This window comes from Candidatus Hydrogenedentota bacterium, from assembly GCA_012730045.1.
Classification (GTDB): Bacteria; Hydrogenedentota; Hydrogenedentia; order Hydrogenedentales; family CAITNO01; genus JAAYBR01.
This window is the reverse complement of record JAAYBR010000042.1, coordinates 1-55,177: the sequence shown is the minus strand read 5'-3', so window position 1 is coordinate 55,177 and position 55,177 is coordinate 1. Positions and strand designations below refer to the sequence as shown.

The 55,177-nt window shown below is 68.1% G+C and carries 38 protein-coding genes and 1 tRNA gene; 28 read left to right on the top strand and 11 right to left on the bottom strand.

Features of this window, described 5'->3' with window-relative positions; genetic code table 11:
- Nucleotides 1-2,239 (bottom strand): hypothetical protein (locus GXY15_04275; protein ID NLV40429.1); only part of this gene is annotated, 2,239 nt, incomplete at its 3' end.
- Nucleotides 2,240-2,332: 93 nt separating this feature from the next.
- Here GXY15_04275 and GXY15_04270 point away from each other — a divergent pair.
- From GXY15_04270 to GXY15_04220, 11 genes are all read left to right on the top strand, one after another.
- Nucleotides 2,333-5,437, top strand: a complete 3,105-nt coding sequence (locus tag GXY15_04270) for an N-6 DNA methylase (protein NLV40428.1) — start codon at nt 2,333-2,335, stop codon at nt 5,435-5,437.
- A 604-nt stretch (nt 5,438-6,041) separates the two neighbouring features.
- On the top strand, nt 6,042-6,818 hold the full coding sequence (locus tag GXY15_04265) for a hypothetical protein (GenBank protein ID NLV40427.1): 777 nt from the start codon (nt 6,042-6,044) through the stop codon (nt 6,816-6,818).
- A gap of 742 nt (nt 6,819-7,560) precedes the next feature.
- Nucleotides 7,561-8,400, top strand: a complete 840-nt coding sequence (locus GXY15_04260) for a DUF108 domain-containing protein (protein NLV40426.1) — start codon at nt 7,561-7,563, stop codon at nt 8,398-8,400.
- Nucleotides 8,401-8,461: 61 nt separating this feature from the next.
- Nucleotides 8,462-8,773, top strand: coding sequence for a 50S ribosomal protein L21 (gene rplU, locus GXY15_04255; GenBank protein NLV40425.1), 312 nt, complete (start codon nt 8,462-8,464; stop codon nt 8,771-8,773).
- A gap of 12 nt (nt 8,774-8,785) precedes the next feature.
- Nucleotides 8,786-9,049: a 50S ribosomal protein L27 gene (rpmA, locus tag GXY15_04250; GenBank protein ID NLV40424.1), complete on the top strand. Its 264-nt coding sequence runs from the start codon at nt 8,786-8,788 to the stop codon at nt 9,047-9,049.
- A gap of 140 nt (nt 9,050-9,189) precedes the next feature.
- Nucleotides 9,190-10,449 carry a GTPase ObgE gene (obgE, locus tag GXY15_04245; GenBank protein NLV40423.1) on the top strand — a complete coding sequence of 420 codons (1,260 nt, stop codon included), beginning with the start codon at nt 9,190-9,192 and terminating at the stop codon, nt 10,447-10,449.
- A gap of 30 nt (nt 10,450-10,479) precedes the next feature.
- Nucleotides 10,480-11,607 (top strand): glutamate 5-kinase, encoded by a 1,128-nt coding sequence (proB, locus tag GXY15_04240; protein NLV40422.1) that lies wholly within the window; start codon nt 10,480-10,482, stop codon nt 11,605-11,607.
- A 24-nt stretch (nt 11,608-11,631) separates the two neighbouring features.
- Nucleotides 11,632-12,885, top strand: coding sequence for a glutamate-5-semialdehyde dehydrogenase (locus GXY15_04235; GenBank protein ID NLV40421.1), 1,254 nt, complete (start codon nt 11,632-11,634; stop codon nt 12,883-12,885).
- Between the two features lie 10 nt (nt 12,886-12,895).
- The gene (nadD, locus tag GXY15_04230) at nt 12,896-13,480 is read left to right on the top strand and encodes a nicotinate (nicotinamide) nucleotide adenylyltransferase (GenBank protein ID NLV40420.1); all 585 of its coding nucleotides are present in this window, start codon (nt 12,896-12,898) and stop codon (nt 13,478-13,480) included.
- Entirely contained in the window at nt 13,461-14,045 is a 585-nt protein-coding gene (locus GXY15_04225) for an HD domain-containing protein (protein ID NLV40419.1), read from the top strand. The genes nadD and GXY15_04225 overlap by 20 nt, the downstream gene beginning before the upstream one ends.
- Nucleotides 14,042-14,833: a class I SAM-dependent methyltransferase gene (locus tag GXY15_04220; protein ID NLV40418.1), complete on the top strand. Its 792-nt coding sequence runs from the start codon at nt 14,042-14,044 to the stop codon at nt 14,831-14,833. Before GXY15_04225 ends, GXY15_04220 begins: the two co-directional genes overlap by 4 nt.
- On the opposite strand, the gene GXY15_04215 is transcribed toward GXY15_04220, so the two are convergent.
- Nucleotides 14,825-16,051, bottom strand: a complete 1,227-nt coding sequence (locus tag GXY15_04215) for a phosphatase PAP2 family protein (GenBank protein NLV40417.1) — start codon at nt 16,049-16,051, stop codon at nt 14,825-14,827. The two genes, GXY15_04220 and GXY15_04215, sit on opposite strands and share 9 nt — an antisense overlap.
- Before the next feature lie 204 nt (nt 16,052-16,255).
- On the opposite strand from GXY15_04215, the gene GXY15_04210 reads away from it, so the two are divergent.
- The 5 genes from GXY15_04210 (at nt 16,256) to GXY15_04190 (ending at nt 24,975) form a co-directional block, all read left to right on the top strand.
- Nucleotides 16,256-18,238 (top strand): alpha-galactosidase, encoded by a 1,983-nt coding sequence (locus tag GXY15_04210; GenBank protein ID NLV40416.1) that lies wholly within the window; start codon nt 16,256-16,258, stop codon nt 18,236-18,238.
- A 337-nt stretch (nt 18,239-18,575) separates the two neighbouring features.
- A complete protein-coding gene (locus tag GXY15_04205) occupies nt 18,576-19,679 on the top strand; it encodes a linear amide C-N hydrolase (GenBank protein ID NLV40415.1) in 1,104 nt (367 codons plus the stop codon).
- A gap of 4 nt (nt 19,680-19,683) precedes the next feature.
- The gene (locus tag GXY15_04200; GenBank protein ID NLV40414.1) at nt 19,684-21,021 is read left to right on the top strand and encodes a hypothetical protein; all 1,338 of its coding nucleotides are present in this window, start codon (nt 19,684-19,686) and stop codon (nt 21,019-21,021) included.
- 658 nt (nt 21,022-21,679) lie between these two features.
- A complete protein-coding gene (locus GXY15_04195; GenBank protein ID NLV40413.1) occupies nt 21,680-23,881 on the top strand; it encodes a hypothetical protein in 2,202 nt (733 codons plus the stop codon).
- On the top strand, nt 23,878-24,975 hold the full coding sequence (locus GXY15_04190; protein ID NLV40412.1) for an NTP transferase domain-containing protein: 1,098 nt from the start codon (nt 23,878-23,880) through the stop codon (nt 24,973-24,975). The genes GXY15_04195 and GXY15_04190 overlap by 4 nt, the downstream gene beginning before the upstream one ends.
- 402 nt (nt 24,976-25,377) lie before the next feature.
- Here the strand turns inward: GXY15_04190 and GXY15_04185 are convergent, their stop codons facing one another.
- From GXY15_04185 to hemL, 3 genes are all read right to left on the bottom strand, one after another.
- Nucleotides 25,378-26,286: a diguanylate cyclase gene (locus GXY15_04185; protein NLV40411.1), complete on the bottom strand. Its 909-nt coding sequence runs from the start codon at nt 26,284-26,286 to the stop codon at nt 25,378-25,380.
- Nucleotides 26,283-32,732, bottom strand: a complete 6,450-nt coding sequence (locus GXY15_04180; GenBank protein ID NLV40410.1) for a PAS domain S-box protein — start codon at nt 32,730-32,732, stop codon at nt 26,283-26,285. The genes GXY15_04185 and GXY15_04180 overlap by 4 nt, the downstream gene beginning before the upstream one ends.
- Nucleotides 32,733-33,136: 404 nt before the next feature.
- A complete protein-coding gene (hemL, locus tag GXY15_04175; GenBank protein ID NLV40409.1) occupies nt 33,137-34,414 on the bottom strand; it encodes a glutamate-1-semialdehyde 2,1-aminomutase in 1,278 nt (425 codons plus the stop codon).
- Between the two features lie 311 nt (nt 34,415-34,725).
- Here hemL and GXY15_04170 point away from each other — a divergent pair, with 311 nt between their 5' ends.
- From GXY15_04170 to GXY15_04145, 6 genes are all read left to right on the top strand, one after another.
- On the top strand, nt 34,726-36,078 hold the full coding sequence (locus GXY15_04170) for a glycosyltransferase family 2 protein (GenBank protein NLV40408.1): 1,353 nt from the start codon (nt 34,726-34,728) through the stop codon (nt 36,076-36,078).
- A 3-nt stretch (nt 36,079-36,081) separates the two neighbouring features.
- Nucleotides 36,082-36,942 (top strand): polyprenyl synthetase family protein, encoded by an 861-nt coding sequence (locus GXY15_04165; protein ID NLV40407.1) that lies wholly within the window; start codon nt 36,082-36,084, stop codon nt 36,940-36,942.
- Complete coding sequence (locus GXY15_04160) at nt 36,920-39,175, top strand: hypothetical protein (protein ID NLV40406.1); 2,256 nt, start codon at nt 36,920-36,922, stop codon at nt 39,173-39,175. The genes GXY15_04165 and GXY15_04160 overlap by 23 nt, the downstream gene beginning before the upstream one ends.
- Before the next feature lie 140 nt (nt 39,176-39,315).
- Entirely contained in the window at nt 39,316-40,410 is a 1,095-nt protein-coding gene (locus tag GXY15_04155) for a hypothetical protein (GenBank protein ID NLV40405.1), read from the top strand.
- 144 nt (nt 40,411-40,554) lie between these two features.
- Entirely contained in the window at nt 40,555-41,172 is a 618-nt protein-coding gene (locus tag GXY15_04150; protein NLV40404.1) for a hypothetical protein, read from the top strand.
- A gap of 4 nt (nt 41,173-41,176) precedes the next feature.
- Nucleotides 41,177-42,484, top strand: a complete 1,308-nt coding sequence (locus GXY15_04145) for a hypothetical protein (protein NLV40403.1) — start codon at nt 41,177-41,179, stop codon at nt 42,482-42,484.
- A 4-nt stretch (nt 42,485-42,488) separates the two neighbouring features.
- Here GXY15_04145 and lptD read toward each other — a convergent pair whose 3' ends face one another.
- The 5 genes from lptD to GXY15_04120 all read right to left on the bottom strand — a co-directional run bounded on the left by lptD (nt 42,489) and on the right by GXY15_04120 (nt 51,069).
- Nucleotides 42,489-46,151: an LPS assembly protein LptD gene (gene lptD, locus GXY15_04140; protein ID NLV40402.1), complete on the bottom strand. Its 3,663-nt coding sequence runs from the start codon at nt 46,149-46,151 to the stop codon at nt 42,489-42,491.
- A gap of 48 nt (nt 46,152-46,199) precedes the next feature.
- Nucleotides 46,200-46,646, bottom strand: a complete 447-nt coding sequence (locus GXY15_04135; GenBank protein NLV40401.1) for a hypothetical protein — start codon at nt 46,644-46,646, stop codon at nt 46,200-46,202.
- Nucleotides 46,639-47,580, bottom strand: a complete 942-nt coding sequence (locus tag GXY15_04130; GenBank protein NLV40400.1) for a carbohydrate kinase family protein — start codon at nt 47,578-47,580, stop codon at nt 46,639-46,641. Before GXY15_04130 ends, GXY15_04135 begins: the two co-directional genes overlap by 8 nt.
- A gap of 249 nt (nt 47,581-47,829) precedes the next feature.
- Entirely contained in the window at nt 47,830-49,503 is a 1,674-nt protein-coding gene (locus GXY15_04125; protein NLV40399.1) for a PKD domain-containing protein, read from the bottom strand.
- Nucleotides 49,504-49,746: 243 nt separating this feature from the next.
- Nucleotides 49,747-51,069, bottom strand: coding sequence for a hypothetical protein (locus GXY15_04120; protein NLV40398.1), 1,323 nt, complete (start codon nt 51,067-51,069; stop codon nt 49,747-49,749).
- A gap of 432 nt (nt 51,070-51,501) precedes the next feature.
- Here GXY15_04120 and GXY15_04115 point away from each other — a divergent pair.
- The 6 genes from GXY15_04115 to GXY15_04090 all read left to right on the top strand — a co-directional run bounded on the left by GXY15_04115 (nt 51,502) and on the right by GXY15_04090 (nt 54,732).
- Nucleotides 51,502-51,579, top strand: a tRNA-Pro gene (locus tag GXY15_04115).
- A 115-nt stretch (nt 51,580-51,694) separates the two neighbouring features.
- Nucleotides 51,695-52,096 carry an Rrf2 family transcriptional regulator gene (locus GXY15_04110; protein NLV40397.1) on the top strand — a complete coding sequence of 134 codons (402 nt, stop codon included), beginning with the start codon at nt 51,695-51,697 and terminating at the stop codon, nt 52,094-52,096.
- A 70-nt stretch (nt 52,097-52,166) separates the two neighbouring features.
- Complete coding sequence (locus GXY15_04105) at nt 52,167-52,985, top strand: ATP-binding cassette domain-containing protein (GenBank protein ID NLV40396.1); 819 nt, start codon at nt 52,167-52,169, stop codon at nt 52,983-52,985.
- A complete protein-coding gene (locus tag GXY15_04100) occupies nt 52,982-53,683 on the top strand; it encodes a cobalamin biosynthesis protein (protein NLV40395.1) in 702 nt (233 codons plus the stop codon). Before GXY15_04105 ends, GXY15_04100 begins: the two co-directional genes overlap by 4 nt.
- A 4-nt stretch (nt 53,684-53,687) precedes the next feature.
- Nucleotides 53,688-54,422 (top strand): Fe-S cluster protein, encoded by a 735-nt coding sequence (locus GXY15_04095; protein ID NLV40394.1) that lies wholly within the window; start codon nt 53,688-53,690, stop codon nt 54,420-54,422.
- 151 nt (nt 54,423-54,573) lie between these two features.
- Nucleotides 54,574-54,732, top strand: coding sequence for a hypothetical protein (locus GXY15_04090; GenBank protein ID NLV40393.1), 159 nt, complete (start codon nt 54,574-54,576; stop codon nt 54,730-54,732).
- 50 nt (nt 54,733-54,782) lie between these two features.
- On the opposite strand, the gene GXY15_04085 is transcribed toward GXY15_04090, so the two are convergent.
- The coding region (locus GXY15_04085; GenBank protein ID NLV40392.1) for a saccharopine dehydrogenase at nt 54,783-55,177 on the bottom strand (395 nt) is incomplete at its 5' end.

The following is a 55,177-nucleotide window of genomic DNA, read 5'->3' as shown; positions in this document are numbered from 1 at the left end:
GGTTGTTGGCGGTGTAGGTGTAGGGGTTGCCGAGGTTGGCGGGGTCCTGGGCGGGGTCGGGGGTGAGGAAGCGGCCCGTGGCGGGGTCGTAGAGGCGCTGGCGGTAGTCGTAGAGGCCCAGCGCGGGGAGCCAGGTGCGGCCCGTGTAGAGCGTGGTGTTGCCCACGGCGCTGCCCCCGGCCAGCGCGGTGCCCGCACCGTCGTAGAACGACGGGGTCCCGAAGGCGTCGTAGCCGTAGCGCTCGACAATGGCCCCCGACGCGTTGAGCAGGGCCACGGTCGAGTGCTGCTGGTCGGCCAGCGGGTAGAGGAAGCCCTCGTTCGCATCGGCGAAATCGCCGTCGCGGTTCAGGTCGCGCCGGACCGCGACGGTCTCGTCCACATAGCCCGGCCCCGGCACGTACTCCGCGACCACCCGGTTGTTCTCGCGCGCGTCCAGCTCCGCCACCAGCCGCCACCCGTCCCACACATACAAGGTCTGCGAGGTGACGGTGTTGGTGCTGTCGTAGACCGTCTCGGCCACCTTGCGCCCGTAGGCGTCGCAGGCCCAGTCCACGAAGGTCGCAGTCAGGTCCGGGCCCGCCGCGTACTCCACCAACTGGAAGTCGTAGTCCGCCAGTTCGCCGACGGTGAAGCCGACGGCGTCGCCCTCTATGTTGGGCAAGTCGCCCACCGGCACGGACTGCATCAGCGCGGACAAGGGCTCGCCCGGCGTCTCGCTCGCGCGCTCGACGGAGAGCATGGCACCTTCCGGGCCGCCCGCCACGATGCGCAGTTGCACGGTGTACCAGACGTCCGCCTCCGTCGTGACGGCGGCGCTGTCCAATTCGTGGAGGTCAACACCGTCGAAGAAGACGACGCTCAGGCGGTCCGGCTCGATGCGCAAGGCGGCGTAGGGATAGGGCGCGCCGCCGCTGGTGTCCACTGCCAACAGCGCCTGCGCGTAGTACTTCGCCGGGTAGTCGCTGGAACTGAACTGCCCCGGCGTGCCGTTGCCGTCCGGGTTCGCAGGCGCGTGCGCCGAGCGGTAGCGGAAGGTGAAGCCGTTGTCCGGGTAGGGGATCGGCGTGTAGAGGATGGCCCCGATGGCCGAGGTTGTCTCTTCGAGATAGTCGCCCTCCGGCCCGCCCGTGCTGACCGACCAGGCACCGTTGATCTGGGTCCAGTCGCCGATGTCGAGCGGGGCGAAGCCCGTGCCGCCCGCCAGCGTCACCTCACGGTAGTGGGCGAGGCGGTCGTTCACGTCGTAGTGGTATTCCTTGACCGTGTCCGCGTCCACGGCGACCCTCACCAACGCCCCCTGCGCGTCGTGGTACTGCGGCAGGCTGGCCACGCTCGTGTAGCGGTGCATGGCCTCATCGCTGCCCGTGAAGGAATAGCCGCCGCCGCTACGGTTGCCCGCGCCGTCCAGCGTCCAGCCCGCGCCGATGCTGGCGGGCGCCAAACGATTCAGGCCGTCATAGGTCAGGGTCGCCGAGGCCGTGGGGGGCGTCCAGCCGGTGATCTGCCAGCCGGTCAAGTTGTCCGCCTTGTCCCAGGTGTAGGTTCGCGCGTCCACCGTCGCACTGGCGGCGTCCGCATGGGAAATGGCGGCGGGCCGGTCGCCCGTCGCCTCGTACCCGATGACCGTTTCGCCCACGGCCGCAGCGCCGTTTGTCAGCGTCCGCAGGACGGGGCGCGGCCCGAGATAGCCGTAGGCGGCGAGGGCGGTGGTGTGTCTGGATATCCCCGTGACCAGGCCGTCGTCGTTGCGAACGCAAGACAGCGTGTTGTTGCTTCCGGGGGGGTCCAGCTTGGCGAGCCGGCCCCGGGAGTCATAGGTGCGGCGCAGCCGCGTGGCGGACGCGCCGCCCGCCTGGACCGACTCCTCCACCGGATTGCCGAGGGTGTCATAGGTCCGCGTGACGGTGCTGTCGTCGTCTCGCGCCTCCACCAGCCGCCCCAGGGCGTCATAGCGGAACGACGCCGTGCCGGGATACGCCCGCCCCGAAAGCTGGGTGACCGTCCGCGCCGTGGGGCGGCCCATGCCGTCATACGCCGTGGCGGTGGCCATGCCGCCGGGGGCGCGGTGGGCCGTCACATTGCCCACCGCGTCATAGGCGAAGGTCTCCTCCTGTCCGTCCGCAAAGGCGACCCGGACCAGGCGGTCAAACCGGTCATACGCCCTGCCCGTCACATTCCCGTTGGGGTCCGTCACCGAGACCAGGCGGCCGTTGGCGTCGTGGGCATAGGCAACCACGGCGGCGGGGAAAAGTTTCCCCCGCCGCGCGGGGGCCGTTATAATCGCCCCACGTCAATCACGGGGACCCCGAACGGACAAGGGAGGCGCCGCATGGGAAAGACTTTTGAACAGGGCCGCGACGAGGCCGCGAAGATTTGCCAGTTCTTCGCCCAGCACCGCGACACCTACCGCGGGCCGGGCACCAAGGAGGCCCACGTCCGTCAGGCCCTCATTGACCCCCTCTTCGAGGCCCTCGGCTGGGACCTGCGCAACACCGCCCTCGTCGCCCCGCAGTACCGCGAGGTCGTCACGGAGGACAGCCTCGACGTCGAGGGCCAGCAGCGCGCCCCCGACTACGCCTTCCGCGTCGGCACCACGCCCAAGTTCTACGTCGAGGCCAAGAAATGCGGCGTCAACCTCGCCGCCGACCCCGCCCCCGCCTTCCAGCTCCGCCGCTACGGGTGGAGCGGCAAGGTCCCCGTCTCCATCCTCACGGACTTCGAGGAGTTCGCCGTCTACGACTGCACCACCCGGCCCCGCCCCGGCGACAAAGCCTCCGCCGCGCGCACCCTCTACCTCACCTGCGACCAGTACCCCGACCGCTGGCGCGAGCTGTGGGACATCTTCTCCCGCGACGCCGTCTGGTCCGGCGCCTTCGACCAGTACACCGCCTCCAAGCGCAAGCGCGGCACCTCCGAGGTGGACACCGAGTTCCTCCGCGAGATCGAGGGATGGCGCGAAAGCCTCGCCCGCAACCTCGCCCTGCGCAACCCCGCCCTCTCCTCCGACGACCTCAACGCCGCCGTCCAGCGCACCATTGACCGCGTCATCTTCCTGCGCATGGCCGAAGACCGCGGCCTCGAGCCCTACGAGCGGCTCCTGAACCTCTCCAAGAAGCCCGACATCTACCACCACTTCATTCACTCCCTCTGCCTCGAGGCCGACGACAAGTACAACTCCGGCATCTTCCACTTCACCGCCGAGAAAGAGACCCCCGAGCCCCCCGACAGGATCACCCCCGGACTCGTCCTCGACGACAAGGTCTTCAAGCCCATCCTCCAGAGCCTCTACTTCGCCCACGGCTCCCCCTACCACTTCGGCATCCTCCCCGTCGAGATTCTCGGCACGGTCTACGAGCGCTTCCTCGGCAAGGTCATCCGCCTCACCGCCGGACACCAGGCCAAGGTCGAGGAGAAGCCCGAAGTCCGCAAGGCCGGCGGCGTCTACTACACCCCCGCCTACATCGTGGACTACATCGTCCGCAACACCGTCGGCGTCCGCATCGCCGGAAAGAGCCCCGCCCAGCTCGCCGGGGGAAAAGGGAAAGCCCCCCTCCGCGTCCTCGACATGGCCTGCGGCAGCGGCTCCTTCCTCCTCGGCGCCTACCAGTGCCTCCTCGACCACTGCCTCCGCTGGTATCAGGAAAACAGCCCCGGGAAACACCCCAGGGCCGTCCACCAAGACCCCCGCACCGGCGCGTGGCGCCTCACCATCGGCGAGAAGAAACGCATCCTCACCACCCACCTCTTCGGTGTGGACATTGACCTCCAGGCCGTCGAAGTCTCCAAGCTCTCCCTCCTCCTCAAGGCCCTCGAAGGCGAAGACAACAGCTCCCTCTCCAGCCAGGGCATGCTCGTCCACGAGCGCGTCCTGCCCAACCTCGCCGCCAACATCCAGTGCGGCAACTCCCTCATCGGCCCCGACTACTTCACCGCCGACCTCCTCCCCGAACCCGGGGAGATGCGCCGCGTCAACCCCTTCGACTGGGCCGCCGCGTTCCCACAGGCCATGAAAGACGGCGGCTTCGACTGCGTCATCGGGAACCCGCCCTACATCCGCATCCAGACCATGAAAGAGTGGGCCCCCCTCGAAGTCGAAATCTACAAGCGCCTCTACCGCGCCGCCCAGCAGGGCAACTACGACATCTACGTCGTCATCATCGAGCAGGGACTCCGCCTCCTCAATCCCGCCGGAAGGCTCGGCTTCATCTGCCCCCACAAGTTCTTCAACGCCAAATACGGCGCCCCCGTCCGACAGCTCATCGCCGAAGGACAGCACCTCGCCCACGTCGTCCACTTCGGAGACCAGCAAATCTTCGACGGCGCCACCACCTACACCTGCCTCCTCTTCCTCGACAAGGCCCCCGCTCCAGAATGCCGCTATGTGGAGGTAAGCAACGCAAAAGGGTGGCGGGCAAACATCCTCGGAAATGAACATGGCAGCATTGAGGACTCATGGGGCATTGAGGGCAATGTGTCGGCATCAAGCGTCTTGGCTCAGGAATGGAACTTTCATGTGGGAGGTGGCAACGTCCTGCTTGATCGACTTTCGGCCATGCCGGAGAAACTGGCAAGTATTGCCAACATCTTTGTTGGAACCCAGACAAGCGCAGATGAGGTGTTCGTGCTGGAGAGGGTTCGCAAGGATGGGGGCACCATCACGGGTTTCTCGAAAGCGCTTTCGACTGAGGTGACGGTAGAAGCGGGCATCGTTGTTCCTTTTCTTCGCGGAAAGGACATTCGGCGTTATGTCACCCCACGCGGAGAGGCGTGCCTGATTTCTCCCTACGACATCAAGACTGACACTTGCCGCCTTCTCGATCCAAACGAGTTGAAAGGGCATTACCCGGAGGCTTGGCATTACTTGGAGATGTGCCGGGCCTTTCTTGAAAAGCGGGAGAAAGGTCGCTTTCGAGGGGCTGGTTGGTATGGCTTCGCTTATCCAAAGAGCATGCATCTGTTTTCAAAGGCCAAGATCATCGCACCAGACTTTAATAACGTTGCGTCCTACTGCCACGATGTGTCAGGGCATTTCTACAAGACAGGTTACGGCATCATCCCTCTTGATCCCCAAATGAACCAGCTCTACCTTCTCGGACTCCTCAACTCCAAACTGTTGTTCTGGTATCTCGGGCAAGTCGGAACATTCCTTCGGGGCGGTTACGTCCGTTTCTGGACACAGTTCCTTGAGAAAATCCCAATCCGGAGAGTCTCTCTTGAGAATAAGGCCGAAAGGCAATCTCATGACCGGATGGTCACGCTGGTGACCTCCATGCTGACGCTTCACCAGCAGCTTGCGGCGGCGGTCTCGGAGGCGCAGCGGACGGTGGTGGAACGCCAGATCGCGGCAACGGACGCGGAGATCAACCGGCTGGTCTACGGCCTCTACGGCCTGACGGCGGAGGAGATCGCCCTGGTCGAGGCGGAGACGAAGTAGCAGGGGAAGACTGTTTTCACCACGGAGCCGCGGAGGCCACGGAGAAAACCGGGAACGGCGGCCGTCTTCCCCCTGGGAACGCCAATCTCCCGATTGGCCGTTTGCTTGGAGGGGCCAATCGGGAGATTGGCGTTCCCAGGAGGGGGCCATTTCCCCGGAAACACCCCCCGCCCGAATCGGCCCCGGCGGGTCCTCCTTTCCCGTTTCCCCCGGGTAAAACGGCGCATCCCCTCCTTCAAACGCCGCATCTGATGCATCATCCAAGGCAAATGATGCTTCATTTGCCGTAGATGACGTTTCATCCGGGACAGATGAGGCTTCATATGCCGTAGATGACGTTTCATCCGGGACAGATGAGGCTTCATATGCCGTAGATGATGCTTCATCCGGGACAGATGAGGCTTCATTTGCCTCAGATGACGTTTCATCCGGGACAAATGACGGTCATTCGCGGCAGATGAAGCTTCATATGCCGCGTTTGAAGCTTCATTTGTGGCATTTGATGCTTCATCCGTGGCAGATTACGCCGTCATTTCCCGGCAGACAGGGGCAAAGACCGCCCCGGTCAGCCGGGAAAAAGGGGCGCCAAAGGGAAAGGTGACGGATGAACCTCGTGATTGGCCTGTCCATCGTCGTGATAGTCGTCTCCGCCGTGCTGATGAAGCTGATGTCGGTCTACCAGGCCCGGGCCTTCGGGCACTTCGGCGAACGGCGCGTCCGGATACTGCTGGAGGGGCTGGACCCGCAGGAGTACCGGGTGTTCCACGACCTGATGCTGGAGTCCCGGGACGGCACGACGCAGATTGACCATGTGGTTGTGTCGCGGTTCGGCGTGTTCGTGCTCGAGACGAAGAACATCAGCGGGAAAATCTACGGCAGGGAGAACGCGCCGCAGTGGACCATCTACAACCACGGACAGAAATACCCCCTGCATAACCCGCTGCGCCAAAACTACGGGCATGTCCAGGCGCTGCGCACGGCCCTCGGCAACCTCGGCGAGGCGCCGATGTTCCCCCTGGTGGTCTTCATGCGGACGGCCACGCTCAAGGTGGACGTGCCGCCCGGTCTGGTGGTCATGACCTCCGAGCTTGTCCAGACCGTCATGACCAAGGCGACCCCCATGATGAGCCCGCAGACCCGCGACGAGATCAGCCGCCGCATCGAGGCCGCGAACATCACCGACCCGGTTCGCCGCAAGGCGCACGTGGGCTCAGTGAAACGCCGCGTCGCCGCCCGGGAGCAGGAAACTGCCGACGCCATCGCGCAGGGCGTCTGCCCGAAGTGCGGCGGGCAACTCGTGGCAAAGACGGGGCGCTACGGCACGTTCACGGCATGCAGCAACTTCAAGGTCAACGGGTGCCGGTTTAAAGTAAAGGGCTGACGAGCAGCGGCCCAGCGGCGGAGAGGGGAAGGCCGGTCTTTCACCACGGAGCCACGGAACCCACGGAGAAGGGCAGGAAGGGCCGATCGGGGGATCGGCGTTCCCAGGGGGGGGGCGGCTTGGTGCGTCGCGGGCCCGCGTGAAATATCCCGGGGGTGCGGAGTGTCCTTAATTAATGCTTGGAGCGACCGCAACCGATGAGGAGCTTGACCATGCAGGGTGACCTTGACCGACTGAGTCGGCGGGGGTTTCTGGGGGGTGTGGCGGGGGGGCTGGCGGCGGCGGAAACGTAGCCGCGCCTTCCAGGCGCGTTCTTCGGGGCGGTGGCGGGCACCCAAAGACAAGGCCGGCGAGACGCCGGCGGCACAAAAGCATCCTGCGACGCCATCGCGTGCCCGCCAAGGCTCCGGCCGACGCGGCCAGCGGCGTCCCACGGGTGTGGGCCGCTGGGTGGAAGAGGGCGCGGCAAGCGGCGCCCCCACGTGCGGATACCCAGGGCGCGGGCATGTAGGGGCGCCGCTTGCCGCGCCCTTCGTGGGCATGAAGCCGCCGCGTGTCGCGGTCCGCCGCGGGGGATTCTTTTTGACACACTCCGGGGGCGTATGGTATTCTTTCGTTCCCGATGCGCCTGAATGGCGTCTTTTTTACCCGGTGGTATTGGCGGCCGCTCCCCATCGAGGAGGCGGTTGCCTGTTTTTTAGCGCTGGGAAGTACCTGCGGCGCACGCGGTTCCGGAGGAACCATGACCAAGATGCGAGTCGGCATCGTCGGATGCGGCAATATCGCCTCCGAGCTTTGCCGGGCGGTGTGCGGCGGCGGCATTGCCGCCGAGATTGTGACATTGCATGACTGCGACGCGCAACGCGCGGAGGGTCTGCGCGAACGGTTCAAGTTGAATGCCGAGGTGATGACGCTGGAAGATGCGGTCGCCGGCGCCGACTTTGTGGTCGAGAGCGCCGTGGCGGCGGCGGTTCCGGACGTGGTGCGCCTGTCCGCGAAGCACCGGCGCAACTGCCTGGTGATGAGCGTGTCCGGGCTGATGCTGAACCTGGAGGTGCTGGAGGACGCGCGGGACGCGAACATCATCGTGCGGATGCCGTCGGGCGCGATCTGCGGCCTGGACGGGGTCCGCGCGGCGATGCAGGCGGGGGTGGACGAGGTGACGCTGACGACGCGGAAGCCGCCGCGCGGGCTGGCGGGCGCGCCCTTCCTGGTGGAGCACGGCATCACGCTGGACGGGCTCACGGAGCCGTACATTGTGTTTGAGGGCAGCGCGCTGGACGCGGTGAAGGCGTTTCCGGCGAATGTGAACGTGGCGGCGGCGCTGAGTCTGGCGGGGATCGGCCCCGAGCGGACGACGGTGCGGGTGATTGCGGACCCCGCGGCGACGACGAACTCGCACGAGATCCACGCGCGGGGCGCGTTTGGCGAGCTGACGGCGATCACGGCGAACCGGCCGTCGCCGGACAACCCGCGGTCGAGCTGGCTGGCGTCGCTGTCGGCGGTGTACGAGTTGAAAATGGAGGCTCTTGCCTGGGCGGCGGCGCGACATGCCGCGGCGCACGCCCGGCGGACGGAATAGCGGCCTTTGCGCGGCGCCCCGGGGGGCGGCCGCGGTGAAATGACAAGCGGAGACACGAACCATGTATGCAGTGGTGAAGACCGGCGGAAAACAGTACAAGGTGGACGAGGGCGACCTCATCCGCGTGGAAAAGATTGACAAGCCCGTGGGCGACCTGGTGGAGCTGGACGAGGTGACCCTGGTCGCCGACGCCGGCGCCGTCACGGCCGGCGCGGACGCGCTGGCCTCCGCGAAGGTGGTCGCGCAGGTGGCGGGCCACGGCCTGGCCAAGAAGATCCGGGTGTACAAGTACAAGAAGCGGAAAGGCTACGAGCGCACGCAGGGCCACCGCCAGATGTACACCGAGCTGCTCATCCAGAAAATCCAGCGATAAAGGAGAGACGACATGGCACACAAGAAGGCGGGCGGAAGCTCCCGTAACGGCCGCGACAGCAACGCGCAGCGGCTCGGGGTCAAGAAGTACGGCGGCCAGAAGGTGGTCGCGGGCAACATCATCATCCGGCAGCGCGGCACGCGCGTCCACCCCGGCGAGAACTGCGGCGTGGGCAAGGACCACACCCTTTTCGCCACGGCCGACGGCGTTGTGCGGTTCCGCTTCTACAAGAAGGGCCGCCAGTGCGTGGACATCGTCGTCCCCGCAGCCGAGTGACCGGGCGCGGGGCGCGCTCCGCACCGTTTGGAAAATGAAGACGCTTCCGGACACCCTCAGCCCCTTGAGGGTGTCCTTGTTTTAGCATCACGCCTTTCCGCGGCGCAGGCGCGCGGCGGCGGGGCGGGAAAGGTTTCCCTGTGTTTGTAGACCATGTGAGAGCCAGAGCCACGGCGGGCGACGGCGGAAACGGCTGCATGAGCTTCCGCCGCGAGGCCTTCGTGCCCCTGGGTGGCCCCAACGGCGGCGACGGCGGCGACGGCGGCCATGTCTGGTTCACCGCGACCGGACGGCTCAACACGCTGCTGGACCTGCGCTACCACGCGCACTGGGTGGGCAACAGCGGCGGCCACGGCCAGGGAAAGGACCGCCACGGCAAAAAGGGCGAGGACATCCACGTCCAGGTGCCCTGCGGGACCGTGGTGCGCGAATTCGCCACCGGGGAGATCCTCGCCGACCTGACCGAGGAGGGCGCCCAGTTCCTCGCCGCGCGCGGCGGCGGCGGCGGCCGGGGCAACGCGCGCTTCGCGACCCCGACCAACCGTGCGCCGCACTTCGCGGAGAAGGGCGCCCCGGGGGAGAAGCGGGAGTACCTGCTGGAGCTGAAGCTCATCGCCGATGTCGGGCTGGTCGGCCTGCCCAACGCGGGCAAGTCCACCCTGCTCTCTGTGATCTCGGCGGCGCGGCCGAAAATCGCCGACTACCCCTTCACCACCCTCACGCCAAACCTGGGCGTGGTGGCGCTGTCCGACCACCGGGTCATGACCGTGGCGGACATTCCGGGCATCATCGAGGGCGCGTCGGAGGGCAAGGGGCTGGGACTCGACTTCCTGCGCCACATCGAGCGCACCCGGGTGCTGCTCTTCCTCGTGGACCTGGGCGACCCGGCCCCCCTGGAGACCCTGAGCATCCTCAAGGCGGAGCTGCGCGCCCACAGCGTCCCGCTGTCCGAAAAGCCCTTCCTCATCGCCTTCAACAAGGCGGACGTTACGGAGAACCGCGAGCGGTACCCCAAACTCGCCAAGAAGGTCCCCGGCGCCCTGCTGCTCTCCGGCGCGGCCCGGCAGGGGGTGGACGAACTCCTCGAGGTGGTCTGGAAAGAGGTGGAGGCCGCGCGCCGGGTGGACGATGAAGCGGAGGAGGATGCATCGGTGCCCGTCCGGGAATATACTTACCAGGCGCCGTTCTCCGTCCAGCGGATCCCGCAGGGATTCGAGGTGACGGGGGAGGGCCCGGTGCGGGCGGTGAACATGACGGAGTTCTCGAACGACGAGGCCGTGGAGCACCTCCACCGCCGGCTGAAGAAGCTGGGCGTGCTGAGCGCCCTCAAGCGCATGGGCGCCGCCGAGGGGCAGATCGTCCGCATCGGCGGGGTGGACTTGGAATACCGGCCGGACTGATCCGGCGCGCGGCCGGGGGTGGATGAGCGCATGGAAATACCCAAAGGCACACTCAAGCGGCTGGTCGTGAAGATCGGCACCAACCTCCTGACGGGGAGGCAGGCCTTCGAGGGCCACTTCATGGAGGCCATGGTCCGGGAGCTCTGCGACCTCAAGGCCAACCACGACCTCGACATCGTCGTCGTGAGCAGCGGCGCCGTCGGCTGCGGCATGAACGTGCTGGGCATGGAGCGGCGCCCCTCCCTCCTGCCCCAGAAGCAGGCCGTCGCCGCGGTGGGCCAGGCCCGGCTCATGCACTACTACGAGGTGCTCACGCAGACCTTCAACCCGGAGCTGACCACCGCCCAGATCCTGCTGACGCAGTCCGACCTGGACGACCGGCGCCGCTACCTCAACATCCGCAACACCCTCACGTCCCTCTTCGCCATGAGGCGGGTCATCCCCATCATCAACGAGAACGACACGACGGCCACCGAGGAGCTGCGCTTCGGCGACAACGACACGCTGGCCGCCAAGATCGCCGCGAAGATAGACGCGGACACGCTGGTCATCCTCACGGATGTGGACGGCCTGCACGACGGCAACCCCGCCACCTGCAAGGGTGCCCGCCTCATTGAGACTGTGGAGCGGATCACCCCCGAACTCCTCGCCTGCGCGGGCGGGGCGGGCAGCGTCGCCTCCACCGGCGGCATGCGCACCAAGCTGGACGCGGCGAAGATCGCCACCGCCGCCGGGGTCACCTGCATCATCGCCAACGGCACCCGCGAGAACATCCTGCACGGCGTCCTGACAGGGGCCGTTCCGGCCACCCGTTTCCTCCCCTCGAAGAGCGCCCTTTCGCAGCGCAAGCGGTGGATCGCCTTCGGGCGCAGCGCCCGGGGCGCGCTGCAGGTGGACGAGGGCGCGCGCGAGGCCCTGCTCGGAAGGGGCCGCAGCCTGCTCCCCGCGGGCGTGACCGCCGTGGAGGGAAACTTTGACGCCGGGGCGGCGGTGCGCATCCTCGACCCGTCGGGCGCGCTCATCGCCCACGGGCTGACCAACTACGGAAGCGCGGACATCCGGCAGATCATGCACCACAGGAGCGGCGACATCGCCGAGATTCTGGGACACAAGGACTTTGACGAGGTGGTCCACCGGGACAACCTGGTCCTCCTCTAGGCCGCAAAGCACGGGAGACACGCCATGACATTGCGTGAGGAGCTGGAGAGCATCGGGCGCAACGCCCGCGGGGCGGCGGACACCCTGCGGTCCCTGTCGCGCGCCGTGAAGGACGACGCGCTGCGCCGCGCCGCCGCGCGCCTGCGCGCCGGAAAGGCCCGCATCCAGGCGGAGAACGCGAAGGACCTCGAGGCCGGGCGCGCCAAGGGCCTCTCGGCCGCCATGCTCGACCGGCTGGAGCTGACGGACCAGCGGATCGGGGCCATGGCGGAGGGGCTGGACATCGTCGCGGCCCTGCCTGACCCCGTGGGCGACATCGTCCACCAGTACGTCCACCCCAACGGCCTGCGCATCGCGCAGATCCGCCAGCCCCTGGGCGTGGTCGGCATCATCTACGAGAGCCGGCCCAACGTGACCGCCGACGCGGCGGCGCTCTGCCTGAAGTCCGGCAACGCGACCATCCTGCGCGGCGGCTCCGAGGCCATCCACTCCAACGTGGTCATCGCCGAACTCTTCCGCGAGGGCGTGCGGGAGGCGGGCGCGCCGGAGGATGCGGTGCAGATCATCGGCACCACGGACCGGGCGGCGGTGGGCGAAATGCTCCAGCTCGACCGGCACATTGACGTGATCATCCCGCGCGGCGGCAAGAGCCTCATCGCGCGCATCTACGAGGAGTCCCGGATCCCCGTGGTGGCGCACCTGGACGGCGTGTGCCACACCTACCTCCACGAGGACGCCGACCCCGAAATGGCGCTCCGCATCGTCATGAACGCCAAACTCCAGCGGCCCGGCGTGTGCAACGCCATGGAGACCCTGCTGGTCCACGAGGCGGCGGCGCCCATGCTCCTGCCGGAACTGGCCCGGGCACTGCGCGAAGGCGGCTGCGAGCTGCGGGGCTGCGAGCGGACCGCCCAGCTCATTGACTGCGCGCCGGCCGCGGAGAAGGACTGGACCACGGAGTATCTGGACAAGATTCTCTCCATCCGCGTGGTGTCCTCGCTGGACGAGGCAATCGCGCACATCAACGGGTACGGGTCGCACCACTCCGACGCCATCGTGACCGAAAGCTACGCGGCGGCGGAGCGCTTCCTGGACGAGGTGGACAGCGCCACGGTGTACGTGAACGCCTCCACGCGGTTCACGGACGGCTTCGAGTTCGGCATGGGCGCCGAGATCGGCATCAGCACCAGCAAGCTGCACTGCCGCGGCCCGATGGCCCTGGAGGGCCTCACCTCCCTGAAGTTCGTCTGCCGCGGAACGGGCCAGATCCGTGGCTAGTCCGCCGAACATCGGCGTGTTCGGCGGCACCTTCGACCCCGTGCACGCGGTGCACCTGCGCGTCGCCCGCGCCGCCCGCGACACCGCCGGGCTCGACCGTGTCCTGTTCATGGTGGCCAACGTGCCCCCGCACAAGTCCGGCGAGGTGGCCGCGTGTGCGGAGGACCGCCTGGAAATGGTGGCGGCAGCCGTCGCGGACGAGCCGGGGTTTGAGGCGAGCCGCCTGGAGATGGACCGTTCCGGCCCGTCGTACACGGCCGACACCCTGCGCGCCCTGCATGCCCGGCACCCGGAGGCGGCGCTCTTTCTGATCCTCGGCTACGACTCCGCGCTGGACCTGCCCAAGTGGCGGGAACCCGGCGTGATCCTGGATCTGGCGCGGCTGCTGGTGGTGTGCCGCCCCCGCTGCGGGCGCCCCCTGCCGCCGCTCCTGTGCGGCCGCGCCACGCTGCTCCCCTTCGAGGAGGACCCGCTGTCCTCCACAGAAGTCCGCGAGCGCCTCGCCGCGGGGGACGACGTCTCCGGACTGGTGCCCCCCGGCGCGCTGCGCGTCATCCGCGAGAAAGGCCTCTATCATGCCCGTGGCCAAGGCTGAGCGCTCCCGCGAGTTTCTGGCCCGGATCCGCCAAACCCTCGGGGAGAAGCGGGTCATGCACTCGGTCTTTGTGGCCGAGTACTTCTCCAGTTTCGCCGAAAGCGCCGGACTTGACCACGACGAGGCCGTGGCCGCGGGCCTGCTGCACGACCTGGCGCGGGGCATGGAAAAGGAGGAGCTGCTGGCCGAGGCACGCGCCCGGCGGATCCCGATGGGCGAGGCGCAGCTCGCAAAGCCCCTCCTGCTGCACGGCCCCGTCGCGGCCGAAATCTGCCGCGAGGAGTTCGGCGTCTCCGACGACGTGCACGAGGCCATCTGCTGGCACACCACCGGCCGCCCGGGCATGGGCCGGCTGGCGCAGGGACTGTGCGTTGCGGACTTCTCCGAGCCCTCCCGCGACTACCCCGAGGCCGCCGAGGCCCGCGACATCCTTCGGAAATCCGGATTTGGCCCCGCCGTGCTCTATGTGTTCGGGAAAAAGGTCGAATTCGGCCGGGCAAAGGAGGTGACGGACCCCAACACCGCCGCCACCCTTTTCTGGCTGAGGGGACACCCCCCGGCATGAGCATCCCGGACCCGCTGGCCGTCATCGCCCCGCACTACGACGCCATGATGGAGCACGTCTGCTACACCCGCTGGACCAAAACCGTCCGGGAGCTCGCCGTCCTCATCCCGCGCCCCTTCGTCCACCTGGACGTCGGCTGCGGCACGGGCGTGCTGATGGAAATGCTCGACGGGGCCGGCTGGCCCATCGTGGGCGTGGACCTCTCCCCCGCCATGCTCCGCGAGGGGCGCGCCGCCCGGGGGCCCTTCCCCCTCGCCGTCGCCGACATGCGCCGCCTGCCCTTCCACGGATCCGTCGGCATGATCACCTGCCTGTTCGACTCCCTGAACTTCCTGCTGGCGCCGGAGGACGTGCGGGCGGCTCTCGCCTCGTTCACGGCGGCCCTCCGCCCCGGTGGAATGGTCTATTTCGACGTGGTCACCGAGTTCATGATGACGGAGTACTACGCCGGCAAGACCTGGACCGACGATGCGGACGGTCTGGGCGTCACCTGGGAAAACGACTACGACCCCGCCACCCGGATGTGCACCACGCGCATCTGTTTCGGCGATGGACGGGACGGCCAGATCACCCAGGAACGCGCCTATCCCCTGGACTGGCTGGCAAAGGAGGTCGAGGCCGCGGGGCTCACCCCGCTCGGCGTCTTCGACGCCCACGGCTGGGGGAAACCCAACGGGCAGACTGAACGCGCCGACTTCCTGGCGGTGAAAGGGGTGCCGGACGCGGCAGCTGGACGAATGGATTCCGTGCTGGAACGCGTCCGGAGCGCCGCAAAACGGTCAGACTGATGCGTTCTGGTCACCGCCCCCAATCCTCCGCCGGTCTTTGACGAGGATAAACCAGATCATGGTGGCCACGGTGAAGCCGAAGAGGGAGCCCATGAGGGTGCAGTAGGGGAAATGCGCCGCCGTGTAGATGCGGGTGAAGGCGTGGAAGGCCGCCCAGGCCAGCAGCGCGGCGCCGAGTTTCCGCGAGCGCAGCGCCCAGAAGTACACCGCAAGCATGGTGAAGAACGACGACGCGTGCCCGGAGATGTAGGAATAGCTGCCCCGCACGATCTCATCGTTCATGACGCGCACCGCGCCGTTCCATTCCGAGTAGGTGTCATGCAGCGGACGGTGCCGCTGCACCGTGGCCTTAATGTTGTCCTCGCCGATGACGTTCGTGAACACCACGGCGAGCAGGACGAGCCAGAAGGCGCGCGCCAGCAGGCGCTGGTCCTCGTCCCGCATGCGGACATAGAGCCGCCCCATGAAGTAGAAAGCCGCGTAGAAGGCGGCGGCCAGCGGGATGAACACCAGGGTGTACTCGTACTCCGGCCACCAGAAAATGGCCTTCTTGTGAAGAAAGAGGCCCGCCAGGTGCCATAAGCCGGCGGCAATTCCCAGCCCGTGGAAGACCTTCGCCAGGACGGCCTGGCGCCCCGCCCGCCCCCGGCAGATGTAATACCCGATCTGCCAGCAGAGCAGCACCAGCACGACCAGATAGGTGTCGAAATCGGTGCAGAGAATCACCAGTTCGTCCAGCACGGGAATGTACCGGTCGGGATTGCCCCACAGCAGCACCTGAATGTCCCACGGGGCGTCCACGAAAACACCCATGGTGTAGGTGAACTGGTAAAGAAGCCCGAAAAGCCCCAGAAAGAGCCCCCAGCGGAAAAGAACGTCTTTGGCGCAGTCCGTCTCGCGTTCGACAATCGTCGCCGCCGTCAACAGGAAAAGCCCCACCGTCCATTTGACCTCGATGAAGAACGACATCACCCCGACCACGACGCACAGCAGGGCATACAGGGTGACCAGCGCCCCGACGCGGCGGAACATCCCGCCGACGGTGCCGGTGTTGCGGTCGACCGACGCGGCGACAGCGAAGAGCAGCAGCCAGGGATACCATTCGCCCTCCGCGAACACCCCCATCACCCACGCCGACAGCAGCAGCAGTGCGTAAAACAGGGGGAAAAAGGCCCAGCGGATTTTGAAATCGACAATGGTTTTCATTAGAACGGACATGGGGCTCTCCGGCGAATCTGGGGTTTGACGCGGCGACCGCCCTCTCACGGCGCAAGACACCGGTTTCGGGAAGCATGACTATACCGAAATCCCCGGCCGGGGGTCAAAAGGCGCGGGCCGCTTGCATTGGATATGCCGCTCTGCGAAAATGCGGCCGTGCCGCAGGGGGCGCGCCCCCGCCGCCAAACCAGGAAGGAGCGCTGAATGAAGCCTTTTCTCACAGGTCTGGCCCTGTTGTGCCTCACGGGCTTGTGCGCCGCCGCGGCCCCCAACCGGATATTCATGGACGAACTCGACCTGTCGCCCATCCGGCAGGGATGGGGGGAACCCCAGGCGAGACAGTCCGTCGCCAAGAAGCCGCTTACCCTCGGCGGCAAGACATATGAGCGCGGTGTCGGGCTGCACACTCCGGGAACCTTCTTTATCGAACTGGATGGAAGCGCCTCGCGGTTCTCCGCACTGACGGGCGTGGACGGCGGGGTCGGCGACCGGGGCACGGTGACCCTGACCATCTTCGCCGACGGCGCGAGGGTGTTCGACAGCGGCGTGATGCGCGGGGGCGGGGCGCCCATGAAAATAGACTTCCCTCTGTCCGGCGTGCGCTCCATGACCTTCTCCATGGGTGATGCCGGGGACAAGAACACTTTCGACCACCTCGACCTCGCCGACGCGTTCTTCGAGACGGAGGGAGAGTCCCCTAAGGTGGTGCCCCGGCCCCCGGAGGAGCCCTACCTCCTGACGCCGCCGCCGCCCGCGGAGCCGCGCATCAACGGTCCGCGCGTCTTCGGCGTGACGCCGGGCGCGCCGTTCCTCTACCGGATTCCGGCCACGGGCGGGCGGCCCATGCGCTTCGCCGCCGACGGCCTGCCGGAGGGCCTTGCGCTGGACGCCGACACGGGCATTATCACGGGAACGGTCGCCTCGGAGGAAAAGCGCCCCTGGGACATGACGCTCCGGGCGGAGAACGCGAAGGGAAAGGCGGAGCGCCCCTTCCGCCTTGTTGTGGGCGACACCCTGGCCCTGACGCCGCCCATGGGCTGGAACCACTGGTACGCCCATTACGACCGCATTACAGACGCCATGATGCGCGAGGCGGCGGACATCCTGGTGGCCACGGGCATGGCCGACGCCGGCTACATGTATGTGAACATTGACGACTGCTGGATGAACGCCCCGAAACACAGGGACCCCCTGCGGGTCGGCCCGGCGCGAGACGAGAACGGCGTCCTCCTCGCCAACGCCCACTTCCCGGACATGCGCGGCCTCACGGACTACATCCACGCCAAGGGGCTCCGCGCGGGCACCTACATCTCCCCCGGGCCGCTCACCTGCGCCGGGTTCACCGGAAGTTACCAGCACGAGGCCCAAGACGCGAAAACCTTCTCCGACTGGGGCTTCGACTTCCTGAAGTACGACTGGTGCTCCTACGGCGACATCGCCCGAAAGGAGAAGGGGGACGAGGCCGAAAAGCTGAAGATACCCTACCGCCAAATGTCCGCCCTCCTGCGCGAACAGGAGCGGGACATCGTGTTCAACCTCTGCCAGTACGGCATGGGCAACGTGTGGACCTGGGGCGGGGAGGTCGGCGGCCACTGCTGGCGCACGGCGGGCGACCTGGGCTTTGAACTGAACGTTTACCACGCCGTCGCCCGGCGCAACGCCGAGCACCACCAGTACGCCCGGCCCGGCGCGTGGAACGACCCGGACTACCTCCAGATCGGCTGGGTGGGCGATGCGCGCCAGAACGGCGAGCCGACGCCCTGTCCGCTGACCCCCAGCGAGCAGTACTCTTACATGTCCCTCTGGTGTCTCATGGCCGCCCCCCTCTTCTACAGCGGCGACATGACCCAGCTGGACGCATTCACCCTCAATGTGCTCTGCAACCCCGAAGTCATCGAGATTGACCAGGATGTCCTCGGGAAGCAGGGATACCCCGTCCATGTGGACGGGGAACGGGAGGTGTGGACCAAACCCCTGGAGGACGGATCCGTTGCCATTGGCCTGTTCAATGCCGGCGAGATGGCGCAGGACATGGCCTTTTCCTGGGAAGAGGCGGGGCTCGCGGGCAAATACCGCCTGCGCGACCTCTGGCGGCAGAAGGACCTGGGCACATTCGAGGGGTCCTTCGCGGCGGGCACCCTTCCCCGCCACGGCGTGATGCTCCTGCGGGCATGGCCGGAGAAATAGTGCGGCTTGCTTCATGGTTCCCTTCAATGTGGTAACACTTCTCGATTCTGACGGTATCTATGGGCAGAGCGATTGGATGAACCAATAGGCGAAACGGGAAAGGAGCCGGACATGAAGCACCTCACACCCCACAGCAAACCGGTCCGCGTGGCCCGGGCCGATGATGACGCGGGCGCCCTTTTCATCCAGATTTGGGCGACTATGTTTGTCTGGATTCTGATGCTGGGCCTGAACGGCGGCAAGTAGTCCCCCCCATGCGCGCCCCCGGCGGTCCTCCTCCAGCCGCCGGGGGCGTTTTTCATGCTATGCTTGCCCAAACGGAACGGAGGATTCCCGAATGCGTGTGAGTATACGGGGCGCGACCGCCGCCCTGCTGGCGGTGCTGCTGGCGGCGTCCGCCGCCCACCCCTGCACCACCTTCGTGCTGGAGAACGGCGGCGCGCCGGTTTTCGGCCGGAACTACGACTGGAGCGTGGAGAGCGCGGCGCTCTTTGTGAACAAGCGGGGGGTGCGCAAGACGGCGGTGCTGCTGAACCCCGTGTCCGCGCCGCCCGCCGAGTGGACCTCCAAATACGGCAGCGTAACGTTCAACCAGATCGCCCGGGAGTTCCCCTGCGGCGGCATGAACGAGGCGGGGCTGGTGGTGGAGGTGATGGTGACGGACCAGCCGGCGCACTCGGACCCCGGCGGGCGGCCCGCCGTGGGCAACCTCCAGTGGATCCAGCAGCAGCTGGACTGCCACGCCACCGTGGCCGAGGTCATCGCGCACGCGCAGGACGCCGCCATCTTCAACGAGGTGGGCACGGACCTGCACTATCTCGTGGCGGACGCCTCCGGCAACGCCGCGGCGGTGGAGGTGGTGGACGGAAAGACAGTCTGCCACCACGGCGCGGGGCTGCCGCACAAAGTGCTGGCGAACAACGGCTACCGCGAGCATCTGGAGGACCTGGGCGGGTACAGCCTGTTCGGCGGCAGGGACACCCTGCCCGGGGGCGAGGGGTCCAAGGCGCGTTTTGTGCGCGCCGCCGATGGCGTGGCAAAATATCAGTCCGGCAACGCCGACCACGCCGTGGCAGGCGCCTTCCGCATCCTGGACGATGTGGCCCAGGATACCACACAGTGGCGGATCGTGTACGACATCCCGTCACGCCGCATCCACTACCGGACCCTGTCGCGCGAGGACATCCGCACGGTGGACGCGAAGGCCTTCGACTACGCCTGCGCTTCGCCGGTGCAAATGCTGGACGTCAACGCCCCGGCGAGGGGAGACGTCACGGGGGCCTTCACGGACTACACCCCCCAGGCCAACCAGCAGCTCGTCCTCGCCGCCTTCGACGGGGTCAAGTTTCTGCGCCCGTACAAGCGCGTGGCCTCCCTCCTGCTACCGCTCTATCCCGAAATGTACACCACCTGCGGCGAAACCGAACCCGCCGGGAGGTAGCCCCATGCGCGCCCTGCTCATTCCCCTCTTCCTCGCGGCGGGCTGCACCGCGCACGCTGAAACGCCCCTCATCGCTCCGGAGGATGTGGCCTTCCTCCGGGAACTGGCCGACGCCACGCTGGAGGCGTCGCGGGTGCGGCCCGGGGAGACGGTCGCGGGGATCGGGCCAAACACTTCCGGCGGCACCCTGATCCGCCCCGGCGGGCGCAACGCCTACCCCGCCTACTGGATTCGGGACTACGCCATGTCTCTCGAGTCCGGCGGGGTCCCGCTGGAGGAGCAGCGCCACGCCCTGACTGTGGCCGCCGCGCACCAGGTGGACGGTGAGACCGTCCTGCCCACGGGCAGCCGCCTGCCCGCCGGGTCCATCCCGGACCATATCTCCTTCGGCGGGGTGCCCATCTACTTCCCCGGCATCCTGGAGGACTACGGGAAGCAGGGCGGCGAGCAATGGGGCATCCTCCCCTGCCTTGACGACCAATACTTCTTCATCCACATGGCGCGACAGTTCCAGCGCGCCGCCCGGGAGGATGCCTTCCTGCGGCAGGAGCACCGGGGAAAGACGCTCTTCGCGCGGCTGGAGGCCGCCTACGCCATGCCCCCCTCCGACCCCGGCACGGGGCTGGTCCGTGTGGGCGCGGAGAACCGGGGCGTGAACTTCGGCTTCTTCGACACGGTCACGCACACGGGCGACCTGCTCTTCTGCTCCGTCCTCAAGCACCGCGCCGCCGGGGAGATGGCCGACATGGCCGGTCCCGCCGGACAGCCCGACCGCGAGGCATTCTACCGCGCCGACGCCGCCCGCATTGCCGAAGCCCTCCCAAGGGTCTTCCAGCGGCTCGACGGATGGTTCGCCGCCAGCACCGGCACCAGCGCCCAGCCGGATGTCTGGGGCACCGCGTTCTCGGTATGGACCGGCGCGGTGACCGGGGAACCGGCCCAACGCGCCTGCGCGGCCCTGGCTAAAGCCCTCCGCGACGGCACCATCGCGTGGGAGGGCGGCATCCGCCATGTGCCCCAGGACCTGGACTACTCCGAGAAGGCCGTCTGGGAGAAGTGCCTCGCCGCGCGCAACCGCTACCAGAACGGCGCCTACTGGGACACCCCCGTCGGCTGGGTGGCCCATGCCGCCGCCCAGGCGGACCCGGAGGCCGCCGCCGCCCTCGTGCGCGACTACCTCCGCCAGCTTCGCGCCGACGACTTCCGCAAGGGCGACGCCTTCGGCGCCCCCTGGGAATGCCGCCACCCCGAGGACAACCACCGCCAGAACCCCGTCTACCTCACCAGCGTCACCGCGCCGCTGGCCGTGTTCCTGCGCAACACCTCCCCCTCTTCGGAATAGGCGCCCCGGTAATCGCCGGACAGGATGCCGTGAGAACCTAAGGCGCGCCGGGCACGGGATGGCCGCGCTGCGCTGCTAATGAAGCAGACGTATTCTTCCGCGACAAAGGGTGCCGGTCGCCCGCGCCCCCGAATCCCAAACATGGAAACGGCCGAAAGCGGAAGTCTTGAGCATCCCGGAGGGATGCAGGACATTAGCCGGTGGTTGAGCGCAGCGACACCACCGGACAGCAGGACATCCTCCCTTCTTTGAGAACCCCGGCAGGGGTTCAGGACGCATCGGTTCCCGCTGACCCCGGAGTCCCGCACCCCTTCCGGGGTGCCGAAAAAAGGGGGAGGATCCCGCTCCCGGTGGTGTCGCTTCGCTCAACCACCGGCTAATCGCCCTCACCCCTCCGGGGTGAAGAGGAAGAGGACACCCGTATCCGTATAGCTTCATGGGCACAATTCCCGCCCCCGGGCGGTCAGGGGCTCGCCGTGACGCGCCTTTTCGCGTCATGGCGAAGGCGCACAGCGCCTGAAGCCATCTCGTTCTCGCCCCAACTACGGATCTCATGGCGTCTTGCCCTTCGATCAGAGGCCCGGCGCCCGCTGGACCCCTGCGGGGCGGGTGACGTATGCTGTCCCTGTAAACCGAGTGCCTGCCTGGAGGATTTGACATGCTGTTTTCCGCGATGGTGTTCACGGCGGGGTGCGCGTTGTTCGCGGCCCCGGAGGCGGCGCTGCCGCCGCTGCTGCTGAAGCACGAGCCGTTTGCGGAGTATCTGAAGGCGTCGGGGGAGCCGGTGCCGGATTTTGACGCAATGCCGTCGGAGGCGCCGCTGCCGCTGCCGCTGCACCCGCTGGTGGACGGCGCGCGCCGGGACATCACGACGCCGGAGGCGTGGCGCGCGGAGCGGGCGCGGATGATGGGCCTGCTCCAGCACTGGATTCTGGGGAGCGTGCCGCCGGCGCCGGACAACCTGGAGGCGGAGGTGCTCTCGGAGTCCACGGAGCCGTCGGGGGTGCGGGTGCGCGAGGTGAACCTGCGCTTCGGCCCGGAGCACAAGGCCCACCTGTGGGCGAAGCTGTACCTTCCGCCGGGGCCGGGGCCGTTCCCGGTGTTCATGACGCAGGACAACCACAACGGCTGGGCGCTCATCGCCGTGCGCCGGGGATACCTCGCCTGCGTGTACGCGGGGGCGGACTCGCGGGACGACACGGCGAGTTTCCTGGAGGCGTGGCCGGAATATGACTTCTCGAAGCTGTGCCGGCGCGGCTGGGCGGCCGGACGCTGCCTGGACTACCTGGAAACGGTGCCGGAGGCGGACGCGAAGAAGGCGGTGCTCACGGGGCACTCGCGCAACGGCAAGTCGTCGCTCATGGGCTCCGCGCTGGACGAGCGGTTCGCGGCGGTCATCTCGAGCAGCTCGGGCGTCGGCGGGTGCATGCCGTCGCGCCTGTGCGGCGAGCACCAGTTCGCCGAGGGCATCGAGAACATCACGCGCGCCTTCATAGACTGGTTCCACCCGCGCTGGCGCTTCTTCGCCGGGCGCGAGCACAAGGCCCCGGCGGACCTGCACCACCTCGTGGCGATGTCCGCGCCACGGCCCTGCCTCCTGAGCATCGCGTTCAGCGACGACGTGGAGCACGGCTGGGCCATGCAGCACACGTACCGCGCCGTAAAGCCGGTCTACGAACTGCTGGGCGCGCCGGGGAACGTGTCCATCCTGTGGCGCGAGGCCGGCCACGAGACGGCGCCCGCCGTCATCGAGAAGTACCTCGACTGGTGCGACTACCACCTGCGCGGAAGGGGCGCGCCGGTGCCCGAACGGCTCCCCTTCCCGTGGGACTGGGACGGCTGGCGCGCGAACGCGGGCGGCCTGCCGGAGATTCCGACGGCCGACGACGGGGCGGGCATGCCCGCCCTGCGCGCCGCCGTGGAGGGAATGATGGGCGAAGCGCCGCCGCAGGCGTCCACGGCGAACATGACCTACGGCGTGCAGGCGCCGCACGTGCAGGCGCTGTTCAACCGGGGCGACCTGATCCCCGGGGTGGAGAAGGAAACCGTCGTCTTCGGCGAGTACATCAATCTCGACATCTACGCGCCGAAGGGCACGGTGAAGGCGGGGAAGAAGATTCCGGCGATTCTGTGGCTCGGGCCGCACGCCATCCCCGGCGGCTACAACCCGTCGTACCGCCGGGGCGAGCCGCCCCACAAAAACCTCGCCCGCGCGGGCTACGCGGTGTGCTGCTTCGATGCCGTCGGCACGGGCGCGCGGGTGCTGGAGATTGAGGGCTTCTACGACCGCCACCCGGGCTGGTCGCTCCTGGGCAAGATGGCGCGCGACGCGCGGGCGGCGCTCGACGCGATGGCGGAAATTCCCTACATTGACACGGGCAACGTGTGGGCCGTCGGCTACGCGCAGGGCGCGCTGCTGGCCCTGCATGTGGCCGCCCTCGACAACCGCATCGCCGGGCTGGCCCTGGCCGCGCCCCCCCTCCCCTTCCGCCTCGACACGGATGAGATGGAGACGGGCGGGGTCCGCCGGTGGGCGCAGGAGAGCCTGCTGCTGCCGCGTCTCGGGCTGTACGCCGGCGCGGAGCAAACGGTGCCCTACGACCTCGACCAAATCTGCGCGGCCTTCGCGCCGAAACCGCTGGTGGTGCTGCATCCCGTCTTCGACCGCTTCGCCCCGGCAGCGCCCTTCGCCGCCTTCCGCAAGACCGTTGCGGGCGCCTATGCCGCGGCAAACGCCGGGGACCGGTTTGTCGTGGCGGAGCCGGACACCTATAATCAGTTCGACGAGGACACCCAGCAGGTCCTGCTGGAGGCCATGGCGCCGTTCTCGGGCGCGAAAACCGGCAAGAAGGGAGACTGACACGCATGCTGCATGTCGCGGTCATCATGGCGGGCGGCTCGGGCGAGCGCTTCTGGCCCGTGTCGCGCGCGAACCGGCCCAAGCAGCTCCTGCGGCTGGTCAACCCGGACCGGTCCATGCTCCAGGAGGCGCTGGACCACGTCACGCCGCTCATCCCGCCGCGGCAGGTCTATGTGCAGACGAGCGGCGAGCTGGCCGACGCCATCCGCCGCGAAACCCCCGAGCTTCCGCCGGACAACATCCTTGTGGAGCCCTGCCGCCGGAACACCGCCGGGTGTCTCTGCTATGCGGCGGCCTCGCTCCTCGCGCGCCACGCCGCGCCGCCGGACCAGCTGGTGATGGCGGTGCTCACGGCGGACCACGCCGTGCGCGACGCCGACGGTTTCCGGCGCACCCTCGCCGCGGCCGTCAAGGCCGCCGAGGGCACCGACACCCTCGTGACCATCGGCATCCCGCCGACCCACCCGTCCACCGGCTACGGCTACATCCAGACGGACACCAAGCCGGGGCAGCTGAGCACGGCCCGGGTGCTGGCCTTCCACGAGAAACCCGACCTCCCCACGGCGGAGCGCTACATCACCGCCGGGGGGTATTTCTGGAACAGCGGCATGTTTTTCTGGCGGCTCGACGTGTTCCTGCGCGAGCTGGAGGCCGCCGCGCCGGAGCACGCCCGCGCCGTCCGCGAGATGGCCGCCGCCCTCCGCCAGAACGACCGCAACACCGCCGCCGAGCTCTTCTCCCGGCTCCCCTCCATCTCCATTGACTACGCGCTCATGGAGAAGACCCGCAGGGTGTCCATGATCCTCGCCGCCTTCGACTGGGACGACGTCGGGTCCTGGCCCGCACTGGCCCGCCTGCGCGGCGCGGACAAGCACGGCAACGTCACCCAGGGCGACCCGCTGCTGGCGGACTGCAAGGACTGCGTTGTCTACCACGAGGCCGGGGGGGACGACCGGGCCGTGGCCGTTCTCGGCGCGAAAGACCTCGTGGTGGTCGTCACGCCCGACGCCGTCCTCGTCATGCCCAAGGACCGCGCCGAGGAACTCCGCACGGTCATCGAGCAGCTCCGGAAGCGCGGCGCAAAACAGCTTTAGAACATTTCCCAATGAAGCGAATCCGCTCCTGTGTGCGGGTGGTACTTCCCCGGAGGGGATGAACGTGAATAGCCGGAGGTGACCGAAGGGAACCTCCGGACAGAGGCCCCAGAGAAAACCAACCCCGAAGGGGGTTGAATGTGCGCTCCCGGCATACCTGTCCGCGAACTCGTTCACATTCAACCCCCTTCGGGGTTGAGTTCTGTCAGTGCCCGCCTACCGGAGGTTCCCTTCGGTCACCTCCGGCTACTCACATTTGTCCCCTGCGGGGACGCCTGCCCGGAACGCCTCACCGATAAGCACCGAAACCGTGCCCCCGAGCCTTCTAATGGGACGCGAAGTCGGCCGCAGTTCTTCTTTGCCTGCTCTGGAGCGTTTCAAGGCTGAGACGCCGGGGGCGCGCTATTCCTCCGGGGCGAGAATCACGCGGTTTCTTCCCTGCGCTTTCGCCCGGTACAGGGCGCGGTCGGCGGCCTCGACCAGTCCGTCCACGGTGCTTTTTCCCGACCCGTCCGCCACGCCGATGCTGACGGTGAGACTCACGTCCCCGGCGCGGGTGGGAATGGGCGCGCGCTCCACTTCGGCGCGCAGGCGCTCATAGATGCATCTGGGGTCGGGCTTTCCCCCGGCCGGGGTGATGACCAGAAACTCCTCCCCCCCGTAGCGGCCGACACTGTCGTAGACCCGGAGCTTCGCGGTAATCCGCCGTGTGAACACCGCCAGCACGTCGTCCCCGGCCTGATGCCCCAGAGTGTCGTTTATCCCCTTGAAATGGTCCAGGTCGCACATCCCGACAAAGAGCCTTCCCCCCTCACGGGCGGCGCGGGCGACTTCCTGCTCGAGACGCTCCAGGATGGCGCGGCGGTTGAACACCCCCGTCAGGGAGTCATGCACGGCGAGATGGTGCAGGGCGTCGCGGGCCTCCACGAGCCCCTGCTGAAGGTCCAGCATGCGGCAGGCGACACGCAGGCGCGCCCGCAGCTCGTCCGGGTCGTAGGGCTTGGAAAGATAGTCGTTCGCCCCGGCGTCCAGGCCGAGGATGATGTCCCCCTTTTCCGCGCGCCCGGTGAGCATGATGACGAAGGGCGGATCGGAGGTCTCAACGGCGCGCAGGCGCCGGCAGACCTCCGGACCGTCCAGCCCGGGCATGACCCAGTCCAGCAGCACGAGCCGGGGGGCGTCGGCCTGACGCAGCACGTCCCAAGCCTCCAGGCCGTCGGCGACGCAGACGGGCTCATGCCCCCATTTCTTCAGCATGGACGCGAGCAGCACCCGCGAGGTGGGATCATCCTCGGCAACCAGCACCCTCATGCACCGTCCTCCTGCAAAAGCGCCTTCAAGCGCGAAAACTCCTGCTCGGCGGCGGGGAGCAGCCGGGCCACGGCGTCCAAATCCCCATCGCGCCCCGCGGCCTCCAGGGCGCGGGCCGCCTCGGCGAGGGCCTCCGCGCCCACATTGGCCGAGGCCCCCTTGAGGGTGTGGGCCTCGCGCCCGGCCTGCGCGGCGTCCCCGCGGGCCATGCAGTCCGCAATGCGGGCGAGCTGCTCCGGGGCGCTTTCGAGATACTGGCCCAGCACCTCGCGCACCGCGTCCCCGTCGCCCGACAGCATGTCGAGCAGCCGTTCACGGACGAAGGCCGGCAGATCGGGGGATTCGCCGGGGGCCTGGGCCGGAACGGTCTCCGCCGCCGGGGCGGCCGGGGCGGCCGGCGCGGGCGGGGGGGACAGTCCGACGGCGGGCTCGGGCGACAGCCACTTCTCCAGCACCTCCAGGAGCAGCGCCGGGTCTATGGGCTTGGTCACATAGTCGTCCATGCCTGCCCCCAGGCAGCGGTCCCGGTCGCCCTTCAGGGCGTGGGCGGTCATGGCGATGATGGGCAGGCCCGGGTTGGGCACGCCGGACTCCCCCGAGCGGATAATGCGGGTCGCCTCCAGCCCGTCGAGTTCCGGCATCTGCAAATCCATGAGAACGAGGTCGTAGGGTTCGCCGGCAAGGGCGTCCACGGCCTCCCTTCCGTTCGAGACAACGTCGGCGTGGAACCCCAGCTTCTCCAGCACGCGCTGGATGACGAGCTGGTTGACGGGGTTGTCCTCCGCCGCGAGGATGCGCGCCCGCCCGCGGCGGGCCTCGCTGAGGCGGTGCCGGGTGATCAGGGGGGCATTCTCCCCGCCGCCCGGCGTTCCGAGCACGGAGGCCAGGCAGTCGTAGAGGTCCGACTGCTTGACGGGCTTGGTGAGGTAGGCGGAGAAGCCCGATTTCCGGAGCCGCCGCGCGTCGCCGCGCTGCCCGATGGAGGTCATCATGATGAGCCGGGTTTCCCGGAGTTCGGGGACCGCCTTGACGGCCTCACCAAACTGCTCCCCGTTCATGGCGGGCATCTGCATGTCCGTGATCACCAGGCTGAAGGGGTCTCCGGAGGAAGCGGCCCCGCGCAGCCGGTCGAGGGCGGTTTGGGCGTCGGCCACCTCCTCGTGGCGCACCCCCCACGCCTCCAGTTGTTCGGACAGGACGATCCGGTTGGTCCGGTTGTCATCCAGCACCAGCACATGGGTGCCCCGGACCTCCGCGGAAGTCAGCGCGGACGCGGCGTCCCCCGCCTGCCGCCCCAGCATGACAGTAAACCAGAAGAGGGACCCGGTCCCCGGGGCGGACTCCACCCCGATTTCCCCGCCCATCAGCTCCACCAGGCGGCGGCTGATGGCCAGGCCGAGACCGGTGCCGCCGAAACGGCGCGTGGTCGAGGCGTCGGCCTGCTCGAAAACGTTGAAGATGCTTCCGGCCTTCTCCTCCGGAATGCCGATGCCCGTGTCGCGCACCTCCGCCCGCAGGCGGACCGTTCCGTCGGGAAGCTCCACGCCGGAGAAGGTCAGACTCACCTCCCCGGTGTCGGTGAACTTGACGGCGTTGCCGCCGAGGTTGTTCAGGATTTGGCGGATGCGGCCGGGATCCCCCCGGAGGAGGGTCGGCGTGCCCGGGGCGATGCGGCAGATGAACTCCAGCCCCTTTTCCTGCGCGCGCAGGCCGAGCAGCTCCGCAACGTCCTCCACGGCGGCGCGCAGGTCGAAGTCAATCGCCTCCAGCTCCAGTTTCTCCGCCTCGATCTTGGAAAAGTCCAGAATGTCGTTGATCAGCGCCAGCAGGGCCTCGCCGCTGCGGTGGATGACCTCCGCGTACCGGCGCTGTTCGGCGTTCAGCTCCGTGTCCAGCAGCACGCCCGTCATGCCGATGACGCCGTTCATGGGCGTGCGGATTTCGTGGCTCATGTTCGCCAGGAACAGGCTTTTCGCGAGGGAGGCGGCCTGCGCCTCCCGGGCCAGGGCGTTTGCCCGGGCGATGGCGGCGGCCAGGTCGCGGTTCACCCGCTCCAGACTCTCGTGGGCCTGCCGCCGCTCCGTGATGTCTGTGTCGCTGCCCTGGTATCCCGTAAGATTCCCGTCCCCGTCCAGCACGGGTATGCCGCTGGTGGACACCCAAATCACACTCCCGTCCTTCTTCAGGATGAGGTTTTCGATGCCCTGCATGGGCTCCTTGCACCTGAAAATGTCGCGGATGAGTTCGGCAAACTCAGCGCGGCCCTCCTCGGGGTGCAGGGCCTCGAAGTGCATGCGGCCCGCGATCTCGCCGGGCTGATAGCCGTAGACCAGAACGGACACCGGGCTGACGTAAGTGAACATCCCCTCCGCGTCCACCTCCCAGACCACGGTGCGCCCCTGCTCCGCGAGCTCGTTCATGCGCTGCTCGCTCTTGCGCAGGGCCTGCTCCGCGTTCTTGCGCGCCGTGATGTCGTAGCAGACGCCCATGGTGCGAATGGGGCGGCCGGTCCCGTCGGTGAAGATGATCCCCTTGGCCGCAATGTGGCGGATGCCGCCGCCGCGGTCCACTATGGGATATTCCAGGTAGATGCCGTTGCCCTGGGCGATCTGCCGCTCAAGCTCCTGCTCGACCGTTTCGCGGGCCTCCGGGGCCACGCGGCGCGCCCAGTCGGAGATATGCCGGGTGAGCTCCTCGGGCGCCACGTCGTAGACCACCAGCATCTGCTCGTCCCAGTACAGGGAGTTGTCTTCGAGGAAGTGCTCCCAGATGCCCGTCCCCATGCCCTTCGTGGCGACCACAAGGCGCTCGCGGTTCCGTTCCAGCTCCTCCTCGGCGCGCTTCTGCTCCGTGATGTCGCGGCACACCGCGTGAAGCATCGTCCTCCCCTGATGAACGATGCGCAGCAGGGACACCTCCACGAAGACCTCCCCCCCGTCCTTCCTGAGGTGTACCCACTCGAAGCGGTGGAATCCCTGCTTCAGCGCCGCCGTTATCATGGCGTTGGACTTCTCCTTGGACGACTGCCCGTCCGGCTGGACGGGCGGGGAAAGATCGGCAGGGTACGTCTGGAGCAGCTCCCCCCGCGAAACGCGGCCGAAGAGCCGCGCGGCGGAGTCGTTGCAGTCCACGAAGGCCCCGTCGGCAATGAGCAGGACGGGGTCGTCGGAGGCGTAGAGCACCTCCATGAAGCGCTCCTCGTTCTCGCGCACCGCCGCCTCGGCGGCCTTCAGCCGGCTGATGTCCACAAAGGACTCAAGCAGGCATTCCTTGCCCCCGAAGGGAATGGAGCTGACCGTCTTCAGGATGGGCACGCGGCTTCCGTCCTTGGTGAGCAGTACCCGCTCGGCGGACTCAATCTCCATGCCCAGGTCGGTGATGGGACACTGGCCGCGCTGCGCCGGGCAGACGAACTCATGGCAGAGTTTTCCGCAGACCTCCTCCTCCGGTCCCCCGAAGAGCGAAAGGGCTGTCAGGTTGGCAAACTCGATGAGGTGCGTTTTGCGGTCCACAATGATCACGCCCACGTTGGCGCTGTCGAGGATCAGGCGCAACTGGGCCTCGCTGGCGGCCAGGGTCTCCTGCGCCCGGCGCAGCTCCGTGATGTCGGTGAACGTCTCAATGAGGCACTTCGTCCCATGGAACATGATCGGTGCCACGGTCTTGTGGATCGGAATGCGCCCGCCATCCGCCGTGAGCAGGTCGCAGTCTTTGGTCTCCCCGGGCAGCCCGAGGTCCTTGATCGGACACTTCCCCTCCTCGGCGGCGGAAAACAGGTCCCAGCATCGGAGCGCGGTCATGTCCCCCTCGGACACCCCGGCCAGGTCAAGGGCCTTCTTGTTGGCGAACCGCACCTGGTGTGTTTCCCAGTCCGCGATGACCACCCCCACGTCCTCGGCGTCGAGAATCCGCTGGAGGCGGCGCAGGCTCTCCCTCAGCTCCACGGCCATGCGCCGGCTTTCGGTGATGTCCCGGACGATGCCCACGCCGTGCCATCCGTCCTGCATGCGCACGGCGGAAAGCGCGAGGGAGACGGGAAACTCCGACCCGTCCTTTCTCCGGGCCTCCAGTTCCAGCGTCTTGCCGACGGCATTGCCCCGGCCGGTCTGCAAAAAATGGGGGAAGGCCGCCTTGTGCGCGGCATGGTAGCGGTCCGGGGCGATAAGCTTGTGGAGGTCGCCTCCCAGCGCCTCTTCGCGCGTGTATCCGAACATCCGCACCGCGGCGGGGTTCCAGAAGGTGATTTTGCCGGAGGGGTTCATCATGAGGATGGCGTCGCCGGCGGCGTCCATGAGGGCGGCGAGCCGCGCCCGGCTCTCCTCCAGTTCCCGGCGGACGCGGTATTGCTCGGTGACATCGCGGAAAACGATGATCACGCCGCGGAGGCGCCCGCCCGCGTCGGTGATGGGGGCCGCGCTGTCCGCGATCTGGCGCTCCAGGCCGCCGCGGGCGATGAGGATCGTGTGGTTTTCCAGCCCCACCACGGCCCGCGTCTCCATCACCCGGCGCGCGGGGCTGGGCTCGGGCTGGCGCGTCTCAGCGTTGACAATGCGGAACGCCCGCTCCAGGGGGAAGCCCGCCGCCTCCTCCGCCGTCCATCCGGTCAGGTTCTCGGCGACGGGGTTCATCCGCGCGACGGCCCCCTCCCGGTCCGTGGTGATGACGGCGTCACCGATGGAGTACAGCGTCAGTTCCAGGTCCTTCTCCCGCGCGCGCATCCGGGCGAAGGCGGCCGCGATCAGCCGTTCGGCGCGGCGGGTGATGCTGTGGATCAGGGCAACGGCCGCGAAGAAGAGCACCAAGGCCAGTCCGCCCTGCAAGACGAGGGAATTAATCGTGGCCCAGTACCGGTCCGTGACATCCTGGAAGAACACCAGGGAGGCCATGTTCTCCCCCTGGCCGTCCGCCAGATGGATGGGCAGCAGGAGAAACCTCCGGCCCTCCTCCCAGAACATCGTCACCGAGGACGCCTCAAAGGAGGAATGGGGCTTTTCCAGCCAGTCCCTTACCCCGCCGGGAAGAGATGCGGCGGTCTGGCTGACCAGGATGTACTGGGAAAGGTCCTCCCAGTTCCCGGGGTATTGAAACATTTGCCTGCCCGTCTCATAGGCCTCCCGGGAAACCAGCCGTTTTGGCACCACGGCCGCGATGTTTCCCCGGAGGTTTCTGGAAAAGCGGGGCAGAATCGCGCCGATATCCTTTCCCACAACGAGATAGCCCAGCAACGCATCCTGGTCAAGGACGGGCATGCAATACCGCACCGAGAAATTGCCCCAGCGTCCGAGATCAAGCCCCCACTGTGGTATCCCCGTTTCGGCGGCCGCTTCGAGGGAGGCCCAGGACAGGGGATCCCCGTGCACCCCGGGAAGATGGGCGCGGAGGAAATTCGTCTTGTCTGGACCGACGAAATGCAGAATGGCCATGCTCTGCGTCTGCCGCATGTGGGTGAATATCGGCCCGGCAACGGCCAGAAGGCGTTCACGGTCCCCCGCCCGCCACGCGTCCATGACCTCTGCGTTTTCCCGCACCCGGTGCGCCCACACATCCAGCACCTGGGCCTCCGTCGCCACCGTGTGGTTCCAGTCGAGCAGGGTGGTCTGCGCCACCCACCGGCCCTCCGTCAGGCGCGTCTTCCGGTACTCACTCGCCTGATGCGCCGTCAACACGGCCAGCCCGCAGAAGAAGAGCACCCCAAGGGGGACGCTCACCCATCGGCGCAGGTCCACGCCGCTCCGGCCCCCGCCGCCCCGGCGGCCATTCCGCTGCAGCAGGACAAAGCCCGCAACAAAGGAAAGCAGGAGCCCCACCGTGAGCAGGAAGGGGGCCAGCCGGGCGCTGTTGACGCTCTTGTCCCAGTCCTCTGCCAGGATGTCTATCGCCACCACCATCAGCACCTGATTGGAGATGGGGTCCATCACCGGCGCTTCGGCGGTGACGAAGGTGCCGTACTCGTCCGTAGTGGGGCCCACGACGAAGGGGGTGCCTGTGATGTAGACGGCGAAGTCTGCCGGCGCCGGCTCCAGATATTCGGTCCCCGGGGGGCTGGCCATCGGATCTTCGGGGGGATAGTTCTCGGGGCCGAAGTACAGCTTGCCCTCCCGCTGCGCCATGCTGTAGATGCCCCGGTTCGGGATGTTGCGCCCGAAGGCCGTCATGACTTGGCGGACACGGCGGTACGCCGGGGAATCCGCGTCGTCTTCGGTGAAGGTGAGCTGCGCGGCGAGGTGGGGGTTGATGTTTCCCGCCAGCGTGGTGGCCTGCTCCAAAAGCGCCGCGCGCATCTCGGCGTCGCGCTCCTGCACCCGGATGTGGGCCCCCCAGAAACCCACCGCGCAGGTGCCCGCCAAAAGAAGCAGCATGGGCATGACGCTGGACAAGGAAAGGCCGCCGACCTCCTCCGCAATATCGGGGGTCAGACTGCTCTGAGAGGAGTAAAGCTCGCTCATCGCCGCTCCTGCCGGACAGAACCCGCACACGTTCGGCACCGCACCAACATCGCCCCCGCCGCCATTATCGTTCATCGCAGCAAAAACGTCAAGTGTTTTCTGTCTTTCCTGATCGCCGGGTAAGAGAATCCGTGGATGCGTGCTGGGAACGGCCGTCCTGTGAACATGCTCCGAAAGTGTCGGCGGCGCCAAAGGGGCCCCTTCACCCGCGAGATGTGGAGACCTGGGGCTTTCCGACAGGAGATTGCCGCGTCGGCCGGGACGGCCTCCTCGCAATGACCGCGAAAACACACATCATTGCAGTGACGGTGGAAATGCGCGTCATCGCGAAGGAGCGCAGCGACTGCGGCGACCTCGTGCCCGCCACGGCTTCGGTTCTCACAACGCCTTATCCGGCGGGCCGGTCAGGACAGCGCCTGCCGCGCGGCCTCCAGGGTCCGGTCCAGGTGGACGTCCCCGTGCGCCGCGCTCATGAAGCAGGCCTCGAACTGCGAGGGCGCGAAGTAGACACCCCGCTCCAGCATGCCGCGGAAGAACCGCGCGTGCAGGGCCGTGTCGGATTTCCTGGCGTCCGCGTAATTGCGGACGGGGCCTTCGTTGAAGAACAGGCAACCCATGGACCCCGCCTGCGTGACTGTCACGGGAATGCCCCGTTCGCGCGCGATCTCCGCCAGCCCCGCGCCCAGCCGCGCCAGCGCGGCCTCCATGCCCTCCGCCACGCCGGGCCGCTCCAGCTCCTCCAGCGTGGCGAGCCCGGCGGCGGTGGCCAGGGGATTCCCCGCCAGCGTGCCCGCCTGATAGACGGGGCCCAGCGGGGCCAGATGGTCCATCAGGGCCGCCGGGCCGCCGTAGGCCCCCACGGGCAGCCCGCCGCCGATGACCTTGCCCAGCATGACCAGGTCGGGCCGCACGCCATACCGTCCCTGCGCCCCGCCCAGGGACACGCGGAACCCCGACATCACCTCGTCGAACACCAGCAGCGCGCCGTGGCGCGCGGTGATTTCCCGCAGCCCCTCCAAATACCCCGGTTCGGGGAGCACGACGCCCATGTTCCCCGGCACGGGCTCCACAATGAGGCAGGCGATCTCCGCGCCATGGGTGTCGAACAACGCGCGGACCGCCTCCAGATCGTTGTAGGGCACCGTGTGCGTGAGGGCGGCAAAAGATGCCGGAATGCCGGGGCTGTCCTGGATGCCCAGCGTGGCGACGCCGCTGCCCGCCGACACCAGCAGGCTGTCCACATGGCCGTGGTAGCAGCCGTCCATCTTGACAATCCGGTTGCGCCCCGTGACGCCGCGCGCGAGGCGCAGCACGCTCATGGCGGCCTCGGTGCCGCTGTTCACCAGCCGCACCTTCTCCATGACGGGGTAGTGCGTCCGGATTTTCTCCGCCAGCAGAATTTCCGCCTCCGTGGGAATGCCGAAGGAGGACCCGGCCTCCATCGCGCGGTGCACCGCCTCGACCACCCGCGGATGGGCGTGCCCCAGCACCAGCGGCCCCCAGGAGAGCACATAGTCCACATACTCGTTGCCGTCCTCATCCACCACCAGCGCGCCCTTCCCCGACTTCGCGAAGAACGGCGAGCCGCCCACGGCCTTGAACGCGCGCACGGGGCTGTTCACCCCGCCCACCAGCACCTGCTGCGCCCTGCGCCACAACTCTTCCGATCGCGTGTGCATCATCGTGTCGTCCTTCCGTTTGGCGTGATGTTCTTGCGGTGACCCGTCAAACCACCCACGACGGGGCATGGCATTTGGGCCTGCGGTGGCCGGCACTCTTGGTCCCCCCTTGAGGGGGGTGGTTCGCGGGAGCGAACCGGGGGATGTTCCGGATTCCGCCTTGACGACCGGGGGGAAGAACATCCCCCGGCCGCGAAGACGCGGCCACCCCCCTCAAGGGGGGACCTGGAGTGCGCCCGCAGCCTAGTGTATTCACCGGCGGCGCGGCGCGGCAAGATTCGCGCGCCGCCGCCGGGTTGCGGTACCCTGTGCCCATGACACGCCCCCTCACCCATGTGCTGGTCATCAACTGGAACGGCCTCGCCCATCTGGAGGACAGTTTCCGTTCCCTGACCGCATGTCCGGGGGACCATCTCCGGTTCGTGCTGGTGGACAACGCCAGTGCCGACGGATCGGTGGACTTCGTGCGCGACCGGTTCGGCGCGGACCAACGGGTGGAGTTTCTGACGTTGGAACGGAACCGGGGCTGGAGCGGGGGCAACAATGCGGGCATCCGCCGCGCGCTGGACACCGGCGCGGACTATGTCTTTCTGCTGAACAACGACACGCGGGTGCGCCCGGACGTTTTCGACCGCTGCCTGGATCTCGCCGAATCCGACCCGAAAATTGGCGTGGTCGCGCCGAAGATGGTCTTGTTCGACCAGCCCTTTGTCCTGAACTCCGTGGGGGTGGTGTGCAGCCGCGCCGGGGCCTGCTGGGACCTGGGCGCGGGGCGCGCGGACGGCCCCCGCTGGAACGGGACGGCGCCGGTGCTGGCCGCCTGCGGCGGGGCCTGTCTGATCCGCGCGGAGACCCTGCGCCGCGCGGGGCTCCTGCCGGAGGAGTTTGACATCTACCTGGACGATGTGGACCTGTGCGTGCGCGCGTGGGATGCCGGATACTCGGTGGTGCCGTGTCCGGAGGCGGTGGTGGAGCACAAGTTCAGTGCCTCCATGGGCGCGGGGGACCGCGCCCGGCGCAAGTACTTCCTCGCCACGCGCAACCGCTTCCGCCTGCTCCTGCGCAACCTGTCCCCCGGGCAGTTTCTGCGGGTGCTGCCGTGGGTGATCCTGGGCGAGGCCCGCGCCGTGGGGCGCGCCTGCCTCGACGGAGAGGGGTGGCGTGTGGCGGCGCACCTGCGGGCGTGGGCCGGGGCGCTGGCATATCTTCCCGCCGCCCGGCGGCACCGCGCGGAGCGGACCCGCGCAGGCGCGCCGCCCCGCACCCTGGCCCGCCGTTTTTTCGCGGAGCGGCTTTTCTGCGCCGCCGTGACGCTCCCCGAGGACGGATGGTATCCGCCGCAGACCGCCGACGGCATTGAAGTGCGCCCCCTGGCCGCGCGCGCCCGGCTGCATGTCGCGCCGGGATGGTTGCGGGTCATTTCCGTGAATTGCTATCCTTCGTGCGGGCCGTCACGGGTCCGCATTTCCGCGGGCGGGGGCGGCCCCGTTGTGCTGGAGGCGCCGCTCCGGGCCGAGACGCGGATATTTTCGACGGAGGGACGGCTGGAGTTTGAAGCGGAGCGCCTCTTCATGGCGGAGGAGACGGGCGAGGCCGCCGACTTTGGGGGATGGATCGCCGTCGTTCCCGAAGAGACAGAGCAACCCCGTGAAAAGGACACCCCCTGAACAGTGGGCACGTTTCTGGACAATGAGCGGTGGACGGGCGCGCGCGCGCGGGTGGACGCCGCCCTCGCCGAACGGATCCCCGCCGGGGGGCCGGACGCCCTGTGCGCAGCCCTGCGCGCCGCCGTGTTCCCGGGCGGGAAGCGGCTGCGCCCCCTGCTGGCGCTGGCGGTTGCGGAGATGCTCGGCCATCCCCCGGAGCGCGTGCTTGACGCCGCCTGCGCCGTGGAAATGGCCCACGCCGCGTCGCTCATTCTGGACGACCTCCCCTGCATGGACGATGCCGAGGAACGGCGCGGCCACCCCCCCGTCCACCGCGCCTTCGGCGAGGCCACGGCGCTGCTGGCCGCCGTGTCGCTCCTTGCGGAGGCCTTCCACCTGACGGCGCGAAACGCCGAGACGGCGGGACAGCCCCAGGCCGCCCCCGCCGCCGTCGCACGGCTGCGCTGCGCCCTCGGGGTGGGCGGCCTCTGCGGCGGACAGTACCTCGACCTGCACGCGGGAACGGCAGGGCCGGAAACCGCGGAGCACCTTCTGCGCATACATAGGGAGAAGTCCGGGGCGCTGTTTGTCGCGGCCGCCGTGCTGCCGGCCGTGCTGCTCGGAGAGCCGGAGGATGTCTGCGGCCGTCTGGAGCGGTACGCCGAGGCCCTTGGCCTCGCGTTCCAGATTTCGGACGATCTCATTGACGCGGCGCGCCCCGCGGACGGGGACGGCGGCAGCAGTTTTGCCGGCCTCGGCGGAACGCGCGCGGCGGAGGAAAAGGCGCGGCTCGTGGCCGCGGCGAAGGACTGTCTGGCCCCGTGGGGCGACGCCGCCCGAACGCTGACAGGAATGGCTGAGTATGTCAGAACCCGGAAAAGTTAAGAACACAGGCCTCTACCTGCGGCTGCTGGGGCTTGCCGCCGTCATGGCGCTTGCCGCGGCGGCGGGGCTCTGGGTGGGCAAGTGGTCGGTGCCCGGCGAGACGGCGCCCGCGCTCGCGCCGGCGCCCGGGGCCGGGGCAAACGGCCCCCAGGCCGCCGCCGAGGGCGCGGAGGGCGAGCCGGACACGGACGGGCCGCCGCTCTATTTCTCCGCGCGGCCCGACGCGCCGGAGGACTGGAAAACCGTGATGGAGGAGGCCGCCCTGGCGGCCGAAGCGGGAATCACCCGCCATATTGTGCCGGTGGCGCCCGCATGGTCGGACGAGGACCCGCCGGACGATGTGACCGCGCGGCTGAAACAGTACATGGCGGCGAACCCCCGCGCCTCGTTTCTGCTCCAGGTGGACATGAACCCGCCCGCCGCCTGGGCCAAGGCGCACGAAAGCGAGATGATGCTCGTGAACGGCTCCGCCGGGCCCCTGCCGTCCGCCGCCTCCCAGCAGTGGATCGAGGACGGGCGGGCGGCCCTGCGAAAACTGCTGGCCTCGGTGGAGGGCGGGGAGGTCAGCCGACGGATTGAGGGGTATATCCTCTGCGCCATGGAAGGCGGGCACTGGATGCTTCCGGAGGCGGGGGACCGCTCGGAGACCAACCGGCAGGGCTTCCGCGACTGGCTGGTGCGGCATTACCAGAGCGAGGCGGCGCTGGGGGAGGCTTGGGGACGTCCCGGCATGTCGGCCGACGAGGTGACGCTTCCGGAGCTGCCGGACTTCAATGACACCGGGCAGGTCTTTGTCCGGTTCCCGGAGGAACGGCCCCTGTCGGACTACCTGCGGTACACGTCGGAAAGCACCGCGGACGCGCTGGCGGCGTTCACGGCGCATCTGGCGGAAGTTTCCATGATTTCCCCGAAAATCCTGGCCCCCTACGGGTTCAGCCTGGAGATGGCCGGGAACGCCTCGGGCCATTTCGCCCTGGGCAACCTGCTCGAAAGCGACCTGAGCGGCGTGGTCAGCCCCGTCTCGCAGACAGACCGGGGGCTGGGGGGCGCCGGGGGCTATGCGGGGCCGGTGCATTCCCTGCTCGCCCGGGGAAAGACCTGGACGGTGCTGGACGACACCCGCACGGGCATGGAGCGCGACCCGGCCGCGGGAACGGTCGCCCGGATGCGCGGCGTCCGCGCGGAGGACATCTTCGAGGTGCAGAAGCGGAATTTCGCCTCCGCCCTCGTGGACGGCCTGGGGCTGGCCTGGGCGGACCCGCTGGGCGACGGCTGGCTGCTGGACGGCGACCAGTGGCGGCTGTTCGGCAAAATGCGCGAGATTTACGCCGCCCGCGCCGAGGAAGGCGGCGCGTCGCCGGAGGAGAACGCCGCGCCGGGGCTGACCGTGGTGGTGGACGAGGCCGCCCGCGCGGTGCAGCGCTGCGCCGGGCCGCTGAACGCGCTGCTGGTTTCCGGCGGGCGCGACGCGGCCCTGCGGGCGGGCGTCCGCACCCGTTTTGTCCTCCTGCAGGATGTGCTGGAGGAGCGCGTGGGGCCGTCGCGGACCTGGCTCTTCCTGAACGCCTTCCGGCTGGACGCCGACGCCCGGGAACGGCTGCACGACCGCTTCGCGCGGGAGCGCGCCAGCGTGGTCTGGCTCTATGCGCCGGGATATTTCGACGGGGACACGGCGTCGGCGGAGAATATCTCCGCCGTCACGGGAATGGAGGTGCGCGCCTTTGACGGCCCCGCCGCCGCGGGATCGCTCTTCAGCCTGTCCGGCCAGTTCCTGGCGCAGGACGCGCCCTTCGGCGCGGCGGGCATGTGGAGCCCCGTCTTCCACATCGAGGATGCCGGGGCGGACGCGCTCGCGCGCTACGCCGACAGCGGCAAGACGAGCCTGGCCGTCAAGTCCATAAACGGGGAGTGGACCTCCATCTATGTTGCCGAGCCCGGCGTGACGCCGGGCCTGCTGGCGGAGATTCTGCGCATCCTGGAAGAGCCCCTGTTCGTCGCCCCCGGGGAGACGAACTATTTTGACCCGGTGTACGCGGGGCGGGGCCTGCTGGCGCTGCACGCCACGGAGCCGGGCAAGCGCGCGGTGGTCCTTCCAGACTACTGCGACGTTCAGGATCTGTTTGACCCTTCGGCGGGATGGACGCAGAAAGACGAGTTCGTCCTGCCCCTGCGCACCGGGGAAACACGGGTGTTTTCCCTGAAACCCATGGGGGCGGCGGCGCCCCCGCGGTGAAAGGGTTGCATTTCTTTCCTAGAACGGGTATGCTAAAAGTGCGGCGGACAAAGTGGACGCGCGCCGGCGGACAGCACTCCGCTGAAGCGCTTCGCGGGGATGTCCGGCACTCGGCAGAGGAAGACGAGAGGGAGTGAAGTATGACGGGTGAGCACGAGCGGCTGAGCGAGAAGGATCCCCTGCGGCTGTGTCCCGAGTGCCGCATGCCCATCAGCATCCTGGCCAACCGGTGCCGGTTCTGCGGGGCGGCGGTCGGCAAACCCCGCAAGGAGGTGGAAACGCTGACGGTGCAGGATCTTGGGGGGGATGACGCCTCCACCTACACCGTTTCCGGAAACGTCATGGAGGCCCTCAAGAGCTTCATGACGGAGGAGCAGGCCGCGACGGACAAGGCCCGCGAGGAGGAGGATGCCCGGAAGGCCTCGTGGCTCGGACGAAGGCGGTCCGGCCAGGAGACCGCGCCGGAGGAGTCCGGACTGCCCCCGCTGGACCCCGCGCACAGCAACCTCGCCGATCTGGGCGCCCGCCCCTCCACCCCGTCGCAGATCAAGGCGCGCAGGCAGGCCGCCGCGCGCTCGCGCGAAATCGGACGGAAGATATTCCTCTTTGGCGCCATCACTGCGGGCCTGGTGCTCCTGTTTCTCGGCACAAACTTCGCCGTGGCCCGCATCAAGGAGATGCGCGCGCGGAACACGCCGGAGGGGTTTGTGTACCCCAACAAGGCGATGGAGATGCTGGCCGCGGGGACGCCGTCGGCCGACTGCATCGAGGAGGCCCTGACCGCGGTCCGGCACAACGACACCCCGGAAAACCGCGCCATCCTGGAAAAGGTGCGGCTTCAGGTGATCAGCGAGGTGGAGGCCGGGCTGAGCTGCGTGCCGTTTGCGCAGGAGAAGCTCGACAAGGCCTCCGCCCTCATCAACCGTGTGGGGATGAAGGACTCGGACACGAAGACCACCGAGCTCCTTGACCGGGTCAACCGCGAGCTGGCCTACTTCAAGTTCGTGCTCGTGAGCACGGAGGGCGAGGGCGGGAAGGCGGTCTTCCGCCTGAACAACTCCTACCTTTCGGAAAAGGAGCAGACCGTCGCCGAGGGCGAGCTGCTGCAGGACCGCTTCCTCGTGAAGAAGGTCGGCTCCACCTTCGTCCGCCTGGAGGACACCAAGGTCGCCTCGGAGAACGGCGCGCCGCGCGCCCTGATGGCGCGCAAGATGTCCCCGGTCGGCAGCATGTGAGGGGTTCCGCGTTTCCGGGGCCGCCGCGCCGGGGAGGGGGGCGTGTTTTTCAAACTATCCACCGTTTCTGTCATAATGTCGGCCGTGGGTGACCGGACAGACAAGGGCGGTTTTCGGGCCATGCCCGGGAAAGGATGAATGGCAATGGGTTTTCGTGCTGCGGCGGGATTGCTGGCTGTGACGATGGCCGTCGTGCTTTCGGCGTGCTTTGGAGGCGGACGGGGCCTTGTGCAGGACGACCCCTCCGCCGAGGCGGTGTCCGGCGCGTCCAGGGAAGAGGCGGAGACGGCGCTGCGCGGGCTTGTCGGGAAGCATTTGCGCGCGGAGGCTTCCAGAGGGGCCAGCGGAAGCCCCGACCTGGTGCGCCGCCGCCCCTATTACTTCCGCGAGTATGTGGCGTATCCGGACGGTGCGGAAAGCATGGAAATCGTGCTGCGGGACAATGACTCCCGCATCCGGCCGCTCTCCGGCGAGGTTCGCGTGGCGAAGGTGCGGCACAGCACCCGCATGCACCGCAGCCGGGGCGAGGCGGAGGAGGACGCGAACTTCTTCCGCGACACGGGCACCGAAATCCTGAACTACGAGCTGCGCAACGGGCGCTGGCGCCGGGTCGGAAGCCTGTTCGTCGCCGACAAGACCGAGGAGTTCCTGAACGGGGAATGGGTCGCGCGCCGCGAGGAGGAGAAGCGCGTTGCCCCGGAGGCGCAGCCCGGATGGTTTTCCCGGACGCTTTCCAAGATCACCGGCCGGGACACGGAATAGCCCGGTGGCGGACGGCGCGGCGTGCGGAACGGGGCAGGGGCCGGCACGGGGGCATCTGGCCGCCGCCGTACTGCTGGCGGTGTCTGCCCTGGCGGCCCAGTGCGCCCTGAGACCGGGGGTTTTCGCCGGGGAGACGGTGAACAGCCGCCTCGCCACGGTGTACGCCCTGGTGCACGACCACTCCTGGAGGATTGACCGCCCGCCGGAATCACCGCCCAACCCCTTCGAGCAGACGGTGGACCGGGTGCGCGTGGACGGAAGAATCCTCTCCAGCAAGCCGCCGTTGCTGCCCGCGCTGATGACCGCCGAATACGCCGTCCTGCGGGCGCTGGCCGGGTGGGATCTGGCGGACCCGGACACCCTCAAGCCCTTTCTCCTGCTGGTGATCTTCTCGCTCTGCCAGCTGCCCTTCGCGGCGGCGGTGGTGCTGTTCGCCATGGCCCTGCGCTTTTTCCTGCCCGACCGGGTTTCCTGGCTGTTTCTTGTCGCGGTCTTCGCCTTCGCGACGCCGTTGTTTGGGTACGCGGCCCAGTTGAACAACCATGTCCCGGCGGTGGCCGCGCTGTGCGCGTGCTTCTATGTGGCCGCCGGGGTTGTCACGGGGGGCATCCTCCCGGCGGGGCCGCATTACCTTCTCTTCGGGTTCTGCTGGGGGCTTGCCTTCGCCCTTGACCTTCCCTCTGCCGTCTTCCCCGCGATGCTTCTGCCCTTTCTTCTGCTCCGGGGCGGAATGCGCGCGGCGGTTTGGACGGGGATGGGGCTGGCACCGCCCCTGGCGGCGCATTTCGGCATGATGCTGGCGGCCACGGGCAGCCTGATGCCGGTCCAGACGCGCCCGGAGGCCTATATGTTTGAGGCGTCGCTCTGGCGGCATCCCCTGGGCATTGACGGGTTGAACGAGCCGCGCGCGGTGTATCTGTTTCACGCGGTGGCGGGCCGGTTCGGCCTGTTCTCGCTGTTTCCGGTGACGCTGCTCGGACTGTGCGGGGCCGCGGCGTCCCTGCGCGGAAGGGGCCGCCCCGCCTTTGTCTGGGCGTGCATGGCCGCCTTCGCCGCGCTGACGGCCTACTACGTCACCTCCACGAACAACTACGGCGGGGCGAGTTACGGGTTCCGCTGGCATCTGTGCGCCGTGCCCGCGCTGCTGCTGGCGGCCGCGCCGGCGCTGGCGCGGCCCCGGGGCTGGCGCTTCTGGGGGACAGTGGCGCTGCTGTGCGCCGTGTCCCTGTGGTCCTCATGGGAATGCCTGCAGGCGCCGTGGGGGGTGTGCCACGAATGGACCTGCCGCTGGGTGTTTGGTCCGGCGGTCTGAGGGGTCAGAACTCGATCGCCGTGTCCGGGAAGGCGGTGAGGCTGATTTCCATGTTCACGTCGAAGCCGCTCTGCCGGTCGCGGAAGCGGAGGGCCGTCTCCCAGCACTTGAAACTGCGGCGGATCTCGTAGGTCTGGCTGCGCATCTCGTCGCCGTTCAGGTCGTAGATGTGCTCGAAACTCACGCCCCAGTTCTCCGAGAGGCGGTATCCCAGACCGTACAGCACGTCGCGGTTGTAGATGTTGCCGTCCGTGTCCGAATACGCGAAGCCGATGCGCGTGTTGAAGCGCCCGCCGACCACCGTGTTGTCGTAATAGAGCTGCGTCAGAATCCGGGAGTAGTCGGCGTAGCGCAGGTTGAGGTCGGCGGCGCGCTCGTTGAGCACCTTTCCGGTGGCCCGCTCGTAGGCCTTGTAGAAACGGCTCTCGAGGTAGTTCTCCTCCAGCAGCGACTCCGGCCGGCGCGTGTCATGGCGCTCGCCGGCCAGCTGCATGCCCCACCAGGGCCGGGGTCGCAGGTCCAGTTCGGCCTCGTAGTCGTCCGCCTTGCGGGTTTCGTTCCAGAAGTCGTTGCCCTGGTACAGGGTCAGGCGGGCGGCCTGCCACACATCGTTGGTCTCGGCGTCCCGCCCGTAAATGACGTTGGTCAGCTTGGTCTCCAGGCGGCTGCGCCCGTACACGTTGTCCAGGGCGTCAAAGCGCGGGGCGTCCTCCGCCGCAAGGGTGGGTTCCGGCCGGTAGGAGTAGGTGACCGAGGGGAGGATGACGTGCTTGAAGGCGGAGAAGCCCCAGAATCCGGGGAACTCGCGGTGCAGGCGGGTTTGCAGGGTCACCCCCGCCAGATTGGACACGCGGGTCGCGCTGTCCTCACTGGTCCGCTCGCGCTGGTACCAGGCCCCCTCCAATTCGTAGAAGGGGGTCACAGAGAGCCAGGACGCCGGATCCCAGTCGTAGGACATCCGCGCAATGTTGACGGACCGGGTGCCGTACTCGCGGCCGGGGTTCCGGTCGTTGTAGCCGTTCACCGTGTCAAAGGAGAACATCAGCCGGTCCACCAGGGGCCGCTCGACCAGATGGAAGGTGGCCTCCGGCAGGCGCTCGGTCTCGCCGGCCCAGGAGTGCGTGTTGATCCGCGCGGTGCCCGTGGCGATGAATTCCTCCTTGCGGAGGGTCAGGTTGGCGAAGGTGCGCGGGTCGCTCCGGTGGCGGTACTGCTCGTAGAAGAAGTCCTTGAAAAACTCCTCGTCGGACCACTGCTCGGCCTGCATCCGCAGCACGAGGTCCCTGTTCGGCTCAAAGCGGTTGTACCAGGCCAGGTATCCCCGGTTTTCGGTGGTCTGGAGGCCGTGGAACTCGCCGGCGGTCCGGTACAGGCGCGACGAGGGGGTCTCCATGTGGTCGTAGTAGATGTCGCCGCCCAGCCCGACCCCCTCTTTCTCCGTCGGCATGATCCGCGGGCCGAGGGAAAGCTCCTTGGAAACCTGGAACTGCTGGCCCAGGTTGAGATAGTAGCCCGTCTCCGCGTAGCGTCCCGAGTCAAAGTCCACCGACCAGGGGTAGGGGCCCGCGGTGCTGCCCCAGATGGGGAGGAGGAAGGGGGCCTTGACGTTGCCCAGGGCAAGACGCGCCCCCTTGCCCGTGACAACCTCCCCCTTCTCCACGTGGAGTTCCTTGACCATGATCCGGTAACCCGGCGGGTCGCCCGGACAGGTGGTGAACCACGCGTTCTCTGCGATGAACTCCTCCGGACCCAGAATGTGCAGTTTCTCGGCGGAGTAATAGAAGTAGGCGGCGCGGCCGCGGGCGTTGGTGAGCGTGCCCTTCTGCGCCGCGAAGTCGTAGTCCACCTCCTCCACCAGCAACTCGCGCGTCGGCTCGTTCATATGGAAGTTGCGCCCCGTGATGCGCCCCATGGAGAGCCGCTTCTTCGCCATGTTCTGCTCGTCGCGGGGCTCCAGGACAAAGGAGCGCTCCACCACCGCCGCGTCCGGCGTCGCGTAGGACAGGTAGTCGGCGGTGAGGGAGGACGCGTGCTGGCTCACCTCCACATGCCCCTCCGCGCTGTAGCTGCCCTGCTCGTCGGAATAGGAGAACTGGTCGCTGCGGAAGGCCATCTCGCCCAGGCGCAGCCGGACATTGTCGCGCATCACGGTCTTGCCCGTGGTCAGGTCCGTGGTCATGGAGTCGGCCTCCAGATCGCGCAGGGGCTCGGTCCAGTCGGGGGGCGTGAAGCCCAGCCCGGGCTCGCCAAACTCCATGGGCCGTGTCAGGGCGTCCCGCAGCCCCTTCTGCTCCCCGCCCCCGATCAGCTTGTGCGTGGCCGTGTTCAGCGACGGAGCGCGCAGGGAACTGGTGAACATGGGGAAGCTGCGGTACCGCCCCTGGGGCTTCTCTGCGGGGGCGGCGGGGGCGGCCGCCGTCTCTTCGGCAGGCGCGGCTTCTTCCGCGGGAACGCCGACTTCCGGGGCCGGGACTGCCGCGGGGCTTTCGGGGGCCTCGGGTTCCTGCGCGGGCGGCGCCGCAACGGGGGCCGTCTCGGGGACCTGTTCCCCGGGCGCAGGGGCGGGTTCAGGGGAGGGCGCCGCGGCGGCCGCCTCAACGATCTCAACGCCGTTTTCAGACGCGACGGCTTCGGGGGGCTCAACGGCCTCCGGCCCGCTTTCGGCCGGGGCTGTTTCTGCGGCGGCCTGCGGTTTGCGGTTCCAGACGACCGCCCGCTGCTGCCCCTCCTGCGGGGCCATGGCGACAAGCACCGGTCCGCAGGCCCGGATGAGCCTCGCGGGCATCTCCAGCGGCACGCGGCCGGTTTCGTTGAGTTCCCCATCCAGCATGACCACATCGCCGCCGCTGAGGACCACCAGCCCCTCCCCGTCCTTCGCCATGTCCGTGACAGGCAGCGCCTTCTCCGCGCAGGGCTCAATGCCGCCCGCCCGGCACAAGAGGATGCCTGAAGGAGTGGCGACCGCGAAGACCTCCCCGGCGAGCCACACCAGCGCCAGAGGCTTCCCGGGAAGCGCGCACGCGGTCAGTCTGCCGTTCTTGTCGGAGAGATTCATGGTCGTGAGGGCGTTGGAGGAAAGTCCGACCCAGGCCACCCAGTTTGCCTCGCTGCCATTGTCCGTGACGGCCACACGGAAGGGACGCCCCGCGCCTTGCAGGAGGGTCTCCGGATTGCCGGCAAGGTCGCCAAGGGGGTTGATCCGGAGAATGCAGTCCCCGAAGGGATCGGCAAGGAGGAGGCTGTTGTCCCCTGTCATGACGGCCGACAAAAGCGTTTTGCTGTTGACCAGGGAAGTGTGCGCGGCAACGCCGGGGGCGGGGTACTGTTGAACATGCAGGAAGCAGGGCATTTCCTCGCCGGACACGGCACTGTGCTGCCCCCCCACGCAGGCGACAAAGGGGGTCAATCCGCCTTGATTTGTCAGCAGGGCGGTTGGCCGGGGAACGGATCCGGTCATGCTCAGGGCAAGGGCCTCCGTTGACCCACCGGTGGCGGGGTCCACCTGAATGACCCGGCTCCGCGCGTAGTCGGCCAGCAGCACCCTGTTTTCAGGCCCGTCCGCCGGGCGGGGGTCCAGAACCGCGTCCCGGTAGACGCCGCCGGGGGTTATGGGCACCCATGGGCTCTGCGCAAAGGCCGGACACAGGGCGAGAAGAATGCTTGTCATAATTCCTGCGGCGCGCGCTGAATTCACCTGTGGTTGCTCCTGTTGTTTCTAACGGGGCGGCAAAATAACCCAGAACGCGGCGACCCGGCGTCCCCCCGCCTTCTGCTGCGGGACGGGCTCCCTCTTCTCCACCTCCTTCGGGGACGGCGTGTCCGCCTCGGGCTTCCGGGGCGCCGGCTGCGGTCTGCTCTGCGTCTCCGGCGGTTTGGGAACGGTCTTCTTCTCCTCCGCCGGGGCGGCCTCCTCCACCGTGACGGGGGACGGAGTCGTGGGCTGCACGGCGGACGGGGCCGGCGTCGTGGGCTGTGCGGCGGTTGGGACGGCCGTTTCCGGGGGGCTTCCGATCTCGCGAAGCTCCCCGGCGGGCGGGGTCGCGGGGGCTGCAGGGGCCGCGCCCAGGCCCGGGGGCGGCGCGAGCTCCCTGGCGGAGATGGACTCCTGCGCCTGGGCCAGGGCAAGCATCCCGGCGGCCAGCGCGAGCACCGCGCTATACATCAAGAGTCTCCGCGAATTTCAGGGTCGCCTCCAGGGACTCGACGGCTTCCGCGCCGCCCATGCGCTGGACCGTGAGCCCGCCCACGGCGTTGGCGAGGCGGGCGCATTTCTCCAGATTCCATCCCTGGAGGAAGCCGTAGAGAAAGCCGCCGCAGGAGGCGTCTCCCGCGCCGGTCGTGTCCACCACGGGCACCCTGTGCGCGGGCAGCCGCACTTCGAGGCCCTCCGCGGTGCGCGCATAGACACCGTCGCCGCCGAGCTTGATCACGGCGGTCTTCACGCCGTAGGAAAGGTAGAATCCGGCGATGTCCTCGACGGCGTCCCTGCCGGTGTAGTTCCGGGCCTCCTCCAGGCTGGAGAAGACGATGTCGAGGTGCGGCAGCGACGGCTCGATCAGGGGAAGCCACCGCCCCGCCCCGTCGTAGCAGGTGTCCATGCTCGTGGCCACGCCGAGGCTGCGGGCCTTCTCGAACACGCGCCCCATGGGCGCGCCGTCGAGTTTGGGCGTGATGGCCGGGCCGCCCCAGTGCAGCACGCGCGCACCGCCCACCACGCCGAAGTCCATGTCCTCCTCGCAGGTCTCGGCGTTGGTGCCCATGTGGTGCAGGAACGTGCGCTCGCCGTCCTCGCTGATGAGGACCACCGTGGCCGAAGAGTGGCAGTCGTCCACCCGGCGCACGCCGGACACATCCACGCGGTTCTCGGAAAGCTTGGAAAGGAGGAAATCGCCGAAACTGTCGCGGCCCAGCCGGCCCACAAAGGCGGACGACCCGCCCAGGCGCGAGCACACAATGGCCGTGACGCCGGCCAGCCCCCCGAAATGCATGTTGAGCGAGGGAACCAGCCCCAGGGTGCCCCGCGGCGGGATGTGGTCCACCGGGCGCACCATGACGTCCGCACACACCACGCCCACCGTGACAAGATCAACACCCATCCCGCAGTTCCTTCCATCAGCTTTACGGGGGAAAGGGGTCCGTTGCGGGAGCCTGACGCCCCTGGACGGGGCACTCCCTGCATCCGACGCCACACCAGCCCGAAAACACGCCTTTTCCAGCCCGGCTTCCACGCCAAAGAACGCAGCCCGCGTCCTTTGGAGAACCCTGGGTTTTCGCCGGGAACAACGACTCACGACGGGGAAAGTATACCAGTCGAAAGGGCGTTTCTCAAGGCGGCGGAAATGCCCCTAATCGCCGATGTGGGAGCGTGAAAAAGCGCCGTTGCGGACGCGGGAACGCCGAAGGTGCGCCGCGCCCAGAGCCAGGCACACCGCCAGCAACGCCACCAGTCCGGCGGGGCCGGCCAGGGGAAGGGCCTCGCTGACCGCGATGAGGCCGTGGCGCTCCACAAGAGCGCTGCTGATGTTGGTGGACACGGTGAGCGCCACGGTATAGACACCCGGGTCCGTGTAGACGTGTGAAGGGGAGGGCTCGACGCCCTCCAGGATGTCGCCGTCCCCGAAGTCCCACCGCCAGTTGACGACGGGCCCCACGTTTCCGGAGACCGCCCCGGTGAAGTGGACCGCGAGCGGGGGACGGCCCAGATTCGGGGACGCGAAAATCTCCACCTCCATTTCCTCGGTTCCGACGGCGATGGCGAGGTCATCCGCCTCCGGAGCGTAGGTGCCGTAGTCGCTCTCGTGATGGAGGTACTGCCCGTCCCCCTCATACGACGCCATCAGCAGTTCCAGGGTGTCCCCCGTGCGCACATGCTGGATGCCCACCCACCCCGAGGGGAGGTTCACGGGCGCGGACAACAGGGCGCGGAAACGGCGCAGGGCGTAGTTCCGGCTGTACAGGTGGGGAAAGTCCTCGCGGGACGCCGTCAACAGCTCCGCATGCACCGAGGGGCCGGGCTCTCCCCCATTGTCCGGGTGCAGGCTGACGCGGAAGGTACGGGCGCCGGGGTCGGAGGGCAGCCAGTAGCCGACATTGCTGTTCCATACGGCGCTGATGCCCCACCATTCCACGGCGGCCACGGGCAGCACCGCCCCGTTGAAGCGCTCGAAAGCGGTCCACCCGTATTCCGAATCGGCGACCTTGGCGCCCCAAGCCCCCCCCGGCGGCGGGGGAGCCTGGCAGAACAGGCTGGACGGGCGGCAGGCCGGCGGGGTCAGCCCGCTGTTGGGGTCCTTCTCCGCGTTGTCGTTGAGCCACCGGCACCCTGACAGCACGAGCTGCCCCGACGGCCAGACATGCCCCCCGGCAAAGGGGGTGACCACGCACCGGACGCCCGCGTCCACCAGCCCGCCCTGGGTCTCCGGAACGTCGTAAAGGTAATTGCTGTCCTCTGTGCCGATGAGAATGTGGACAACCAGCCCCTCGTTGGACGGTGCCAGGGACGTTCCGGACGGCCCCCCCGCGGCAACCAGCAGCGTCCCGCAGATTTTGGCAGGGTAGCGGAAGGCCAGCGCCAGCGAGGCCCGCGCGCCGCCGGACATGCCTCCGGCGAAGCGCCGGGTCGGCGAAAGGGTGAGGCGGGTTTCCGTGTCCAGCAGCACGGCGTCCTGCGCGATGAAAATGTCCGCCCAGGGGCCGTTCTTGGAGTTGTTCGACACGGCCAGAATCCAGCCGTTTTCCAGCGCGGCCGGGGCAAGCTGGAGCAGTGTCGCCTTGCCGTTGCCGCCCGGGTCAAAGCCGTAGCAGATGGGCGCCGGCCCCGTGGCGGGCGCCGTGGGAGGGATGTACAACTCGTAGCTCTGCGAGGGGTCGGCCTGGCAGACCACGCGGGTGTTTCCATTGGGATTGTCATAGGCGGCCTTGTCCAGCGCCGCCGCAGGCGCGCACCAGCCCGCCCCAAAGAGGGTCACCAGCGAAACAAGACAGCACACGCGCGCGGACGCGCCAAGAATCCGTGTCATGGGACCAACCCCTCCGTTTTTCCCCTTGCAGCGCCCCGCATACTCCCGGCGCGGCGCTCAGGTTTCCGGTTCCAGTATGGGGACGGTGGGCTGGAAAGTCAAGGGGCGCGCGCGGGCCGGGGCGGGCAGGAAGGAGATGGGAGTCATGGGATGCCATCCTCAATCGAGAGAAAACGGCACTCAACCATGAATCTGGGCGCCGACACCCGTACTTCCCATTTCCCGAAAAAGCCGCCCGACCGGCTAGGGCCGCCGCAGCAGCAACACGTGCGACCTGCCCGGCTGGGTGCGGTCGCCGGCGCCGGTGGCGAGGACGATCTCGTTTTTCCCGTCGTTGTCCGCGTCGCCGACGGTGAGCCAGAGGGACTCGGCCTCTTCGGGGGCGAAGTCGGCCAGCAGGGTCTTCTCCACCGAGCCATCGGCGGACAGGGCATACCGGTACACGCGGCCGAGCCGCCCGCTCGTGATGTTCTCCGACGCCGCATCGCCGCGGGTGCCAATGACCAGCTCGTTCTTCCCGTCGTTGTCGGCGTCGGCCACGGCCATCATCTTCTCGAAGTAGGCCATGTCCAGGTCCGCCGTCTCCCGGTCGAGGACCGCCAGCACCTCCGCCGTCTCCCCCACCCGGTAGGCTGCGAGCGTCGTGCGGTTCACCGTCTGCTCGCGCTTCCACCCCGCCACCAGCTCGGTCCGCCCGTCGTTGTCCAGGTCCCCGGTGATGAGGGAGACATAGAAGGCGGGGGCGCCGTCCGGACCGTCCAGCGTCACCCGCGGGGCGGGGGCCAGCTCCCCGGCGTCGTCAAACTCGAAGATCTCCAGCCGGGCCTTGCCCGCGCGGAACCCGTTGGAAGTCAGGTACTCCACGCGCCCGTCGTTGTCCACGTCCGCGATGAGGGACTCCTCGCCCGAACCGGACAGCTGGTGAATCTTGCGGGGCGTGATGGTCTTCAGCGCGGGGTCGAAGTCGTAGCGGAGCACCTCGCCATAGCCGCAGTAGGCCGACACCGCCTCCAGCACGCCGTCGCCGTCGAGGTCGTGCAGGGCAATGTTGTGCGTGAAACTGCTCCGGTTGAGGTCCTCCGGACGGCAGGACAGTTTTCGCGTGACCCCTTGGCCGTCCGTCTCCAGCAGGTGGAGGAAGGCCGTGCCTCCCCCCTCCTGGCCCGTGCCCAGCAGCAACTCGTTGCGGCCGTCGCCGTTCAGGTCGGCCACCCGCACCGCCAGCCCCATCCCCGGCCGCTGCTCCGCCAGATTCTCCGCCAGCGGCCTCGTCTCCCAGCCCGCCCCCGTCTTCTTGAAAAGATACAGGCGGCTGTCCGGACAGCCCGTGGTCAGGATTTCATTGGCCCCGTCGTTGTCCGCGTCGCCGATTTCCACGTCCCAGCCGGCGTAGCTCTGGTCCACGGTGCCGACCCGCTCCAGCACCCACCCGGGCGCCAGCACCGCCTCCGGAGCGGCAACCTCCGGAGCGGCAACCTCCGCCGCGAATGCGACGCGCGGACAGAACGCCGCGCCCAAGGCAAACGCGCCAAGAAACACAGCGCGGAACACTGAAACGCATGTCATGGCGACACCTCCGAGAAGGGATTGTACCCCCGGCCCCCCCGGCGCAAACAAGGGGGACAAGGAGACTGGGCATGGAAGACGCCCCCGCCTCGCCCTGGGCCGGGTGCAGGTCGGCGGCACCTCCAACGAGCTCAAGGCCGTCCCCGAACTGCTGGACATCCCGCACCTCAGGGGCTGCATTGTGACCCTGTGCGCCATGGGGTGCCAGAAGGAGATCGCCGGAGAAGGCGGCGGAGTGGATTGGGCGTCTGGTGTCAGCGCGCTCGAAGAAATGCGTTTCTGGTCCGTCTTTTTTTCTGCTCCAGCCCGCGGTCAGCCTTGCTGCGGATCCCGGGGAAACCTTGCCGGGGCCTGTGCTACAATGCGCCTGCCGGAGCGGGTGGCCGCTGTTCGGCCCCGCGCGCGGGGCCGCATGACAGCCCCTTTCCCCGTCGGGGCGTGGCGCAGTCCGGTTAGCGCGCCTGCTTTGGGAGCAGGAAGTCGCCGGTTCGAATCCGGCCGCCCCGACCATTTCCTTCCCGCCTTCTTCGGCACCCGGAACCGGAGGGTCCAAGACGAGCGCAGAAAACAGTTGCGCCGCCCTCCGGAACATGATATAGTCTATTGCACAAGTCTGGATTGACCCATGAAACTGACAAGCCGAAGTGAATACGCGCTGCTCGCCCTCCTCTGCCTGGCACGCCACACGACGGAGACGTTCCTCAGCGGCGAGACGATCGCGCAGGAACAGGGCATCCCCCCCAAGTTCCTGCAGCAGATTCTGCTTGCGCTGAAGCGGTCGCGGTATGTGCACAGTTCCAAGGGCCAGCACGGCGGATACCGCCTCGCCCGGCAACCCGGCGAGATTTCCCTGGCCGAGATCGTGCGGCTCTTTGACGGGGCCCTCGCCCCCACGGAGTCGGTCAGCAAGTACTTCTACGAGTCCACGCCCATTGAACGGGAGGAAGGGCTGCTGAACGTGTTTCGCGAGATTCGGGACCATGTGGCGGAAAAACTGGAGAAGACCACCCTGGCGGATGTGCTCTAAGCCCCTTTTTTTTGCCCTCTAACAAGACTAATGCGATTTGCTAACGTTTACAACTGCGAAAGGTGCCGTTATGATCGAAACCATCACCATTCTCGGAGGCAGGGGAAAGCAGGAGGTGCCGGAACCGGTCCGGCGCATTGACCTGAACATGGGGGATGTCGTGAGCATCGTGGGCCCGACGGGGTCGGGAAAGACAACCCTGATCAATGACATTGAACTGTTCGCCGACAATGACACCCCGACGGGACGGCGGGTGCTGATCAACGGCGTGCGGCCGCCGGCCGTCTACCGCGACGACCCGGCCCGCAACCCGATCGCGCTGATCACGCAGCACACAAATTTCCTGTCGGACATGCCGGTGCGCCTTTTCCTGGGCACCCATGCGGGGATACGGTGCGCCGACAGTTCGCGGGCGGAGAGCCTGGTGGCCCAGACGCTGGATTTCGCCAACCAGCTGACGGGCGAGCCCATCATCCCGGAGAGCCGGATGACGGAGCTGTCGGGCGGCCAGACGCGGGCGCTGCTGATAGCGGACGCAACGGTGGTGTGCGACACGCCGATTGTCCTGCTGGACGAGGTGGAGAACGCGGGCATTCACCGGGCGCGGGCGCTGGAGCTGCTGCGGCAGCGGCGCAAGATCTTCATCTTCGTGACCCACGATCCGCGGATCGCGCTGCTCTCCGACTTCCGCATCGTGATGCAGGGCGGCCGCGTGACCCGGGTGATCCGCACGGACGCGGCGGAGCGCGGCTTCGCGCGGACGGTGAGCCGGCTTGACGACGCCCTTTCCCGCCTGCGCGAAACCATCCGCATGGGCGGACAGCTGGGGGACGGGGACTTCGCCGAACTGACCGCGTTTGCCGCGGCGCCGGAAGGGGGCCTCCAATGAAACTTGTCATCTGCGCGGGTCCGGCCACCACGGGAAAGACCGCCGTGCTGCGCCACATGGCCCGGAGACTGGCGGCCTCGGGAAGCCGCCTGGCCTTTCTGAAAATTGACGTCCAGTTCGCGGACGAGGAGGAGCTGTTCGCGGGGGAGTTTGGGATTCCCGCGAAAACGGTGTACTCGGGGGAGCTGTGTCCGGACCACTGCAGCGTGCTGGTGCTGGGGGACGCCCTGAAATGGGCGGAAAACGCCGCGGCCGACATCCTGCTGGTCGAGACGGCGGGCCTCTGCCTCCGGTGCGCCCCCTACGCCGACGGCGGCCTGGGCATCATGGTCATGGAGGCGACCAGCGGCATGAACCTGCCCCGCAAGGTCGGCCCCATGCTGTCGCTGGCCGACATCGCGGTGGTGACCAAGATAGACCTGGTCTCGCAGGCGGAGCGCGAGGTGCTCCGGGCGCGCATCGCCGAGGCCGCCCCGGCCGTCCGCGTGCGCGAGGTCAACGCGCTTCAGGGCATCGGCATTGACCCGCTGGTGGCCCATGTCCTTCAGACGCCCGACGCGCCGCCGCGGTTGATGCTGCGGGGGAACCCGCCGGTGGGCACGTGCACCATCTGCGTGGGGAAGAAAGAGATCGGCTGGCAGTCCCATTTCGGCGTCGTGCGGGCGCTGAACAACCAAAACTTCTACCGGGGAGAGTGAGAGAATGACTGAGACGATGAAACCGCAGGCGGACATCGCGCTGCCGGGGCTGAACTGCGGCGTGTGCGGGTTTCGCACCTGCGCGGAGCTGGCCGCCCGGGTCCAAACAGAGCCGGAGCTCCTCAAACGGTGCATTCACCTGTCCGGCGACGTCATGCCGGCCCCCGACGCCGGCGTCGGCGCGGGTGCGAAGCCCGCGTGCGCCGTCGAGTGCGGCCCGCTGTGCGCGGGGTGCTCGGCGGCGGGCGTGCCCGCCGACCCCTCCCCCGCCGAATGGCGCGACAGCCTTGGGCGCGATTTTGATTTCTACCTCGAGCACTTCCCGGAAGACCCGGGTCCCCGGGAGGTGATTCTCCCCCACAACCCGATGATCACGCGCGAAATGGAGATCGCCGAGGGGGACGTTCTCATGGGGCGGCCCCTGGGCATGTCCTGCGGCTGCCCCATCACGCACTGCGGCGTGGTGAGGTCCGTTGAACTGCGGACGGGCGTCATCACCTGGTGCGTCACCGGCCCGCTCATTCCCAGGGAGCGGGGATGCAAGGACATCGGGTACTACATTGCGGAGGCCTACGAGGGCCTGGTCACCGGCGCGCGCGGCGAGCTGCGCGTCGGCATGCGGTACCACTTCCAGCCGCGGCTGTGCATGCTCCAATGGCGGCACAGCGGGCTGCTCAACTATCTCAACCGCGTCCCCGACGGGTGGCAGGTCCGCCTGGAAGGGCTCTTCATCGGATAGCGGCACCCGCCGTCGGCCCGCCGGGGCGCGCAGTTCGAATCCGGCCTCCGCAAACGTCTATACTTGCGGATGCCGGCGCGAAACGCGCCGGCGGCGGGGCGTCAGCGTGAGGCCGCGCCGGTGGCACGGTGTTTATGCAGGAGGAAAACTGATGGGAACGGCCGCTTCCATTGTCGGACTGGTTGGTTTCTTGGCCATGACAGTCGGGGCGTTTGTCGCCGTGCTTTATGATCAGAGCATCGGCGGAATCATCGCCATTTCCGGATTCGCCGCCGCGGCGTTCGGCTTCTTCATTCCGCTCATCTCCTGACCGGAGACCGGCGGAGCGGCATCTGCGGACGAGGGCCCGCCGCGCCCCGGCTAATCGCGCAGGGGCACCGCGACGGGCTGGGTGCAGCGCACGCCGCGCAGGCCCAGCACGAAACGGCTGCCAAAGGCCGTGGAGGGAGTTTGCGCGCCGGGGGGCGTGTTCTCCGCGAGCAGCCGCGCCGTCGCGCTCACGGCGGCGTCAAAGGTGAGGCTGTAGCCGTTGGGCGTCTGCATGGCCATGGCCACGCGGCGCACGCCGGCCTCCGTGGCGTCCCCGTAGAGTTCCGTGTTGTCCGCGCCGCGCTCCTCCGCGTCCGGCCCCTCGACGTGCTTCTCCACCCACCGCTTGAGAAAGTTTTGCACCGGCCGCCAGCCCAGGGCGAAGCGGATACGGTCCAGCGAGCGCATTTGCCGGACCTGCTTCTCCGGCAGGACGGTGTAGATCT

Excerpts from the sequence above, each read along its gene's own strand:
- GXY15_04270 (NLV40428.1), top strand. The coding sequence starts at position 2,333 with ATGGGAAAGACTTTTGAACAGGGCCGCGACGAGGCCGCGAAGATTTGC.
- GXY15_04265 (NLV40427.1), top strand. The coding sequence starts at position 6,042 with ATGAACCTCGTGATTGGCCTGTCCATCGTCGTGATAGTCGTCTCCGCC.
- GXY15_04260 (NLV40426.1), top strand. The coding sequence starts at position 7,561 with ATGACCAAGATGCGAGTCGGCATCGTCGGATGCGGCAATATCGCCTCC.
- rplU (NLV40425.1), top strand. The coding sequence starts at position 8,462 with ATGTATGCAGTGGTGAAGACCGGCGGAAAACAGTACAAGGTGGACGAG.
- rpmA (NLV40424.1), top strand. The coding sequence starts at position 8,786 with ATGGCACACAAGAAGGCGGGCGGAAGCTCCCGTAACGGCCGCGACAGC.
- proB (NLV40422.1), top strand. The coding sequence starts at position 10,480 with ATGGAAATACCCAAAGGCACACTCAAGCGGCTGGTCGTGAAGATCGGC.
- GXY15_04235 (NLV40421.1), top strand. The coding sequence starts at position 11,632 with ATGACATTGCGTGAGGAGCTGGAGAGCATCGGGCGCAACGCCCGCGGG.
- GXY15_04225 (NLV40419.1), top strand. The coding sequence starts at position 13,461 with ATGCCCGTGGCCAAGGCTGAGCGCTCCCGCGAGTTTCTGGCCCGGATC.
- GXY15_04220 (NLV40418.1), top strand. The coding sequence starts at position 14,042 with ATGAGCATCCCGGACCCGCTGGCCGTCATCGCCCCGCACTACGACGCC.
- GXY15_04215 (NLV40417.1), bottom strand. The coding sequence starts at position 16,051 with ATGTCCGTTCTAATGAAAACCATTGTCGATTTCAAAATCCGCTGGGCC.
- GXY15_04210 (NLV40416.1), top strand. The coding sequence starts at position 16,256 with ATGAAGCCTTTTCTCACAGGTCTGGCCCTGTTGTGCCTCACGGGCTTG.
- GXY15_04205 (NLV40415.1), top strand. The coding sequence starts at position 18,576 with ATGCGTGTGAGTATACGGGGCGCGACCGCCGCCCTGCTGGCGGTGCTG.
- GXY15_04200 (NLV40414.1), top strand. The coding sequence starts at position 19,684 with ATGCGCGCCCTGCTCATTCCCCTCTTCCTCGCGGCGGGCTGCACCGCG.
- GXY15_04195 (NLV40413.1), top strand. The coding sequence starts at position 21,680 with ATGCTGTTTTCCGCGATGGTGTTCACGGCGGGGTGCGCGTTGTTCGCG.
- GXY15_04185 (NLV40411.1), bottom strand. The coding sequence starts at position 26,286 with ATGAGGGTGCTGGTTGCCGAGGATGATCCCACCTCGCGGGTGCTGCTC.
- GXY15_04180 (NLV40410.1), bottom strand. The coding sequence starts at position 32,732 with ATGAGCGAGCTTTACTCCTCTCAGAGCAGTCTGACCCCCGATATTGCG.
- hemL (NLV40409.1), bottom strand. The coding sequence starts at position 34,414 with ATGATGCACACGCGATCGGAAGAGTTGTGGCGCAGGGCGCAGCAGGTG.
- GXY15_04170 (NLV40408.1), top strand. The coding sequence starts at position 34,726 with ATGACACGCCCCCTCACCCATGTGCTGGTCATCAACTGGAACGGCCTC.
- GXY15_04160 (NLV40406.1), top strand. The coding sequence starts at position 36,920 with ATGTCAGAACCCGGAAAAGTTAAGAACACAGGCCTCTACCTGCGGCTG.
- GXY15_04155 (NLV40405.1), top strand. The coding sequence starts at position 39,316 with ATGACGGGTGAGCACGAGCGGCTGAGCGAGAAGGATCCCCTGCGGCTG.
- GXY15_04150 (NLV40404.1), top strand. The coding sequence starts at position 40,555 with ATGGGTTTTCGTGCTGCGGCGGGATTGCTGGCTGTGACGATGGCCGTC.
- lptD (NLV40402.1), bottom strand. The coding sequence starts at position 46,151 with ATGACAAGCATTCTTCTCGCCCTGTGTCCGGCCTTTGCGCAGAGCCCA.
- GXY15_04135 (NLV40401.1), bottom strand. The coding sequence starts at position 46,646 with ATGTATAGCGCGGTGCTCGCGCTGGCCGCCGGGATGCTTGCCCTGGCC.
- GXY15_04130 (NLV40400.1), bottom strand. The coding sequence starts at position 47,580 with ATGGGTGTTGATCTTGTCACGGTGGGCGTGGTGTGTGCGGACGTCATG.
- GXY15_04125 (NLV40399.1), bottom strand. The coding sequence starts at position 49,503 with ATGACACGGATTCTTGGCGCGTCCGCGCGCGTGTGCTGTCTTGTTTCG.
- GXY15_04120 (NLV40398.1), bottom strand. The coding sequence starts at position 51,069 with ATGACATGCGTTTCAGTGTTCCGCGCTGTGTTTCTTGGCGCGTTTGCC.
- GXY15_04110 (NLV40397.1), top strand. The coding sequence starts at position 51,695 with ATGAAACTGACAAGCCGAAGTGAATACGCGCTGCTCGCCCTCCTCTGC.
- GXY15_04105 (NLV40396.1), top strand. The coding sequence starts at position 52,167 with ATGATCGAAACCATCACCATTCTCGGAGGCAGGGGAAAGCAGGAGGTG.
- GXY15_04100 (NLV40395.1), top strand. The coding sequence starts at position 52,982 with ATGAAACTTGTCATCTGCGCGGGTCCGGCCACCACGGGAAAGACCGCC.
- GXY15_04095 (NLV40394.1), top strand. The coding sequence starts at position 53,688 with ATGACTGAGACGATGAAACCGCAGGCGGACATCGCGCTGCCGGGGCTG.
- GXY15_04090 (NLV40393.1), top strand. The coding sequence starts at position 54,574 with ATGGGAACGGCCGCTTCCATTGTCGGACTGGTTGGTTTCTTGGCCATG.